Annotated in this window: 52 protein-coding genes, 1 pseudogene and 2 riboswitches (2 of these 55 only partly in view); of the genes and pseudogenes, 36 read left to right on the top strand and 17 right to left on the bottom strand. The window is 73.7% G+C overall.

Translation table 11 applies throughout. From position 1 onward, the window contains the following. Positions 1-294, bottom strand: partial view of a precorrin-3B synthase gene (cobG, locus tag B9W62_RS09335; RefSeq protein WP_179235970.1) — the beginning only. 1,002 nt of this gene lie to the left of the window's left edge; only the first 294 of its 1,296 coding nucleotides appear in the window; its start codon is at positions 292-294; its stop codon lies off the left edge, out of view. 103 nt (positions 295-397) lie between these two features. Continuing rightward, a riboswitch (cobalamin riboswitch) is annotated at positions 398-475 on the top strand. Positions 476-495: 20 nt separating this feature from the next. Between cobG and B9W62_RS09330 the strand changes: the two are divergent. From B9W62_RS09330 to B9W62_RS09320, 3 genes and pseudogenes are all read left to right on the top strand, one after another. Beyond that, positions 496-1,043: pseudogene (locus tag B9W62_RS09330) on the top strand (cobaltochelatase subunit CobN); the annotation flags it as partial. Positions 1,044-1,114: 71 nt separating this feature from the next. Continuing rightward, on the top strand, positions 1,115-1,759 hold the full coding sequence (locus B9W62_RS09325; protein ID WP_087806734.1) for an RNA polymerase sigma factor: 645 nt from the start codon (positions 1,115-1,117) through the stop codon (positions 1,757-1,759). A gap of 77 nt (positions 1,760-1,836) precedes the next feature. Then, positions 1,837-2,637, top strand: coding sequence for a hypothetical protein (locus B9W62_RS09320; RefSeq protein ID WP_179235408.1), 801 nt, complete (start codon positions 1,837-1,839; stop codon positions 2,635-2,637). 27 nt (positions 2,638-2,664) lie between these two features. Here B9W62_RS09320 and B9W62_RS09315 read toward each other — a convergent pair whose 3' ends face one another. After that, the gene (locus tag B9W62_RS09315) at positions 2,665-3,261 is read right to left on the bottom strand and encodes an MBL fold metallo-hydrolase (RefSeq protein ID WP_179235407.1); all 597 of its coding nucleotides are present in this window, start codon (positions 3,259-3,261) and stop codon (positions 2,665-2,667) included. Positions 3,262-3,365: 104 nt separating this feature from the next. On the opposite strand from B9W62_RS09315, the gene B9W62_RS09310 reads away from it, so the two are divergent. The 9 genes from B9W62_RS09310 to B9W62_RS09270 all read left to right on the top strand — a co-directional run bounded on the left by B9W62_RS09310 (position 3,366) and on the right by B9W62_RS09270 (position 13,237). Further along, entirely contained in the window at positions 3,366-4,025 is a 660-nt protein-coding gene (locus B9W62_RS09310; RefSeq protein ID WP_087806731.1) for an RraA family protein, read from the top strand. After that, positions 4,022-5,170 carry a pyridoxal phosphate-dependent aminotransferase gene (locus B9W62_RS09305; RefSeq protein WP_087806730.1) on the top strand — a complete coding sequence of 383 codons (1,149 nt, stop codon included), beginning with the start codon at positions 4,022-4,024 and terminating at the stop codon, positions 5,168-5,170. Before B9W62_RS09310 ends, B9W62_RS09305 begins: the two co-directional genes overlap by 4 nt. Before the next feature lie 94 nt (positions 5,171-5,264). Next, a complete protein-coding gene (locus tag B9W62_RS09300; protein ID WP_087806729.1) occupies positions 5,265-5,882 on the top strand; it encodes a TetR/AcrR family transcriptional regulator in 618 nt (205 codons plus the stop codon). 233 nt (positions 5,883-6,115) lie between these two features. Beyond that, complete coding sequence (locus B9W62_RS09295; protein WP_087811834.1) at positions 6,116-6,901, top strand: alpha/beta fold hydrolase; 786 nt, start codon at positions 6,116-6,118, stop codon at positions 6,899-6,901. Then, complete coding sequence (locus B9W62_RS09290) at positions 6,894-8,090, top strand: DUF3500 domain-containing protein (protein WP_087806728.1); 1,197 nt, start codon at positions 6,894-6,896, stop codon at positions 8,088-8,090. Before B9W62_RS09295 ends, B9W62_RS09290 begins: the two co-directional genes overlap by 8 nt. A 5-nt stretch (positions 8,091-8,095) precedes the next feature. Further along, positions 8,096-9,928 carry a gamma-glutamyltransferase family protein gene (locus tag B9W62_RS09285; protein WP_179235405.1) on the top strand — a complete coding sequence of 611 codons (1,833 nt, stop codon included), beginning with the start codon at positions 8,096-8,098 and terminating at the stop codon, positions 9,926-9,928. Beyond that, a complete protein-coding gene (locus tag B9W62_RS09280; RefSeq protein ID WP_087806726.1) occupies positions 9,925-10,635 on the top strand; it encodes a YoaK family protein in 711 nt (236 codons plus the stop codon). Before B9W62_RS09285 ends, B9W62_RS09280 begins: the two co-directional genes overlap by 4 nt. A gap of 14 nt (positions 10,636-10,649) precedes the next feature. After that, on the top strand, positions 10,650-12,047 hold the full coding sequence (locus B9W62_RS09275; RefSeq protein WP_087806725.1) for an MFS transporter: 1,398 nt from the start codon (positions 10,650-10,652) through the stop codon (positions 12,045-12,047). Then, positions 12,044-13,237, top strand: a complete 1,194-nt coding sequence (locus tag B9W62_RS09270) for an FAD-dependent monooxygenase (protein ID WP_087806724.1) — start codon at positions 12,044-12,046, stop codon at positions 13,235-13,237. The genes B9W62_RS09275 and B9W62_RS09270 overlap by 4 nt, the downstream gene beginning before the upstream one ends. 82 nt (positions 13,238-13,319) lie before the next feature. Here the strand turns inward: B9W62_RS09270 and B9W62_RS09265 are convergent, their stop codons facing one another. Then, positions 13,320-14,795, bottom strand: coding sequence for an MFS transporter (locus B9W62_RS09265; RefSeq protein ID WP_256976252.1), 1,476 nt, complete (start codon positions 14,793-14,795; stop codon positions 13,320-13,322). Positions 14,796-14,940: 145 nt separating this feature from the next. Between B9W62_RS09265 and B9W62_RS09260 the strand changes: the two genes are divergently transcribed. From B9W62_RS09260 to B9W62_RS09245, 4 genes are all read left to right on the top strand, one after another. Further along, entirely contained in the window at positions 14,941-15,600 is a 660-nt protein-coding gene (locus B9W62_RS09260; protein WP_087806723.1) for a TetR/AcrR family transcriptional regulator, read from the top strand. Positions 15,601-15,653: 53 nt separating this feature from the next. After that, entirely contained in the window at positions 15,654-17,009 is a 1,356-nt protein-coding gene (locus B9W62_RS09255) for an APC family permease (protein WP_087806722.1), read from the top strand. A gap of 134 nt (positions 17,010-17,143) precedes the next feature. After that, entirely contained in the window at positions 17,144-17,791 is a 648-nt protein-coding gene (locus B9W62_RS09250) for a TetR/AcrR family transcriptional regulator (protein ID WP_087811832.1), read from the top strand. A 160-nt stretch (positions 17,792-17,951) separates the two neighbouring features. After that, positions 17,952-19,556 carry an MFS transporter gene (locus B9W62_RS09245; RefSeq protein ID WP_087806721.1) on the top strand — a complete coding sequence of 535 codons (1,605 nt, stop codon included), beginning with the start codon at positions 17,952-17,954 and terminating at the stop codon, positions 19,554-19,556. Between the two features lie 124 nt (positions 19,557-19,680). Here the strand turns inward: B9W62_RS09245 and B9W62_RS09240 are convergent, their stop codons facing one another. From B9W62_RS09240 to B9W62_RS09215, 6 genes are all read right to left on the bottom strand, one after another. After that, positions 19,681-20,535 carry an ATP-binding cassette domain-containing protein gene (locus B9W62_RS09240; RefSeq protein ID WP_087806720.1) on the bottom strand — a complete coding sequence of 285 codons (855 nt, stop codon included), beginning with the start codon at positions 20,533-20,535 and terminating at the stop codon, positions 19,681-19,683. Continuing rightward, on the bottom strand, positions 20,532-21,281 hold the full coding sequence (gene cbiQ, locus B9W62_RS09235; protein ID WP_087806719.1) for a cobalt ECF transporter T component CbiQ: 750 nt from the start codon (positions 21,279-21,281) through the stop codon (positions 20,532-20,534). The genes B9W62_RS09240 and cbiQ overlap by 4 nt, the downstream gene beginning before the upstream one ends. After that, positions 21,282-21,638: an energy-coupling factor ABC transporter substrate-binding protein gene (locus B9W62_RS09230; RefSeq protein WP_087806718.1), complete on the bottom strand. Its 357-nt coding sequence runs from the start codon at positions 21,636-21,638 to the stop codon at positions 21,282-21,284. After that, positions 21,635-22,333: an energy-coupling factor ABC transporter permease gene (locus tag B9W62_RS09225; protein WP_087806717.1), complete on the bottom strand. Its 699-nt coding sequence runs from the start codon at positions 22,331-22,333 to the stop codon at positions 21,635-21,637. Before B9W62_RS09225 ends, B9W62_RS09230 begins: the two co-directional genes overlap by 4 nt. Before the next feature lie 29 nt (positions 22,334-22,362). Further along, positions 22,363-22,548: riboswitch (cobalamin riboswitch) on the bottom strand. Between the two features lie 65 nt (positions 22,549-22,613). Then, entirely contained in the window at positions 22,614-23,075 is a 462-nt protein-coding gene (locus B9W62_RS09220) for a potassium channel family protein (protein ID WP_179235404.1), read from the bottom strand. A 110-nt stretch (positions 23,076-23,185) separates the two neighbouring features. Then, a complete protein-coding gene (locus B9W62_RS09215) occupies positions 23,186-24,544 on the bottom strand; it encodes a chloride channel protein (protein ID WP_087811831.1) in 1,359 nt (452 codons plus the stop codon). A gap of 288 nt (positions 24,545-24,832) precedes the next feature. Here B9W62_RS09215 and B9W62_RS09210 point away from each other — a divergent pair, with 288 nt between their 5' ends. Beyond that, positions 24,833-25,300 (top strand): DUF7144 family membrane protein, encoded by a 468-nt coding sequence (locus B9W62_RS09210; protein ID WP_087806715.1) that lies wholly within the window; start codon positions 24,833-24,835, stop codon positions 25,298-25,300. Between the two features lie 69 nt (positions 25,301-25,369). On the opposite strand, the gene B9W62_RS09205 is transcribed toward B9W62_RS09210, so the two are convergent. After that, complete coding sequence (locus B9W62_RS09205) at positions 25,370-28,513, bottom strand: FAD-binding and (Fe-S)-binding domain-containing protein (protein ID WP_087806714.1); 3,144 nt, start codon at positions 28,511-28,513, stop codon at positions 25,370-25,372. Between the two features lie 187 nt (positions 28,514-28,700). Here B9W62_RS09205 and B9W62_RS09200 point away from each other — a divergent pair, with 187 nt between their 5' ends. From B9W62_RS09200 to B9W62_RS09170, 7 genes are all read left to right on the top strand, one after another. Further along, the gene (locus B9W62_RS09200; protein ID WP_030179462.1) at positions 28,701-29,093 is read left to right on the top strand and encodes a cell division protein SepF; all 393 of its coding nucleotides are present in this window, start codon (positions 28,701-28,703) and stop codon (positions 29,091-29,093) included. Positions 29,094-29,185: 92 nt separating this feature from the next. Continuing rightward, positions 29,186-30,412 carry an AAA family ATPase gene (locus tag B9W62_RS09195; RefSeq protein ID WP_087806712.1) on the top strand — a complete coding sequence of 409 codons (1,227 nt, stop codon included), beginning with the start codon at positions 29,186-29,188 and terminating at the stop codon, positions 30,410-30,412. Further along, complete coding sequence (locus B9W62_RS09190; protein ID WP_087806711.1) at positions 30,409-30,759, top strand: nucleotide pyrophosphohydrolase; 351 nt, start codon at positions 30,409-30,411, stop codon at positions 30,757-30,759. The genes B9W62_RS09195 and B9W62_RS09190 overlap by 4 nt, the downstream gene beginning before the upstream one ends. A 184-nt stretch (positions 30,760-30,943) precedes the next feature. Beyond that, on the top strand, positions 30,944-31,414 hold the full coding sequence (locus tag B9W62_RS09185) for a DUF6099 family protein (protein ID WP_087806710.1): 471 nt from the start codon (positions 30,944-30,946) through the stop codon (positions 31,412-31,414). Positions 31,415-31,497: 83 nt separating this feature from the next. After that, entirely contained in the window at positions 31,498-32,421 is a 924-nt protein-coding gene (locus tag B9W62_RS09180; protein ID WP_087806709.1) for an LLM class F420-dependent oxidoreductase, read from the top strand. Between the two features lie 169 nt (positions 32,422-32,590). Next, positions 32,591-34,078: a 3' terminal RNA ribose 2'-O-methyltransferase Hen1 gene (locus tag B9W62_RS09175; RefSeq protein ID WP_087806708.1), complete on the top strand. Its 1,488-nt coding sequence runs from the start codon at positions 32,591-32,593 to the stop codon at positions 34,076-34,078. Further along, entirely contained in the window at positions 34,075-36,678 is a 2,604-nt protein-coding gene (locus tag B9W62_RS09170) for a polynucleotide kinase-phosphatase (RefSeq protein WP_256976251.1), read from the top strand. Before B9W62_RS09175 ends, B9W62_RS09170 begins: the two co-directional genes overlap by 4 nt. A gap of 36 nt (positions 36,679-36,714) precedes the next feature. Here B9W62_RS09170 and B9W62_RS09165 read toward each other — a convergent pair whose 3' ends face one another. Beyond that, positions 36,715-38,010 (bottom strand): cation:proton antiporter, encoded by a 1,296-nt coding sequence (locus B9W62_RS09165; protein WP_087811829.1) that lies wholly within the window; start codon positions 38,008-38,010, stop codon positions 36,715-36,717. A 180-nt stretch (positions 38,011-38,190) separates the two neighbouring features. Here B9W62_RS09165 and B9W62_RS09160 point away from each other — a divergent pair, with 180 nt between their 5' ends. The 3 genes from B9W62_RS09160 to B9W62_RS09150 all read left to right on the top strand — a co-directional run bounded on the left by B9W62_RS09160 (position 38,191) and on the right by B9W62_RS09150 (position 42,032). Then, positions 38,191-39,414 (top strand): arginine deiminase, encoded by a 1,224-nt coding sequence (locus tag B9W62_RS09160; RefSeq protein ID WP_087806707.1) that lies wholly within the window; start codon positions 38,191-38,193, stop codon positions 39,412-39,414. Positions 39,415-39,481: 67 nt separating this feature from the next. After that, a complete protein-coding gene (gene argF / locus B9W62_RS09155; RefSeq protein WP_087806706.1) occupies positions 39,482-40,489 on the top strand; it encodes an ornithine carbamoyltransferase in 1,008 nt (335 codons plus the stop codon). Between the two features lie 103 nt (positions 40,490-40,592). Continuing rightward, on the top strand, positions 40,593-42,032 hold the full coding sequence (locus tag B9W62_RS09150) for an amino acid permease (protein ID WP_087806705.1): 1,440 nt from the start codon (positions 40,593-40,595) through the stop codon (positions 42,030-42,032). On the opposite strand, the gene B9W62_RS09145 is transcribed toward B9W62_RS09150, so the two are convergent. Beyond that, positions 41,992-42,432: an ATP-binding protein gene (locus tag B9W62_RS09145; protein WP_256976248.1), complete on the bottom strand. Its 441-nt coding sequence runs from the start codon at positions 42,430-42,432 to the stop codon at positions 41,992-41,994. The genes B9W62_RS09150 and B9W62_RS09145 overlap by 41 nt on opposite strands. Before the next feature lie 198 nt (positions 42,433-42,630). Here B9W62_RS09145 and B9W62_RS09140 point away from each other — a divergent pair, with 198 nt between their 5' ends. Continuing rightward, on the top strand, positions 42,631-43,458 hold the full coding sequence (locus B9W62_RS09140; protein WP_087806703.1) for an enoyl-CoA hydratase family protein: 828 nt from the start codon (positions 42,631-42,633) through the stop codon (positions 43,456-43,458). A gap of 25 nt (positions 43,459-43,483) precedes the next feature. Beyond that, complete coding sequence (locus B9W62_RS09135; RefSeq protein ID WP_373433677.1) at positions 43,484-45,844, top strand: bifunctional salicylyl-CoA 5-hydroxylase/oxidoreductase; 2,361 nt, start codon at positions 43,484-43,486, stop codon at positions 45,842-45,844. Here B9W62_RS09135 and B9W62_RS09130 read toward each other — a convergent pair. The 3 genes from B9W62_RS09130 to B9W62_RS09120 all read right to left on the bottom strand — a co-directional run bounded on the left by B9W62_RS09130 (position 45,832) and on the right by B9W62_RS09120 (position 49,400). Beyond that, positions 45,832-46,770 (bottom strand): sulfotransferase family protein, encoded by a 939-nt coding sequence (locus B9W62_RS09130; RefSeq protein WP_087806701.1) that lies wholly within the window; start codon positions 46,768-46,770, stop codon positions 45,832-45,834. The genes B9W62_RS09135 and B9W62_RS09130 overlap by 13 nt on opposite strands. 83 nt (positions 46,771-46,853) lie before the next feature. Next, complete coding sequence (locus B9W62_RS09125) at positions 46,854-47,708, bottom strand: PaaX family transcriptional regulator (RefSeq protein ID WP_087806700.1); 855 nt, start codon at positions 47,706-47,708, stop codon at positions 46,854-46,856. Positions 47,709-47,723: 15 nt separating this feature from the next. Further along, positions 47,724-49,400: an AMP-binding protein gene (locus tag B9W62_RS09120; RefSeq protein WP_107424198.1), complete on the bottom strand. Its 1,677-nt coding sequence runs from the start codon at positions 49,398-49,400 to the stop codon at positions 47,724-47,726. A gap of 139 nt (positions 49,401-49,539) precedes the next feature. On the opposite strand from B9W62_RS09120, the gene B9W62_RS09115 reads away from it, so the two are divergent. From B9W62_RS09115 to B9W62_RS09105, 3 genes are read left to right on the top strand one after another with little or no spacing between them, the layout of a single operon-like run. Further along, complete coding sequence (locus B9W62_RS09115; protein ID WP_087806699.1) at positions 49,540-50,847, top strand: acyl-CoA dehydrogenase family protein; 1,308 nt, start codon at positions 49,540-49,542, stop codon at positions 50,845-50,847. Continuing rightward, positions 50,844-51,242 carry a RidA family protein gene (locus B9W62_RS09110; RefSeq protein WP_087806698.1) on the top strand — a complete coding sequence of 133 codons (399 nt, stop codon included), beginning with the start codon at positions 50,844-50,846 and terminating at the stop codon, positions 51,240-51,242. Before B9W62_RS09115 ends, B9W62_RS09110 begins: the two co-directional genes overlap by 4 nt. A 27-nt stretch (positions 51,243-51,269) precedes the next feature. Next, on the top strand, positions 51,270-52,112 hold the full coding sequence (locus tag B9W62_RS09105) for an alpha/beta fold hydrolase (RefSeq protein ID WP_087806697.1): 843 nt from the start codon (positions 51,270-51,272) through the stop codon (positions 52,110-52,112). A gap of 79 nt (positions 52,113-52,191) precedes the next feature. On the opposite strand, the gene B9W62_RS09100 is transcribed toward B9W62_RS09105, so the two are convergent. Then, positions 52,192-52,431 (bottom strand): DUF5999 family protein, encoded by a 240-nt coding sequence (locus B9W62_RS09100; RefSeq protein WP_087806696.1) that lies wholly within the window; start codon positions 52,429-52,431, stop codon positions 52,192-52,194. Between the two features lie 239 nt (positions 52,432-52,670). On the opposite strand from B9W62_RS09100, the gene B9W62_RS09095 reads away from it, so the two are divergent. Beyond that, positions 52,671-53,114 (top strand): DUF6299 family protein, encoded by a 444-nt coding sequence (locus tag B9W62_RS09095; RefSeq protein WP_087806695.1) that lies wholly within the window; start codon positions 52,671-52,673, stop codon positions 53,112-53,114. Between the two features lie 102 nt (positions 53,115-53,216). On the opposite strand, the gene B9W62_RS09090 is transcribed toward B9W62_RS09095, so the two are convergent. Further along, on the bottom strand, positions 53,217-54,062 hold the full coding sequence (locus tag B9W62_RS09090) for a DUF2637 domain-containing protein (protein ID WP_087806694.1): 846 nt from the start codon (positions 54,060-54,062) through the stop codon (positions 53,217-53,219). 556 nt (positions 54,063-54,618) lie between these two features. On the opposite strand from B9W62_RS09090, the gene B9W62_RS09080 reads away from it, so the two are divergent. From B9W62_RS09080 to B9W62_RS09070, 3 genes are all read left to right on the top strand, one after another. Beyond that, entirely contained in the window at positions 54,619-55,014 is a 396-nt protein-coding gene (locus tag B9W62_RS09080) for a hypothetical protein (protein WP_087806692.1), read from the top strand. A 50-nt stretch (positions 55,015-55,064) separates the two neighbouring features. After that, the gene (locus tag B9W62_RS09075) at positions 55,065-55,577 is read left to right on the top strand and encodes a hypothetical protein (RefSeq protein WP_087806691.1); all 513 of its coding nucleotides are present in this window, start codon (positions 55,065-55,067) and stop codon (positions 55,575-55,577) included. 64 nt (positions 55,578-55,641) lie between these two features. Next, positions 55,642-55,713, top strand: partial view of a DsbA family protein gene (locus B9W62_RS09070; protein ID WP_087806690.1) — the 5' end (the start) only. Its footprint extends 741 nt past the window's final position; 72 of the gene's 813 nt are visible here — the first part of the coding sequence; its start codon is at positions 55,642-55,644; its stop codon lies off the right edge, out of view.

Below are 55,713 nucleotides of genomic sequence, written 5' to 3'. Positions count from 1 at the left end.
CGCGTCCAGCAGCCCGGCCAACTCCCCGCCGCACGCGTCACGGAGCCCGCGCAGCTGCACGTTGCCGCGCGAGGTCAGGTGCAGCTCCCCGTCGCCCAGCCGCAGGGCCGCGGCCGCGAGCGCGTGCGCCTGCCGGACGGTGAGGACGCCACCGGGCACGCGGACCCGGGCCAGCGCGCCGTCGTCGGCGGCGTGCAGCCGCAGCGTTCCCGGGCAGGCGTCACCACGGTCCCGCAGGGCCGGTGTGGCCTGGGGCGATGAGAGCGGGGCAGCTGTGGACACGGCGGCGAGCATACCGACCATCACACGGGATGTATGCCCTGCCCTCCAGTCGTGACCCTTACTGTGCTGCTCCAGGTGGATCACCCGGTCCACCGCCGCCACGACGGCGACAGGGGAGGAAGCCCGGTGCGAACCCGGCGCGGTCCCGCCACTGTGAGTCCGGCCACTACGGGGCCGGGCGAGCCAGGAACTCCCGCCGTCCTCCACCGCCCGGGGCGCGGACCCCGAGGAAGGCCGGACGGCGCGAGATGGAGACGGCGTACCGTCGCATCGCGGTCGCCGCCAGGAACACCGACACCCGCGAGCACGACATCGCCGACTCCGACGACTACTTCCAGTACCACGACGGCATGGTCGCCACCGTCCGCGCCCTGCGCGGCACCGCCCCCGAGGCGTACATCGGCGACTCCACGCGCCCCGAGACGGTCCGCACCCGCACCCTGGTCGAGGAGACCTCCCGCGTCTTCCGCGCCCGCGTGGTCAACCCCCGCTGGATCGAGGCGATGCGCCGCCACGGCTACAAGGGTGCCTTCGAACTCGCCGCCACCGTCGACCACCTCTTCGGCTACGACGCCACCACGGGTGTCATGGCCGACCGGATGTACGACAGACTGACCGAGACGTACGTCCTGGACCCGGCCAACCGCGCGTCCCTCCGGGAGGCGGAGTCCCGGGGCATGTGGGAGAAGCCGGACCCGTCGGTCCTGGAAGCCCTCCGCCAGGTTCACCTGGAGACGGAGGGCGACCTGGAGAGCGAGGACCGAGGGTCCGTCCGCGACACCGGGCGCCGGCCGGCGGGAACCTCCCGCCGGGTGCCGGACACGGACGGAGTATGGAACTGAACGACGCTGGTCCCGCCGCACCGGTCGGCGGGTCGTCCGACCGGGAGCTGTGGGCGAGGGCCGTCGACGGCGATCGTGAGGCGTTCGGCCGGATCTTCGACCGTCACGGCAAGGCCGTCTACAACCACCTGTTCCGGCGGACGGCCGACTGGTCCGAGGCCGAGGACCTCACGTCGGCGGTGTTCCTGCATGCCTGGCGGCGGCGGGCGGAGACGGTGCTCGACCGCGACTCGGCGCTGCCGTGGCTGCTGGGCATCGCCAACGGCCAGTTGTCGAACACCAGGCGGCGGCTGAGACGGGCCGAGGCGCTGCTGCACCGGCTCGTGTCGCACCAGGAGTCGGTGGGCGACCACGCGGAGCGGGTCGCCGGCCTGGTCGACGACGAGCGCCGCATGTCGGAGATCCACCGGGCGCTGGCCCGACTCCCGCGGCACGAACGCGAGGTCGTCGAGCTCTGTGTCTGGTCGGGCCTGGACCAGCAGGCGGCCGCCGCGGTGCTGAAGGTGGCCGTCGGCACCGTGAAGTCCCGGCTGCACCGGGCGCGGCGGAGGCTGGGGGCCGATCTCGGCCAGGCCGCGGCCGCGCCACCGTTCGGTTCCCACCATCCCGTCAACCCGAAGGAGGTCGCACGATGAATGACGGCCAGGGCATCCCCGCGGCTCCTTGTGATCGTGATCTGCCGGACCACCGGCGGACCCGAGAGGAACTACTGATGAAGATCGGTCCACAGGACAACGGGACCTCGCTGCGCCGCAGATGGGGAGTGCCGCTCGGGGTCGCCGGCGGGGTGACGGCGGTGAGCCTCGCGGCCGTGGTCGTCCTCGGCGGTACGGGGGACAGCGGACCGGAGGCCGCCACCCCGGCGCACGGCGGCGGAAGTCCGGCCGCCTCCACCCCGACAGCGGGTCAGAGCGCATCGTCCGCGCCCGGCGGCAGTTCGAGCGAGACGGGCTTCACCATCACCGACGCGACGACGACCCCGATCGACGCGGGGACCGTCACCAAGATCCTCTCCTCCTGCCTGGGACCGGACGCCTCGCGCTACGAGCCCGTCGTCGCGGTCCGCACGCCCCTCGCCTCGGCGGACTGGGACGGCGTGGTGGTGGCCGTCGACTCCGCCGGCCAGTACGTGCAGTGCCAGTCGAAGGGCGCCAAGGGCACCAGTCAGGACTCCCCGCCCACCTTCATCAACGACCGCCTGTGGGGCAGCGGTCGCGTCGTCGCGTACTTCGACTCCATGATGGTGCCCGCCGGCGAGGGGAGATACCTCATGCTGGGCGCCGGGCACTACGCGTCCGACGTCTCCAGGATCACCGTCAGCTACGGCGACGACCCGAAGCAGTACCCGGCCCGCATGGCGGGCGGCGCCTTCGTCTACGGGGCCGCGCTCTCCCCGGACACGCCTCCCGGCCCGCGCTACCTGGGCCCGAGCCCTTACGTCCACGCCTACGACGCCTCGGGCAAGGAGATCTACAACCAGGCCGAGGACCCGAAGTTCACCGACGGGGAGTAGGGCCGGCCCCTCCTCCGCGCGTGCGCGTCACGCGGACGATCCCGGTGCGAGCCAGCGGTAGCGACCGCCGCACTCGTTGCCGAGCCAGCCGTTCAGGCTGCTCAGGCCCCGCTCGTTGACCTGCCCGTCATGGATGCCGAAGGCCCGTTCCGGGGCGACGGCGCGGACGAAGTCGATGGCCTCCGCCGTCTTCAGCCACGACCCCTGGACGGGGACCAGCAGCGTCTCCACGGGCCGGTCGGGACGGTGGAGGGAGTCCCCGGGGTGGTAGAGCCGGTCGTCCACGAGGTAGCCCAGGTTCGCGCAGTCCGGGAGGCCGCCGTGGACGGGTGCGTGCCGCCCGCCCTGGGCGGTCACCCGGAAGCCCGCAGCGGTGAACTCCGCGCCGGCGACGACACCGTTGAAGTCCAGACCCGGCAGGCGCGCCGACGCGGGGGCGTGGACGGGCACGCCCAACCCTCTCAGCCGCAACAGATCGACGTGGTCGGCGTGTTCGTGGGTGACCAGGACCGCGTCCGCGCCCGCGAGCGCCGCGGGCTCGCTCCAGACCCCGGGATCGACGACCAGCGTGCCGCCCTCGTGCTCCAGGCGGACGCAGGAATGGACGTACTTGGTAATCCGCATCCGCGTGAGCCTAGACCCCGGCCGGGGCATTGTGGCCGGGCGCTTCGGCGGCTATGGTCCTTCTTATCTGAGATGGATGCCTCATTTAAGAAAGGAATCTCGTCATGTTCATTGCTGCGGCGACGGACGGTGTGTCCGTCGCTCCGAGCTGGGACCGCGCCGCCGAGACCGAGACGCGCCGCCTGGGCGGGGTGCCGGCCGCCCACGTCGGCGACGCCCTGGCGCGGATGACCGTCATGGACGGCGGCATCCGGCTGCTCACCGAGCGCGCCGCCCTCCTGGGCCACGCCCTCACCGTGGACGTGCGGTCGGGCGACAACCTCGCCGTCCACCGGGCACTCGACGAAGCCCGGCCGGGCGACGTCCTGGTCGTCAACGGGCACGGGGACACCACCCGCGCCCTGATCGGCGACCTCATCGGCGAGATCATGGTCAACACCGGGGTCACCGGCGCCGTGGTCGACGGCGCGGTCCGCGACGTACAGGCGCTCTCCGCCATGGGGCTGGCCGTCTACGCGCGCGCGATCACCCCCGCCGGGCCGTTCAAGGACGGGCCCGGCGCCGTCGGAGCGCCGGTGGCGGTCGGCGGGACGGTCGTGGCGCCGGGCGACGTGCTCGTCGGGGACGCGGACGGCGTCGTCGTGGTCCCGCGGCGGCGGGTGACGGAGGTGCTGGGCAGGGTCGACAAGATCGCCGAGAAGGAGGACGCGCTGCGCGGTCGCATCCTCGCCGCGCGCCGGGACCGGTCGGCGGTGGCCCGATGACCGCCGCACCGCACGCCGTCCGCATCGAGGAACTGCGCCGCCGTTCGCGCCGCCCGGCCCTCGCCCCGGCCCCGCCGGGAGCCGTCTCGCTGGCCATGGGGGAGCCGGACTTCCCCACCCCTCCGGCGGTGGTGCAGGCCGCGGTGTCCGCCCTGCGCGAGGGGCACACCCACTACGCCGACCAGAAGGGCCTCGGTGAACTGCGCGCCGCGCTCGCCGCGAGGCTGCCGGCCCGTCCGGGCCGGACGTGGGGTGCGGACGACGTCCTGGTCACCCACGGTGCCACCGCCGCGCTGGCGGCGGTCGTGCTCGCGACGATCGGCCCCGGCGACCGCGTGGTCGTCCCCGAACCCGCCTACTCGCTCTACGCCGACCTGGTCGTCCTCGCCGGCGGCACCGTGGACTTCGTGCCGCTCGCCCCGGACCTGCACTGGGACCTGGACGCGTTGGCCGCCGCGCTTCCCGGCGCCGCCATGACGATCTTCTCGAACCCCTCGAACCCGACCGGCATCGTGCACCGCGAGGAGGAGCTGGCGGCCCTCGGCAGGCTCCTCGACGGCACCGACACCCTGGTCGTCAGCGACGAGGCGTACCACCGGCTGGTCCACCCGGGCCACGAACCGGTCTCGGCGCTGGAGGTCGCGTCGCTGCGCGACCGGACGGTCTACGTGCAGACGTTCTCCAAAACGTACGCGATGACCGGCTGGCGGGTCGGGTACCTGACCGGCCCGCGCGAGGTGGTGGACGCGGCGGCGCAGGTGCACCGGACCTGGAACGGCTCGGTGAACACGGCCGTCCAGCACGCGGCCCTGGCCGCCCTCGCCCTGCCGGACGCCGTCGTCGACGCCATGGCCGACCGGTACCGCCGGCGTCGCGACCTGGTGGTCGAGCGGTTGTCCGGCGTGCCCGGTCTGCACCTGGTGCCTCCCGAAGGGGCGTTCTACGGGTTCCTGCGCTACGACACCGGCCTGCCCTCGGAGGTGGTCGCACGCGAACTCGCCGAACGTGAGGTGATCGTCCGCGCCGGTGCCGAGTACGGGCCCTCGGGCGAGGGCCATCTGCGGATCTCGTTCGCGGCCTGTGAGGACGACCTGTGGGTCGGCCTGGAGCGGATCGTCCGCTACTTCGGCGATGCGCGCCCCTGAGCGCCCCGCACGGCACCCCGCGCGCCGCCTCGGCGGGAGCCGGCACCCCGAAGCGATACCCTTTGCCTGCACTTCTGTGAGGCGGAGGAGGCCCGTGACCGACCAGCAGGCCGCCCCGCGCGGGCGGCGCAAACCGCGCAGCGACACCCGGCGCAACCACCGCCGCCTCCTCCAGGCCGTCGGCGAACTGGCCCGGGAGGCCCCCGACCAGCTCACCATGCAGGCGGTCGCGTCCCGTGCGGAGATCGGTCCGGCCACCGCGTACCGCTACTACTCGTCGGTGGACGACGTGCTGGCCGCCTATGTGCTCAGCGTCGTCGAGGAGCTCCGCGACTTCAGCCTCGCCTCGACCGCCCAGGGGCGGCCCCTGTTCGACTCCCTCGTGGACAAGTGGGTGGACCTGCTCGCCGAGCACGGCCCGGCGCTCGTGCAACTGCGGTCCCGGCGGGGCTACCTGGAACGGCTGCACGACGGGAACGAGATCATCGTCGCCCTGCGGGACGCCTGGAGCGAGCCCGTGCGCGGCCTGCTCGACGACATCGGCCTGGCCGGCGTGCGGCACGAACACGCCCTGTTCCTCGGCAACATGCTCTTCGACCCCCGGGAGATCCAGGACCTGCTGCGGGAGACGGGTCTGACCCGCCGCGAGGTCGTCGCCCGGCTGACCGAGGCGTACTGCGGCGCGCTGCGCGGGTGGGTGCGGGCGGGCTGACCGCCCCGCCCCGCCGGCACCGCCCCCGCATCCCCGCACCCCCTACCGCGGTATCACCCCGCATTGGCTCCCGGGTATGACGCCCGGCGCGTAGCCGTCCGCCCATCGTGTTCCTCGTCGCCCGGCACCGCCGCATACGCGTCGGGGCCGCGCACCGGGCGGCCCATGAAATGATAGATCGATCTCAAATCGTATAACTGTCTCTTTCTCTGTCTCGGTATCGGAGGTCAGTGGTGACCAAGCACCAGCAAGAGACCGTGCGTGCGGGCGACCTCGACGTCGGGGTCCTCGACGGCGGCGACGGTGTGCCCCTCGTGCTCGTCCACGGCGGCGAGAGCGACCGCACCCAGTTCGCCACGCTCCGCGCCCGACTCGGCGCGGGGATCAGGGCGATCTCGTACGACCAGCGCGACTCCGGGATCACCGTGAACCCGTCGGCTCCCTACACTCCCGCCGTCCTCGCCGACGACCTCGTCGCCCTGCTCGACGCGCTGGGGCTCGCGCGTGCGCATCTGCTGGGCACCTCCTTCGGCGGCGCCGTCGCCCAGCACGCCGCGCTCCGGCATCCCGACCGCGTCGCGTCGCTCGTCCTGGTCGCCACCACGCCGAGCTACGCGATGGGCAGCGCGGCCGTCGACGAACTGCTGGGCATGTCCCACGAGGAACGGCAGGAGGCGGCCCCGGGCTACTTCTTCACGCCCGAGGGGCAGGCCGCGCAGCGCACCCGGCCGGTCCGGACGCTGACCCGCCGCACACCCGAGCAGAGCCTCCGCCGCCACGACGCCGCCCGCCGGCACGAGATACGGGACGGCCTCGGGGAGATCACCGCGCCGACCCTCATCGTGCACGGCACGGAGGACCGGCTGGCACCCTACGACGGCGCCCTCCTGATGGAGCGACGCATCCCGAACGCCGAACTGCGGGCGATCGAGGGCGGACGCCACGGGATCGCGGTGGAGTTCGCGGACACCGTCGCCCGCTGGGTGCGCGAGTTCCTCGGGGTCCACGGCCGTGGCTGACACCGCCCGCGACGTCGCGGACCGGATGGCCGAGGCGGCCCTGGCGTGGCTGGACTCCCTGGACGCGGCCCAGCGCGAGGTCGCGGTCGGACCGCCACCCCGCGCGGGCGGGGCGGCCGGGACCGCGACCGACGCCCACGCCCACGCCCACGCCGACGCCGACGCCGACGCCCACGCCGACCGCACGCGCTGGTTCTACACGCCCACCGACCACGGCGGCCTGACCTTCCACCAGCAGCGCCCGGCCCAGCACCGGTCGGCGATGCGGCTGGTCGCGAGCGGGTTGTCGGACGCCGGGTACGTCACCGTCGCCACCGTGCTCGGCCTGGAGAACGTGCTGGACCACGTCGAGGGCTTCTCGGTGAACTGGGGGCGGGAGCGGACCCGCGACCCCGGCATGTACTACCTGCGGGTCTTCGGTGAGCCGGGAGGGCCCGGGCCGTGGGGGTGGCGGTTCGGCGGCCATCACGTCTCGCTCAACAACCTCGTCGTCGACGGACGCGTCGCCGCCACCACCCCCTGCTTCCTCGGCGCCGACCCCGCCGCCTCGCCCCTGCTGGGCGGCTCGACGCTGCGCCCGCTGGGGACCGCCGAGGACACGGCCCGCGAACTGGTCCGCTCCCTGCCCCCCGAGGCCGCCGCCCGCGCCGTCCTGCTGCCCCGCCCGCCGAACGACGTCGTGGCGGGCAACAGCACCCGCGTCGGCGACCGCGTGATCCGGCGCGGTGAACTCTGGCGCCCCGGCACCCACATCCCGGACCGTGCGGAACAGCCGTCCACCGGTCTCGAAGGCGCCGACCGGCGGACGCTGGCCCTCACCCCGACGCCCAAGGGCGTGCCGGGCGCCGAACTGGACGCCGGACAGCGCGCGTTGCTGCGGGCCCTGCTCGCCGGCTACCTCGACCGCGTCCCGGACGGGGTCTCCCCGCTGGCCCGCTACGACGACCCCGCGGCGCTGGACGCCGTCCACCTCGCCTGGGCCGGCTCCACCGCGCCGGGCGAACCGCACTACTACCGCCTCCAGGGCCCGCGGCTGCTCATCGAGTGGACCAACGTTCACCGCGGCGCCAACCACGCGCACGCCGTGTGGCGCGACCCGGAGACCGACTTCGGCGGCGACGCCCTGGCCGCCCATCACGCCGCCCATCACGCCGCCCATCACGCCGCCCACCACGCGAACGGAATGTGACAGACATGTCCGGTCGACCACCGTCACCGACCGAGGTTCCCCCTCACACCACACGCCCCACCCTCCGCGGATCCTTCGGCATGTGCGCGTCGACGCACTGGCTGGCGACCGCGACCGCCCAGTCCGTACTGGAGCGCGGCGGCAACGCCTTCGACGCCGCCGTGGCCGGCGCCTTCGTCCTGCACGTCGCCGAACCCCACCTCAACGGTCCGGGCGGTGACCTCGTCGCCGTGCTCGCGACCGCCGCCGACCCGTCGCCGTACGTGCTGGCGGGACAGGGACACGCCCCGCGCGGCGCCACCCCCGAGCACTTCCGCGCCGAAGGGCTCGACCACGTCCCGGGCGCGGGAGCGCTCGCCGCCGCCGTCCCGGGCGCCGTCGACTCGTGGCTCTGGCTGCTCGCCGAGTCCGGCACCTGGGAACTCGCCGACGTCCTCGCCTACGCCCTGCACTACGCGGAGCACGGCGTACCGGTCGTACCGCAGCTGGCCCGCGTCCTGGCCACGGTCGAGGACCTCTTCCGCAGCCACTGGCCGACGTCGTACGCGCTGTGGATGCCGGAGGGACGGGTCCCCGCGCCGGGCGCGACGCTCGTCAACACCGCCTACGCCCGCACCCTGCGCCGGCTGTGCACGGCCGGTGCGCGCAGCGGGACGAGAACCGCCCGGATCGACGCCGCGCGGCACGTCTGGCGGACCGGGTTCGTGGCGCGGGCCGTCGCGGAGTTCGCGGCGAAGCCGCACCGGCACTCCTCGGGCGGGGACCACGCCGGGGTCATCACGGCCGCCGACTTCACCGACTTCCACCCGTCCCTGGAGCCCGCCGTCACCGCGCGGTTCCGGGGGACCACGGTGGCGAAGGCGGGCCTGTGGTCCCAGGGACCCGTACTGCTCCAGGCCCTCACGATGCTCGACCACTTCGACGACGCGCGGCTCGACCCGTCGACGGCCGAGGGCGTCCACACCCTCACCGAGGCCCTGAAACTGGCGATGGCCGACCGGGAGGCGTACTACGGGCACCTGGACCCGGCACAGGCGCAGACCGTGCTGCGCCGCCTGCTGTCCCCCCGGTACGGCAAGGAGCGGGCGAGCCTGATCCGGCCGGTCGCCTCGACCGCGTTCCGGCCCGGCCGCCTCGCGGACACCGGCATCACGCCGTACATCCCGCCGCTCGTCACCCGCGGCCCCGCCGATCACGCCGAACAGGCCGCCGGCGTGGGCGAACCCACCGTGCGGCAGACCGGGCAGACCCGGGGCGACACCTGCCACATCGACGTCGTCGACCGCTGGGGGAACATCGTCTCCGCCACCCCCTCGGGAGGGTGGCTCCAGTCCTCGCCCGCCGTGCCGGAGCTGGGCTTCGCGCTCGGCACCCGGCTCCAGATGACCTGGCTGGACCCGGCCGCCCCGTCGCGCCTGGCCCCGGGCCGGCGGCCCCGTACGACGCTGACGCCGACCCTGCTGCTGCGCGACGGCCGCCCCGTGGCCGCACTGGGCACACCCGGCGGCGACCAGCAGGACCAGTGGCAGCTGATCTACCTGGTGCGCACCCTGGCGCTGGGCATGGACCCGCAGGAGGCGATCGACGCACCCGCGTTCCACACCACCGCCGTGCCGGGTTCGTTCTGGCCGCGGACCTGGACGCCCGGGGGACTGGTCATCGAGGAACGCGCGGGCGCGGCGGTCGTCGGCGAACTGCGCGCACGCGGCCACGACGTGACCGTCTCCGGGCCGTGGAGCCAGGGCCGCCTGTCCGTCGTCACGCGCGATCCGGACAGCGGCGTCCTCCGGGCCGCCGCGAACCCGCGCGGCGCCCAGGGTTACGCGGCCGGACGATGAACGCGCGACGGTACGCGACGCCGCCCGCCCTGATGCTGGCCCTCACCTTCGCGACCGGGGTCGTCGACGCCGTCGGCTACCTGCGTCTCGACCAGGTGTTCGCGGGCAACATGACCGGCAACGTGGTCATCCTCGGCATGGCGGCCACCGGCGGCGGTACGGGACTTCCGGTGCTCGGTCCGGTCCTGGCGCTGGTGTCCTTCCTCGCCGGCGCGGCGGCCGCCGGGCGGGTCCTGCGCACCGCACCCCCGGGCTGGAGCCGCCGGTGCACCGGACTGCTGGGCGGCGTCGCGCTGGTCCTGACCGCGACGGTCCTCGCGCTGGCCGTCGTCGGCGCCGACACCTCCGGCGCCCGCGCGGGCACGGCGTCGGCGCTGGCCCTGGCCATGGGGGCGCAGGCGGCGACCGCCCGCCACCTCGCGGTCAAGGACGTCACCACCGTGGTCGTGACCTCCACGCTGACCGGCCTGGCCGCCGACTCCCGACTGGGCGCGGCCCGCGGCCGGGGCGCCCGGCGCCGGGCCGCCGCCGTCGCGCTCATCGTCGCGGGCGCGGCCGCGGGCGCCGCGCTGTGCCAGGCGCACGCGGGCCTCGCGGTGGCGGTGGCGGCCTGCGTCGTGCTGGCCGTGACGGCGCTCGGCCGGACGACGCCGGCCCTCACCCACTCCCGTTCGACCGCTCCTTCGACGGCCCTCGTCCGGCCATGACGGAAAGGACGCCCATGACCACAACCCTGGCTCCCCCGGTCCCCATCGGGAAGGCCGCTGTCGGTGCCCTCGGCATACTGGCACTGTCCACCGGTGCCCTGGAGTCGGTGGTGTCACCGACGATCCCGCTCCTGGAACGCGAACTGGACATGAGCCAGTCCGAGGGAGCACTGCTCAGCATCGTCCTCCTCATCACCGGCGCGCTCATCACCCCGCTGGCAGGCAAGTTCGGCGACCGCTACGGCGGAAAGAAGGTCCTGATCCGCCTGATGGCGGTGGTCTCGGTCGGCGGCACGGTCTCCGCCCTCGCCCCGAACCTGCCCGTGCTGCTGGTCGGCCAGGTGTTGCAGGGCGCGATGATCGGCGCGCTGCCCCTGTCGTTCATCGTGGTGCGCAAACACCTCCCTGCCGGGGAGTCCAAGGTGGCCATCGGCGTGGTCAGCGGACTCTTCGTCGGCGGTTCCATGGTCGGCATGCTGTCGGCCGGCCCGGTGGCGGAACAGCTCTCCCGGCACTGGATGTTCGCGCTGCCGACGATCGCGGTCGTCGGGTCCACCGTGCTCGTGAACAGGCTGATGCCGGCCGATCCACCGGGCCGGACGGACGGCGCCGGGATCGACTGGCCCGGTCTGCTGCTCCTGAGCGGGATGCTGGTCACCCTCATGCTCGTCCTCGCGCTGGCACCCGAAGCCGGTTCGGCGCCACTCGTGCTCGTCGCCCTGGTCGTCCTGCTGGCCGTCCTCGTCACCGGATGGGTGCGGGTCGAACGGCGGGCGGCCGCGCCGATGATCGATCTGAAGATGCTGGCACGGCCCGCGATATGGAAGGCGTGCGTGCTGACGTTCGTCATCTGCCTCGGCACCACGATGGCGGTCTACCTGGTTCCGCAGCTGCTCGACGAGCGCGGCGAGGGCTACGGGTTCCGGGCCAGCGCCACCGAGATCGGCTTCTACCTGCTGCCCGGCGCCATCGCCGCGACGCTGGCCGGTCCGCTCGGCGGGATCGGCGACCGGCGCTTCGGCTCGCGCGCCGTGGTCAACACCGGCGTCGTCATGATGGCCGTCGGCCTGCTCGCCCTGGCCGCCGTGCACACCGAGGTCTGGCACGTCGTCGTCGGCAAGGTGCTGATCGCCCTCGCGAACGGTCTGTGCGTCACGGCGATGATGACCAGCACCGCCACCGCCGTCGACCCGGACGACACCGGCATCGCCACCAGCCTGATCCTGGTGAGCCGCGTGCTCGGCTCCGCGGTCGGCGGACAGCTGGGCGGCGCTCTGCTCACCGCCGGAACCCCCGCCGGGTCGGAGGTCGCGGCCGAATCGTCCTACGTCACCGGATTCGTCGTCGCCGGCATCGTCGTGCTGTCGGCCCTGTTCGTCACCCGCACCATGAGCAAAGGAGTCACCGCATGACCCGCACCGCACCGAGGCGCAGCGTCCTGATCTCCGGGGCCAGCATCGCCGGTCCCGCCCTGGCCTTCTGGCTCAACCGCCACGGATACGCGGTCACCGTGGTGGAGAAGGCCGGCACCCTCCGCAGCGGCGGCTACCCCATCGACGTACGCGGCACCGCACTCGACGTCGTGGAGCGGATGGGAATCCTGCCGCAACTGCGCGACGCGCACATCGATCTGCGCCGGATCACCTTCCTCGACGGGGACGGCGACGAGGTGACCTCGCTCCATCCGCATGCCGTCACCGGCGGGGTGACCGGACGGGACCTGGAGATACGGCGCGGTGACCTGACCGACGCGCTGTACATGGCGGTCCGGGACGACGTCGAGTTCCTCTTCAACGACTCCATCGACACCCTCGACCAGAACGAACACGGAGTCGACGTCACCTTCCGCGGCGGCGGCAGTCGCCGGTTCGACCTGGTCTTCGGCGCGGACGGCATGCACTCGCGCACCCGCGAGAGGCTGTTCGGCCCCGAGGAGCGGTTCCACCGCCATCTCGGCTACTGCTTCGCCGTGTTCACCATGCCCAACACCCTCGGCCTCTCCCACGAGACGGTGATGTGGAACACCCCCGGCCGGGCGGCGGCCGTCTACGCGGTGGGCGACGACGAGGAGGTCCACGCCTTCCTGAACTTCGCCCAGCCCGACCCGCCCTACGACGCCTTCGGTAACCCGGACGCCCAACGAGCGCTGCTCGCCGATGTCTTCGCCGACGCCGGCTGGGAGGTCCCGGGCATCCTGGGCGCCCTCCACGACGCGGACGACGTGTTCTTCGACGCGGTCGGCCAGATCCGGATGCCGCGCTGGACCAGCGGCCGGGCCGCGCTGCTGGGCGACGCCGCGTACGCGCCCTCGTTCCTCACCGGCCAGGGCACCAGCCTCGCCCTCGTCGGCGCCTACATGCTCGCCGGGTCCCTCGCCGACCGGGACCACGCCGAGGGCTTCGCCGCGTACGAGCACGCCACCCGTGACTTCGTGACCCTGAACCAGGACCTGGTCGGCGAGGGCGGCGCCACCCTCTTCCCGACCACCGCCCAGGCCCTGGAGCAGCGCAACGCCCGACTGCGCGGGCTCAGCGCCATGCCCGCCCCGAAGCCCCGGCCGGCCCACTCGGCGCTGACCCTGCCGTCCTTCGGCGGCCGCTGACTCCGCTCGGTTCCACAAGCGCCGTTGCCCGAGCGGAAGGGCCCCGGTCGCCCCACGAGGGGGACCGGGGCCGCCCCGGGAGTCACTCGGACGGCCTGCCGGCGCGGCCGCGCAGGAAGAGCGCGGCGACGAGGACGCCGAGGAGGACCAGGGCCGTGTTGACGGCGATGGCCGCGGTCACGCCCCGGTGGACGGCGGAGGCGGTGGCCGCCCCCGCGCCGGCGGCGGTGACGACGGCGGACATGACGGGCGTGCCCAGGGTGATGCCGACCTGCTGGGACATCGAGGCCAGGCCGGTGGCCAGTCCCTGTTCGATGTCCGGCAGTCCGCTGGTGGCCGTGACCATGAAGCCCACGATGACCAGCATGTTGCCGACGCCGCCGAAGAAGGTGGCGGGCAGCAGCAGGGCGAGGGAGGCGCCGGTCGTCGTACCGAGGAAGAGCAGCGCCGCGGTGAAGACCGCCTGGACGAGGCCGCCGGCCACGAGCACGGTCACCGTGGACGTCCTCGCGAGCAGCCCGGGGGCGAGCAGACCGCCGACGACGGTGCCCGCGCCGAGGACGCCGAAGGAGACACCGGCCGCGAGCGGGGAGAAACCGAGGGTCTTCTGGAGGTACAGGGTGAGCAGGTAGACCAGTGAGGTCTCGGTGACGAAGGCCAGCAGGCCCAGCAGATTGCCCCAGGCCACGTTGCGGCGCCGGAGCGTCCCGAGCGGGACCAGCGGCGCGGTCACGGTGCGCTCGATCAGGACGAAGGCGGCCAGGAGGAGCACGCCCGCGCCCAGGCCGGCCAGCGCGTGGGGATGGCTCCAGCCGTACTCGCCGGCCTGGGTCATGCCGTAGACGAGCCCCAGCAGGCCCAGGGTGACGGTGAGCGCGCCGGGCAGGTCGAGGCCGGCGCGCACGGCGGGCCTGGACTCCTTGATGACGGCCGGGGCGACGAGCACGACGGCGAGCGCGACGGGCACGTTGACGAAGAAGGCCCAGCGCCAGGAGAGCAGGTCGGTCAGGACGCCGCCGAGTATCGCGCCCGTGGTGAAACCGGCCGACATCAGCGCCCCGTCGATGCCGAGCGCCTTCTGCCGCAGGGGCCCTTCGGGGAAGGAGGTGGTCAGCAGGGACAGACCCGCCGGGGTGGCGGCGGCGGTGGCCAGGCCCTGGGCGACCCGCGCGGCGAGCAGCACCTCGGGGCTGGTGGCGAGGCCGCCGATCAGCGAGGCGACGCCGAGCAGGCCGAGACTGCCGATGAAGATCCTCTTGCGGCCGATCAGGTCGCCGATGCGGCCGAAGAAGAGGGTGAAGCCCGCTGCCGACAGGGCGAACGCGGTGGCCACCCATTGCAGGTCGGCGAGCGAGAAGCCGAGCCCGTCGCCGATCGCGGGCAGCGCGACGTTCAGGATCGAGAAGTCGACGGCCAGCATGAACTGGGCCACCAGCAGGACCGCGAGGACCAGCTTCGAGCGGCCGGTGAGCCGCCGCGGGCCGGACCCGGCCGGGAGTGGGCCGGCGGCCGTGCTCGGCCCCGTGGCCGGTCCCGACGCGCGTTCGGTGATGGACATGGCGTTCCCCTCCGGGAAGCTAATGGGTCTGTGGTTCCGTTACTGCGGGGAAGTTAGCACGGTCGAGCCGGTAAGGGAACCGCAGTTCCGATAAGGTGGGTGTCCGGCGCCGCGAGCACGCTGTGCGGGAAGAGAAGGAGTCGTCATGTCGGACCCGGCCGCCCCAGGGACCCTCCGCCCCGGAGGCCGCACCGCCCGCATCCGCGAGGCCGTTCTCCGGGTGGCGGGCGACACGCTCGCCACCGACGGCTTCGACACCCTCGACCTCGGCGAGATCGCCCGCCGCGCGGGCGTCGGCAAGACGACGGTCTACCGCCGCTGGGGGAGCCCCGGAGGCCTCGCCGCCGACCTGCTGGCGGACATGGCGGACCAGTCACTGCCGCGTGCCGACACCGGCACCCTGGAGGAGGACCTCCGGGCGAACGCGCGTCTCGTCGTCCGGACGCTCAACGACCCCCGCCAAGGACGCCTGTTCCAGGCACTGATCGCGGCCTCCCTCTGCAACGAGCAGGCGGCCGAGGCCCTGCACCGCTTCTACGCCGTACGCGTCGACGAGTGGGCCGGCTGCGTGCGGGACGCCGCCGCGCGGGGCGAAGTCCCGGACGGCACCGACCCGCACGCCGTGGTGGCGGCCGTCTCCGCCCCGCTCTACTACGCCCTGCTCAACACCGGCCGGCCCCTCACCGACGACGACGCCGACCGTGCGGCCCGCGCGGTGACCACCGCCGCGTGCGCCGGCGTGTGGGTGACGGGCGACGGAGGCCGGCCGGGGCGGGGCACCGGGAAGGAGGAGGTCACCGGCTGACTGCCGGGGCCCTTGGGGGCGTGATTTCCGCCCGGCGGGAAACCTGGGGCGGCATGGCGAGACTCGGAACACCACAGTCGGCGGACACCCCGGAGACCCCGGACACCCCGGCCCTCAAGCGCGCGCTGACCACCCCGCTGCTCTACTTCTTCATCCTGGGCGACGTGCTCGGCGCGGGAGTCTACGTCCTGGTCGGCCAGGTGGCCGCCGACGCCGGGGGCGCGGTGTGGGTACCGCTGGCCGTGGCGCTGCTGCTCGCCATGCTGACCGCCGCCTCCTACGCCGAGCTGGCCACGAAGTACCCGCGGGCGGGCGGCGCCTCCCACTACGCCACCCGCGCCTTCGGACCGTTCGCCGGGTTCGTCGCCGGTTTCTGCATGCTCGCCGCCGGCATCGTCTCGGTGGCCGCGCTGGCCCGCGGCTTCGGCGGCGACTACCTGTCCGCCTTCGTGACACTGCCGGTCGGGCTCGTCGCCGTGCTGTTCCTCGCCCTGCTCGCCCTGGTCAACGCCCGCGGCATCAAGGAGTCCACCCGGGCCAACGTCGTCGCCACCGTCGTGGAGGTCGGCGGTCTCCTCGTCATCGTCGTCCTCGGCGCCTGGCTGCTGCTGCGCGGCGACGGCGACGTGGGCCGGCTCGGGCAGCTCGGCACGCCGGAGAAGGGCGCGGCGGCGGCCGTACTGAGCGGCTCCGTCCTGGCGTACTACTCCTTCGTCGGCTTCGAGACCTCGGTGAACGTCGCCGAGGAGACCCGCGACCCCCGACGCTCCTACCCGCGCGCCCTGTTCGGCGCCCTCGCCACCGCCGGCGCCGTGTACGTGCTGGTGGGCCTCGCCGCGTCCGCCGCGGTGCCGACGGACCGGCTGGCCGCATCGAGCGGACCGCTGCTGGAGGTCGTCGAGGCGGCCGGCGGCGTCCCGACCCGCCTGTTCAGCGCCATCGCGCTGGTCGCCGTGGCGAACGGCGCGCTGCTAACCGGCATCATGTCCTCCCGCCTGGCCTACGGGATGGCCCGCGACGGGCTGCTGCCCGCCGTGCTGACCCGGGTGCTGCCGGGCCGTCGTACGCCGTGGGCGGCGATCGCCGTGACCACCCTGCTGTCGATGCTCCTCGCGCTCACCGGCAGTGTCGCCACCCTCGCGTCCACCCTGGTCCTGCTGCTGCTCGTGGTCTTCCTCATGGTCAACGCGGCCGTCCTGGTGCTGCGCCGGGACCCGGGCGAAGCGGACCACTTCCGGGCCCCGACCGTGCTGCCCGTGCTGGGCGCCCTGTCCTGCGTCGCCCTCGCCACGCAGATCGAGGCCGAGGTGTGGCTGCGCGGCCTGCTGGTCGTGGCCGTGGGGACGGTGCTCGCCGCGCTCGCCGCCGTACGGCGGACCAGGGGCGGGGACGCGACCGCGGGGGAGTAGCGCCCGCCGCGCGATGGACGGGTTCCGCGCCTTCCCGTCCGCGCCCTGCCCGTGGCGCCCCGTGACAGAATGGACGCCCCATGCCCGCGCGCCCCGTCGCACCCCTCCCCGCACCGTCCCGCCCCGAGGTTCCCGTGACCAAGCCCGTCGCCCGTGCGCCGCAGCGCCGCAACGCGCGGTCGAACCGGGCACGCATCCTGGCCACCGCCCGCCGGGAGCTGGGGCGGAACCCGGACACCACCCTGGAGGAGCTGGCCCGCGCCGCCGGGGTCGTACGGCGTACCCTCTTCGGCCACTTCCCGGGGCGTGCGGCGCTCCTCGAAGCCCTCGCCGAGGAGGCGTCCGAGGTGCTGCGGGGCGCCATGGCCGAGGCGGCGGAGCCGGGTGAACCGGCCGACCGGGCGCTCGCGCACTTCACGCTGCTGATGTGGCCCGTGGGCGACCGCTACCGCATGCTGCTGGCCCTGGCCCGGCACGACCTGGGGGTGGAGCGCGTCGCCGAGATCCTGGCCCCGGCCCGCGCCGAGGTCACCGCCATCCTGGAGCGCGGCCGGCGGGACGGGGTCTTCCCGGACCACCTGCCCCCCGCCGTGCTGAGCGCCGGACTCGAGGCGATGGTCGTCGCACTCCTGGAGCAGGTCAACACCGGCGCCCTGGAGGACGACGGCACGCGGGCCGCGGTCGCCATCCTCATCGCCGCCGGGGTGCCGGAGCGGCACGCGCGGACCGTGGTCGAGAGCGTGGGCCCGGCGGTGCTCGCCCGGTCCCTCCCGGCCGAGTAGCCCAGCCCCCTCCCGGCCGAGTAGCTCAACCCCCCGTTCAGCAGGCGCCCCCCGGTCGGTGGGCGCCTTATTTGCACGCTCGTGTGCAACAAACTACTCTGCTCTTGTCTGCTCATCTATGGGCAATTAACTCGCCCTCGCTTGTCATCCGGGAGCCCTCATGCCCCTGCTCGCCACCACCCCCGTCGAGAAGATGCCCGGGCCCTACCCCCGGCGCTGGTGGGCTCTCCTGGTGCTCTGCCTGAGCCTGCTGATCGTCGTCATGGCCAACACGTCCCTGATCGTGGCCGCCCCGGACATGACCACCGACCTGGGCCTGAGCAGCAGCGACCTCCAGTGGGTCATCGACGGCTACACCGTCCCGTACGCCGCGCTGATGCTGGTGCTCGGCGCGATCGGCGACAAGTACAGCCGCCGTGGCGCCCTGGTCACCGGTCTGGTGATCTTCGCGGGCGGTTCGGTGATGGGCAGCCTGGTCCACGAGACGGGGCTGGTCATCGCGGCCCGGGCGGTCATGGGCGTCGGTGCCGCCGTCGTCATGCCGGCCACGCTGTCCCTGCTGGTCGCGGTCTTCCCGAAGGGGGAGCGGGCCCGCGCCATCACCGCCTGGACCGCCACCTCCGGACTCGCCATCGCGGTCGGGCCGCTGGTCGCCGGGTGGCTCCTGGAGGACCACTCCTGGGGCTCCACCTTCCTGGTCAACGTCCCCGTCGCGGTCCTCGCCGTCGTCGGCGCGCTGGTCCTCGTACCGCCGTCCCGGGCGGCCGGCACGGGCCGCATCGACTACGTCGGCGGACTGCTCTCCATCGTCTCCGTCGGCAGCCTGGTCTACGCGAGCATCGAGGGCCCGCACTTCGGCTGGGGCGCCGGTCCCGTCACCGCGGCCGTCGTCGCCGCCGTCGGCCTGACCGGCTTCGTGGCCTGGGAGCTGCGCCACCCCCACCCCATGCTGGACGTGCGGCGCTTCCTGCTGCGGCCCTTCAGCGGTTCCATGCTGGCGGTGCTGTTCTTCTTCTTCGGCACCTACGGCGCCATCTACTACGCCACGCAGTTCCTCCAGTTCGTGCTCGGCTTCGGCGCGCTGGAGACCGGCGTACGGCTGCTGCCGCTGGCCGGGGCCGTGTTCGTCGGCGCCGCGGTGACCGGGCGGCTGACCCCGAGGCTTGGCGTGCGGGCCATGGTCGGCTCCGGCATGGCGATCGGCACCGTCGGCGTCTTCCTGCTGGTCCTGATCGACCAGGGCTCCACCTACGCCGACTTCCTCGCCCCGATGCTGCTGCTCGGCCTCGCCATCGGCCTCAGCGTCTCCCCGGCCACCGACACCATCATGGGGTCCTTCCCGGAGAGCGAACTGGGCGTCGGCGGCGGCGCCAACGACACCGCGCTGGAACTCGGCGGCTCGCTGGGCATCGCCGTCCTGGGCTCCCTGCTCGGCACCGCCTACCGGGACGAACTGGCCGGCCTGGTGGGCGACCGGCTGCCGGCCGCCGCGCTGGACACCGCCCAGGACTCGGTGGGCGGCGGACTGGCCGTCGCCGAGCGGCTCGCCACCGACCCGGCCGCCGGACCCGAGCAGGCGCAGGCCCTCGCCGACGCCGTGAACAAGGCCTTCGCCCACGGCGTCGCCACGACCAGCCTCGTCGGCGGCATCATCATGGCGGCCGGCACCCTGATCGTCCTCGCCGTCCTGCCCGGCCGCCGCGCCCGCGCCGCCCAGCAGGCGGAGGAAGCCCGGGAACCGGAGTACAGCGGCTCGGCGAGCTGACCCCGGGCAGTGCCCGTCACTCGGCCAGTGCCCGTCACTCGGCCAGTGCCCGTCACTCGGCCAGTGCCCGTCACTCGGCCAGTGCCCGTCACTCGGCCAGCGCCCGTCACTCCGCCAGTGCCCGTCACTCGGCCAGCGCCGCCAGCTCCTCCGCCGTGCGCGGGCCCGTCGCCGAGTCCGCCAACAGCCCCCGCGCCCGCAGCAGTCCGGCCGCCGCGACGCCCCAGGGGAGCCGCAGCCCGGCCCGCCGCAGCAGGTCGGTGCGGGCCAGCGTCGCGGCGGCCGGGCCGGTGCGCACACCGTCCGGGGTGAGCAGGGCGGCGTCGTCGGACCAGCGCAGGGCCAGGTCGACGTCGTGGGTGGCCATCACCACGGTGGTGCCGCCCGCGCGCAGCCCGTCCAGGGTGGCGAGCAGCCGCTCCTGCCCGTCCGGGTCGAGCCCCGCGGTCGGCTCGTCGAGGATCAGCACCCGGGGCCGCATCGCGACCGCCCCCGCGATCGCGGTCCGCTTGCGCTGCCCGTACGACAGCAGGTGCGTGGGCCGGTCGGCCAGCCCCGCGATGTCCAGCGCGGCCAGCGCCTCCCCGACCCGGGACCTGACCTCCGCGTCGGGCAGCCCGAGGTTCAGCGGACCGAAGGACACGTCCTGGCCGACCGAGGCCGCGAAGAGCTGGTCGTCCGGGTCCTGCACCACCAGCTGCACCGTGGTCCGCAGCCGGGTCAGCCCCTTGCGGTCGTAGGCCACCGGCTCCCCGCCGAGCGTCAACGCCCCCGCACGCGGCCTCAGTCCGCCGCTGAGCAGCCGCATCAGCGTGGTCTTGCCACTGCCGTTGCGGCCGAGCAGCGCCAGCGCCCGCCCCTCGCGCACCGCGAAGTCCAGGCCCGTCAGCACGTCCGGCCCCTCCTCGTACGCGAACGCCGCGCCCCGCAGGGCGACCAGGGCCGGGGCCGGTTCCGAGGGCTGGGCCGGTCCGCTCACGACAGGGGTCCTTCCAGTACGAGGGTGAGGGTGGCCAGCGCCGCGAGCAGCGCGACGCTCGCCGCCGTGAACGGCACCGACACGCGCGCCTCGGGCACCAGCACGCGCAGGGTGCCGTCGTAGCCGCGCCCGGCGAGCCCCGACTGGAGCCGCGCCGCCCGGTCGAAGGCCCGCACGAACGCGGTGGCGCCGAGCCCGCCGAGCGAACGCCAGGCCGCCGCCCGCGTGGTGTGCCCGAGCCGCGCGGCCTGCGCCTGCCGGATCCGGCGCACCGAGTCCAGCAGCAGGAAACTCATCCGGTACGTCACCAGCGCCACGTCCACGACCGGCGCGGGCACTCCGGCCCGCACCAGGCGCGGCAACAGGTCCGACATCGGCGTGGTGAACGCGAACAGCAGCACCCCGAGCGAGGCCGCCGAGGTGCGCAGCAGCAGCCCACCCGCGCGCACCGCGCCGCCGTCGGCCGCCGACAGGAACCCGTCCGGCCCCCCGACCTGCACCAGCAGCGGCAGCGCCCCCGTCACGCAGAACCCCAGCGGCACCCGGTACGCCCGCCACAGCCGGCGTCCGGGCACGCCCGCCGGGCCGAGCAGCACCGTCAGCGCCGCCACCAGCACCAGCGCCGCGCCCGGCCAGGGCGGCAGCGAGATCGCGAGCACGGTCAGACCGAGACCGAGCACGGCCTTGTCCACGGGATGGCGGCGGCGCCAGCGACTGCTGTGCGCCGCCGCGTCGATCGGCAGCACTCAGTCCCCTTCTGGGGTGTTCCGCGGTGCCGTCGTGGCCCCGGAAGCCGCCGACGCCCGCTCCTCGCCCTGCCGCCGGCCCCGGCGCAGCCCGAAGTAGTACGCCAGCACGCCCGCGCCGAGCGCGGCCTGGAGCGCGAACAGCGCCGACTCGACCTCCCCGGACGGCGGTTCGTACAGCGGGGAGAACCACGGCTCGTAGTCCGGTTCGATCTCGGTGATCGCCGTCTCGGCCTCCGCGTCGGCCCCGGCGAACGGCTCCTCCTTGTGGTCGCCGAGCCCCAGCACCAGCGGCAGCACCGCCAGCGCGGCCACCGCGAGCAGCAGCAGGGCGTTGATCCTCGTGTTCCGGCTCATCGCGCCACCGCCTCCTGCTTCCGCTCGCCGGACCGGGTCAACAGCACTCCGAGCCGGGTCAGTTCGCCCTTGCTGGACTGCACCAGGAGCCGCATCACGATCACCGTGAGCAGGCCCTCGCTCACCGCGAGCGGGATCTGGGTCACGGCGAAGATGGACCCGAACTTGCCGAGCGCGCCCGGGAACCCGCTGCTCGGGTCGGGGAAGGCCAGCGCCAGCTGCACGCTGGTCACGCAGTACGTGGACAGGTCGGCGACGAACGCGCCGAAGAACACGGTGACCATCAACGGCACGTCCCAGCGGCGCAGCAGCCGGTAGACGCCGTACCCGGCCCACGGGCCGACGATCGCCATCGAGAAGACGTTGGCGCCGAGCGTGGTCAGCCCGCCGTGGGCGAGCAGCAGCGCCTGGAACAGCAGGGTGATGGTGCCCAGGACCGCCATGATCGGCGGCCGGAACAGGATCGCGCCCAGACCGGTGCCGGTCGGATGCGAGCAACTCCCGGTGACGGACGGCAGCTTCAGTGCCGACAGGACGAACGTGAAGGCTCCGGAGGCGCCGAGGAGCAACGTGCTCTCCGGGTGCTCCCTGACCTCACGGGTGAGTGACCTGACTCCGTGGACGACGAACGGCGCGGACGCGACACCCCAGGCGATCGCGTGCGCCGGTGGCAGAAAGCCCTCGGCTATGTGCATGGCTCAGCAGACCCTCTCCAGCACCTCGTGGATGGACGACGCGCCTTGGCCGGTCTCCTGGCTTACGGGTACCACCGCCCGTGCTCCGCCTTCCCGGATCGCAAGCGATCCAGTGGCTGCCCGTGGGGGCCGGAGCCGGACTTCCCGATTCACAGTGGCGAGGGCCGCACCGGCATCACACCGGTTTCCCGTTCACCAAGGCGTGGCGACAGTAGTGCTCCCACCGGGCCGGGCACAAGCAGGCCTCGAGCCCCGTCCGGGCGGGCGGGCGGCACCTCCGTCAGCGCGAGCGGCCCCGCTGGGGCCCCCGGACCACCCGGTCGCGCATCCGGGTGGTCAGCGCGGTGGCGGCGGCCGTGAGGAAGACGAAGCTGTACGTGATCTGAAGCACGGTCACGACCCGCGCGGCCTGGCCCCTCGGGGTGATGTCCCCGTACCCGACGGTGGCGAGCGTCACCACGGTGAAGTACAGCGCGTCGATCCGGGTGTGCAGTCCGCTGAACTCGCCCGGCGACTTGGCCAGGGCGTAGTACGCCGCCGAGAAGACGTGCACGGACAGCACGATCAGCAGCGAGATGACCACGCCGGGGCGGCTGTCCGGACGGTCGAGGAGGACGTGCCGGATCTGCCGCAGCAGCAGCACCGCCACCACGGTCAGCAGCAGGGCGAACAGCACCCAGCTCAGCACCGGCCGCTGCGGCCCCAGGTGGTCGAGCGGGAGCAGGAAATACGCCACGACCACGGCGGCCGCGATCCCCGCCCGTACGACCCAGGGCCGGACGGCGGCCCAGCCGGTACCGGGACGCGGGCGAGTACGAGGGCGAGGACGCGGGTGTGCGGTCCGGCGGTCCTTCACCGTGCCGCTCCCGCCGACGGCGCCCCGCCCGGCGACCCGCCCGCCTCCGGCGGGGTCCGGCGCACCAGTTGCGCCACGATGAACGCGACCACCGACGCCATGACGATCAGCGGCATCTGGTCGTGGGCGTCCCGGCCCATCAGCAGCACCGCGAGGACCGAGCTGGCCAGCGGCAGCCCCGTCACCGCGGCCGCCGCGGCGGCGATGCCGAGGGCCAGCGCCGGGGTCGCGCCGAAGCCGGGCAGCCCCGAGCAGGCCAGGGCCGTCGCCGCGCCCAGCAGGACGGCCGGGAAGATCGGGCCGCCGCGCAGCGCGCCCAGCGCGATGCCCCAGGCCAGCCCCTTGCACGCGACCAACGCGACCAGGGCCCCCACGGACCAAGTGTGCGGGTGCGCGGCGAGCTGGGCCAGGGCGGCCTGGCCGGACAGCGCCGCCTCGGCCGGGGAGCGTCCGGTGATCAGCGCGTACGCGGCGACACAGACGCCGACCGCGGTGGCGCAGGCGACGGTGCGCGCGGCCGTGTGGCGCCGGGTCCAGGTGACGGTGCGGCGGCCCAGCGCGCGGGCCAGCGTGACCAGTACGGCGATCAGGGCGGCGGTGGGCAGCCCCCACAGGAAGTCGCCCGCGTCCGGATTGGCCTGGGGCGGCAGGTGGGGCAGGCTCAGCGCGCCGATCTCCAGCCCCGTCCACTGCCCGAAGCCGGTGAAGACCAGGGCGCCGGTCGCGCTGGCCAGCAGGCAGGGCAGCAGCAGGGCGACCAGCTGGGTGCCGGCCAGCCCCGCGCCCTCGATGAGCAGGACCGCCGCCGCGATCGGGCCGCCGAGGATGGTGGAGATCGCGGCGGTGGAGCCGGCCGTGGCCAGGATCGCGCTCGCCCGCTGGTCACCGCCGGCGCCGGCCCGCCGCACCGCCAGCAGGGCCAGCCCGCTGCCGACGGCCATGAGCGGGGCCTCGGGCCCCAGCACCACGCCGAGCGGCAGCGTGGCCAGCGCGGCCAGCACCGCGCCGGGCAGCGCGCGCGGGCCGACCGGCGCCCCGCCCAGACCGTTGACGGGGAGATGGCCGCCGCCGCCCGGCATCCGCGTCACGATCGGCGCCAGGATCAGTCCGGCGAGGACCAGCGCGGGCAGCGGCCACCACCAGGGCGGGGTGTCGTATCCGGCCGCCTCGGGCAGCGAGGTCCACACCCAGTGCTGCAACTCGTGCTGGAGCCCGACGAAGAAGAAGCAGGCCAGCGCGATGGGCACACCGAGCAGCACGCACAGCAGCAACAGCCGCCGGTAGCCGGGGCTGAGCAGGGTCTGCCGCAGCGACTGCTCGGCCCGGCCCGGGGCCGCGTGCGCCGGCGCGGTCACCGAAACCGCCCGCGCGGGCACCGCCGGGGCAGCGGCCGACTCGTCACACGCCCTCCTTCGTCCGCCCCCTCGGTCCCACGGCCCGTCGGTCTCCGGCAGCCGCGGATGCCGTTCAGTTAACGCGAGGCCCCGGGCGTCCGCATGTGCGCGCCCGGGGCGCGATTCACCCGTACGGCGGACCCGCGTGGCCGGGTGGCGCGGGCGCCCGCAGGCTCGAAACGACCTGTCCGCGCCGTCGGCGCCGGCGGGCAGCTGCCCCGTACGGGGGACACAGAAAGGACTCCGCTCATGAGCCAGCACGCCGAACCCTCTCCCGGCCGGCCGTCCCACGGCGGCGACGCCTCCTGGGCCCAGCGCTCGGGCGACCGCACCAGCGGCTGGGTGACCGGCGGTGTCGTCTTCGCGGGCGTACTGCTGCTGCTGAACGGCGCGCTCGCCGTCCTCCAGGGCATCGCGGCCATCGCCGAGGACGACGTGTACGCCCGTATCGGCACCTACGTCTACGAGATGAGCCTGACCGGCTGGGGGATCGTCCACGTCATCCTCGGCGCCCTCGTGTTCGTCACCGGGTACGGCCTGCTCAAGGACATGGCTTGGGCACGGGTGGCGGGCATCGTCCTCGCCTCGCTGAGCCTGATCGCCCAGTTCCTGTTCCTGCCGTACGCGCCCGTCTGGTCCGTGATCATGATGGCGATCGACGTGTTCGTGATCTGGGCCCTGGCGAGCCGCCAGGACAGCGCGTCGTCCCGGGCCTGAGACGCCGCGCCCGGCAACGACGGACGGTCACCACGCATCGTCGGTGGTGACCGTCCGTCGGTGCCGGGCTCAGTGCCGGCGCAGGCTCCTGGCCAGCGCCGTCGCCGCCGCCGCGGCGCCCACCGCGGCCGCCGCCGTGCCGGCCAGGGCCAGGGCCCGTGCGCGGGGGCCGGGAGCGGCCGGGCGGGCGCCCGGCGCGGTGCCGTACGCGCTGCCCGCACTCCCGGCACCGCCCGCGGGACCGGACGGCAGGGCCGAGGCCAGCAGCTCCGCCAGGTGCACGCCCTCGTGGCCGCCGCTGTCGAACTCGTGGATCTGGGTGCGGCAGCTGAAGCCGTCGGCGAGGACGACGGTCGACTCGTCCTCGTCCCGCAGCCGCGGCAGCAGCACCCGCTCCGCACACGCCTCGCTGACGTCCAGGTGGCCGCGCTCGAAGCCGAAGTTGCCGGCCAGCCCGCAGCAGCCGGAGTCCAGTCGCTCCGCGTCCACCCCGGCCCGGCGCAGCAACTCCCGGTCGGCCTCCCAGCCGAGCACCGCGTGCTGGTGGCAGTGCACCTGGGCGAGCGCACGCGCGGACCGGTCGGGCACCCGCGGGGGCTGGTAGCCGGGGGAGTGCTCGGTGAGCAGCTCCGCCAGCGTCACCGTCCGCTCGGCCAGCCGCAGCACGTCCTGGTCGCCGGGGAACAGCTCCGCCGCGTCGGCCCGGAACACGGCCGTGCAGCTCGGCTCCAGCGCCACCACCAGGCCGCCCGACCGGACGTGTGGGGCCAGGGCGCGCACGGTACGGGTGAGGACCCGCTCCGCCGTGCCGAGCTGCCCGGTGGAGATCCAGGTCAGCCCGCAGCACAGCGGCTCGTGCGGCAACTCCACCCGCCAGCCGGCCTGTTCCAGGACTCGTACCGCCGCCCGTCCGATGTGCGGGTGGAAGTGGTTGGTGAAGGTGTCCGGCCACAGCAGCACCGACCCGCGGTGCCCGTCGCCCCCGGGTTCGTGGTCCGCGAACCACTGCTCGAAGGTCCGCTCCGCGAACAGCGGCACCTCCCGGTCCGCCACCCCCGCCACCAGGACCGCCGCCTTCGACAGCAGCGGCGCGTGCGTGAGCGCGTTGACGACCGGGGCCAGCCGGGTGCGGCCCACCACCTGCGCGAGCGCCGGCAGCCAGCCCATCGACCAGTCCGAGCGCGGCCGGCGCCACGGCCGGCCCTCGTAGTGGTGGGACAGGAACTCCGCCTTGTACGTGGCCATGTCCACGTCCGCGGGACAGTCCTTCTTGCAGCCCTTGCAGGCCAGGCAGAGATCGAGGGCGTCCTTGACCTCCTGCGAACGCCAGCCGTCCCGGATCGCGCCGTCCCCGTGCCCGTCGAGCATCTCGAACAGCAGCCGGGCCCGGCCCCGCGTCGAGTGCTCCTCCTCGCGGGTCACCTGGTACGACGGGCACATCACCGTGCCGTCGCTGGTGTGCTGCCGGCACTTGCCGACGCCTACGCAGCGGTTGGCCGCCCGGGAGAACGAACCCCCGTCGTGCGGGAAGCGGAAGTGCAGGTCGCGGGGTTCGAACGGGGCCCAGTCACCGCCGAGCCGCAGATGCTCGTCCAGCCCGTACGGCGCGACGACCTTCCCCGGGTTCATCCGGTCCAGCGGGTCGAACACGGCCTTCAGCCGGCCGAACGCCTCCACGAGCCGGTCCCCGAACATCCGCCCCAGCAACTCGCCCCGGCTCTGTCCGTCCCCGTGCTCGCCGGACAGCGAGCCGCCGAACTCGACGACCAGGTCGGCGGCCCGCTCCATGAACCCCCGGTACGCCGCCACCCCGTCCGCGGTGTACAGGTCGAACGGGATGCGGGTGTGCACACAGCCCTGCCCGAAGTGGCCGTACAGGCTGGGACCGGTGTCGCTCAGGTATCCGAACTCCTCGAACAGCGCGCGCAGCCGGCGCAGGTAGTCGCCCAGCTTCTCCGGGGAGACGGCCGAGTCCTCCCAGCCCTCGAAGGTGTCGGGCTTGCCCGGGATGTGCGCGGTGGCGCCCAGCCCGGCCTCGCGCACCTGCCACAGGTCCTCCTCGTGCCCCGGGTCGTCCAGGAACGCGCAGTCGGCGTCGTGCTCCGAGCGGTGCACGGCCTCCAGCATCCGGTGCGCCCGCGCGTCGGCCTCCTCGACGGTGTCGCCGCCGAACTGCACCATCAGGTAGGCGTTGCCCTCCGGCATCTCGGCCAGCGCCTCCGGGTTCAGGTGCTTGATCCGCTCGTCGCGGACCAGCCGGGCGTCCACGCCCTCCAGCGCGATCGGGTCGTGCGGCAGGATGTCGGGCACCGCGTCGGCGGCCTTGTCGATGGTGTCGAAGCCGAGGACCAGCAGGGAGCGTTCCTTCACCACCGGCACCAGCTCCAGCTCCGCCCGCAACACCGTGACCAGCGTCGACTCGCTGCCCACCAGCAGACCGGCCACGTCGAAGCCGTGCTCCGGCAGCAGGGAGTCCAGGTTGTAGCCGGAGACCCGGCGCGGGACGTCCGGGAACCGGCGGCGGATCTCGTCCCCGTAGGTGTCGCGCAGCGCCCGCAGCCGCCGGTAGACGGTCGCCCGCAGATCGCCCTGCCGCTCGATCTCGGCGTACTCCTCGTCGTCGGTCTCCCCGCACCAGAAGCGGGTGCCGTCGTAGAGCAGCACCTCCAGGCGGGCGATGTTGTCGACGACCTTGCCGTGCGCCTGCGCGGTGGCGCCGCAGGAGTTGTTGCCGATCATGCCGCCGAGGGTGCAGTTGGGGTGGGTGGCGGGCTCGGGCCCGTAGCGCAGCCCGTGCGGTGCGAGTTGCCGGTTCAGGTCGTCGAGCACGATCCCGGGCTGCACGACGCAGGTGCGGGCGCCGGGGTCCACCGACTCGATCCGGGTGCAGTACTTCGACCAGTCGAGGACCACGCCCGCGTTGGTGCACTGCCCGGCCAGACTCGTCCCGCCGCCCCGCGACAGCACGGGCGCGCCGAACTCCCGCGCCACGGCCACCGCCTCGGCACCGGCCTCCGGGGTGTGCGGGACGACCACGCCGAGGGGGGTCTGCCGGAAGTTCGACGCGTCCGTGGAGTACGCGGCCCGGCTCCCGGCGTCGAAGCGGATCTCGCCGTCCACCCGCTCGCGCAGGGCCGCCCGGAGCGCGGCGGTGTCGACCGGCGGCGGTGCCCCTTCGCGCGTGACGGGTTCGGGCAGATCCAGCGCACCCATGGGCACTCCGTAGGTCGACGGGCGGCCCGGGAGGGCCGGATGTGGCCGTCGCTGAGTACCCGGCCCGCCTCAGGGCAATCACCGGACACGGAGCGTCGCCGACCGTGTCGCTGTTGGGCCGAACGGGTGACTTGGCGTAAGAATTGGCTGGTGCAGGCAATGAAGGCGAGTGGAATCGGGGGAGCCGGTGAACAGCCACGACGTCACCGATGAACAGTGGGAAGGGCTCGCCCAGGTCGTGCCGTTGCGCGGGCGTGACGCCTGGCCGTCGGCGGTCGGCCACCGGGCGATGCCGGAGGCGGAGACGGAGCGGCGCCGCCGTTTCGTCGTCCTCAGGGTCAACGTCTTCGCGGACGCCCGGGAGGTCGCCGAGACGCTGATGGCGGGGATCCCGGTGCTCCTGGACCTGACCAGCGCCGAGGGCGATGTCGCCAAACGGGTGCTGGACTTCAGTACCGGCGTCGTCTTCGGTCTGGCCAGCGGGATGCACCGGGTGGACCGCAACGTCTTCCTGCTGACCCCGGCGGGCACCGAGGTGAACGGACTGATGGAGAGCGCGGTGGGGGTCCCTGGAGTGTGACGGTCCCCGGCCCCGGCCGCCCGGTCCCCCGATCGTAGGAAAGCCGTCCGGGCAAAACGGTTCGCCGTCCGGCGCGGTCCTACGGTCCGCATATGGCAGCGTCACCTGCGTCCTCCGCGTCGTCCGGCTCGTCCGCGGCACCCGTGCCGTCCGGCTCGTCCGCGCCCGTCGGGCCGTTGCCCGACCGCCCCCGCGTCACCCAGCTGCGGCTGTCCGCCTTCGCCGGGCACCGGCGTGCCGTGCTGCGGCTCGGGCCGCTCACCGTGCTGGCCGGGCCCAGCGGCAGCGGCAAGACCAGCGCGCTCAGGGCCTACGACGCCCTGGCCCGGCTCGGCGGCGGCGCGCAACTCGGCGCGGTGTTCCCGGACCCGGCCGCCTGCGTGCCCGAACGGGCCCGGCCCGACGCGCAGCGGCGCCGGGGCTTCCGCATCGGCTGCACCGCCGACGGCGCGGCGGGACCGGTGCACCTGGACGTCGCCGTGCAGGCCGAGCCCGAACTGCGCATCGTCGGGGAGCGGCTGACGGTGGACGGCGTCGTGCTCCTCGAGACGGCCCTGCGCGACCCCGGCCGCCGTGCCGTGCAGGCGGCCTGGCACACGGCCGGGTCGGCACCCGTGACCCGCGCCCCGCTGCCGGACGACCGGCTCGGCACCCCGCTGCTGCCGCTGCGGGTGGCCGGCAAGACGGACGGGCAGCGCAGGGTGCTCGCGGCGGCCGAGCAGATGGTGGTCGCGCTGCGCTCCGCCTTCGCCTGCGATCCGCGCCCCGGCCGGATGCGGGAGCCCGTGCCCACCGGCTCCGGCCGCCTCCTCGGCGGCTGCGACAACCTCGCCGACGTGCTGTGGCGCACCCGCGCCGAGTGCGGGCGCAGGCACGCGCAGTTCGTCGCGGCGGTCCGGGCCGGATGCGCGGGCCCGGTCGAGGACGTCCTGGCCGAACCGGTCCTCGGCGGTGTGGTCCGCGCCCTCCTCGACCGGGGCGACGGCGTCCGCACCGGCCTCGCCCGCCTCGGCTACGGCGAGCTGCGCTACCTCGCCCTGGCACTCGTGCTGTTCACCGGGCCCGGCGTGCTGGCGGTCGACCCGGCCGGCGAGGTGCCCGCCGCCCTGCAAACGCTCACCGTCCTGGCCGACGGCTTCGACCGCGGCCTCGACGTGTGCCAGCGCGCCGAACTGATCCGGCTGGCGGTGCGGATGTGCGACCGGGGGCACATCCGCCTCGTCGCGGCGGTGGCCGACGCGTCGTGGGTGGCGGGGGCGGTCGGGCAGGCGGGGGCGGACGGGGCGGGCGGCGTCACGGTGGTACACCTGAAGCCGTGACCGATCATCCCCGTGACCTCGCGGCACTCCGGCGCAGGCTGGCCGAGTTCGCCGCCGCGCGCGACTGGCAGCCGTACCACACCCCCAAGAACCTGGCCGCCGCGCTGAGCGTGGAGGCCGCCGAACTCCTCGAGATCTTCCAGTGGTTGACGCCCGAGCAGTCGGCCCGCGTCATGACCGACCCGGACACCGCCCACCGGGTGCGGGACGAGGTCGCCGACGTGCTGGCGTACCTCCTCCAGTTCTGCGAGGTGCTCGGCGTCGACCCGCTGGCCGCGCTGGAGGCGAAGATCGAGCGCAACGAGACGCGGTTCCCCGTGGGCGAGGCGGGCGGACCGGAAGGCTGAGACCGCAGGAGCCAACCACTCCGTTATCACTCTCCGCAGTCATAATCCGGCCAGAAATCACCGTGGTGTCCGAAGATTTCCTCCTTCCTCTGGCTTTTCGCCCCACACACCTTCACTCTGGGTAGTGGACAACGGAGTTCGGGCGGACGCGCCGCGAGCGCGTCGGAACAGACGGGGGCAGCGCATGGACGCTGTGCGGCTCATCGTGACGAGTGGGCGTGCCCTGGCCGCCGGTGGCGAGGTGCCGGACGTCCTGACGGAGGTGTGGCAGGTACAGGCACTGGCCCAGGCGATCGGCAGCCGGCTGGCCGTGTACGGCCCACCCGAACTGCGCGGCGAGGCCATCGGGCTGACCGAGCTGGCGGGCCGCGGCTGCGGAGTGCTGCGGACGCCGGAGCTGGCCCCGGGCGAGCTGCGCGCCGCCCAGCTCACCGAACTGGGCGACGCCCGGCAGGCCCTGATGCGCCTGGGCACCCTGCTGGGCGAGACCGGCATCGCGCTCGTGGGCGTGGCCTGCGCCGCCGACGACGAGGCGACGTACTGGCAGTGCATGGAGGCCATCGACGCGGCGGACGAGTCCCGGGACCGGGTCCTGGAGATGCTGCGCAAACTGGCGGACCGCGACGCGCACTTACCGGAGCGGGAGGCGGGCTAGGCCGCCGCGTGCCGGCCCGGTGGGCGCGCGCCGCGACGGGAGCCTGAGCCGGTCACCCGCGCCGAGCAGGCAGGATGGGAGACATGGATCTCCGTATCTTCACCGAGCCCCAGCAGGGGGCCACCTACGACACCTTGCTCACCGTGGCCAAGGCCACCGAGGACCTCGGCTTCGACGCCTTCTTCCGCAGCGACCACTACCTCCGCATGGGCGCCTCGGACGGCCTTCCCGGCCCCACCGACGCCTGGATCACCCTGGCCGGCCTCGCCCGGGAGACGAAGCGCATCCGGCTGGGCACCCTCATGACCGCGGGCACCTTCCGGCTGCCCGGCGTCCTCGCCATCCAGGTCGCCCAGGTCGACCAGATGTCCGGCGGCCGCGTCGAGCTGGGCCTGGGCGCCGGCTGGTTCGAGGAGGAGCACAAGGCGTACGGCATCCCCTTCCCGAAGGAGAAGATCGGCCGCCTGGAGGAGCAGCTGGCCATCGTCACCGGCCTGTGGGCCACCGAGACCGGCAAGACCTTCGACTTCCACGGCCAGTTCTACGACCTCACCGACTCGCCCGCGCTGCCCAAGCCCGCGCAGGCCAAGGTGCCCGTGCTCATCGGCGGCCACGGCGCCACCCGCACCCCGCGGCTGGCCGGCCAGTACGCCGACGAGTTCAACATGCCGTTCGCCTCGATCGAGGACACCGAGCGCCAGTTCGGCCGGGTGCGGGCCGCCGCCGAGGCGGCCGGCCGCTCGGCCGACGCGCTCACCTACTCCAACGCCCTCGTCGCCTGCGTCGGCAAGGACGACGCCGAGGTCGCCCGGCGCGCCGCCGTCATCGGCCGCGAGGTCGACGAGCTGAAGGCCAACGGCCTCGCGGGCTCCCCGGCCGAGGTCGTCGAGAAGATCGGCCGCTACGCCGAGGCCGGCGCCCAGCGGATCTACCTCCAGATCCTCGACCTCGACGACCTGGACCACCTGGAGCTGATCTCCTCCCAGGTCCAGTCGCAACTGGCCTGAGACCGCCCGCCCGTCGCACCGCCGGATAACCGAAGGCGCCGGTCACCCGCCCTGTGCGATGGTGTGACCGTCGTCCTGCCGGAGCCCCCGGGGAACACCCCTGGGGGCTCTCGTGCGCACGGCGCCCACGCAGTCGTCCGTTGCACCGCCGACCCGGCCGGAGAGGCCCATGTTCCTGACCATCACCACCACCGGCACCCCCGAGCACCCCGCGACCGACCTCGGTTTCCTGCTGCACAAGCATCCGGACAAGGCGCAGGCGTTCTCCACCTCCTTCGGCACGGCCCACGTGCTCTACCCCGAGGCGGAGGACCAGCGCTGCACGGCGGCGCTGCTGCTGGAGGTCGACGCGGTGGCGCTGGTCAGGCGCGGCAAGGGCAAGGGCCGCGGCGGCGCCCCCGACGCGGCGCTCGCGCAGTACGTCAACGACCGTCCGTACGCCGCCTCGTCCCTCCTCGCCGTCGCGCTGAGCACCGTCTTCTCCAGCGCGATGCGCGGCGTGTGCAAGGCCCGCCCGGAGCGCGCCGCCCAGCCGCTGCCGCTGCGCGTCGAGGTGCCCGCGCTGCCCGCCCGCGGCGGCCCCGACCTGGTCCGGCGCCTGTTCGAGCCGCTCGGCTGGACGGCCGCCGTCGAGCCGGTCCCGCTGGACACCGAGTTCCCCGAGTGGGGCGACTCGCGCTACGTCCGGCTCGTCCTGGAGTCCGAGACCCTCACCCTCTCGGACGCCCTGCGCCACCTGTACGTCCTCCTCCCGGTGCTCGACGACGCCAAGCACTACTGGGTCTCCCCGGACGAGGTCGACAAGCTGATGCGGGCCGGTGAGGGCTGGCTGTCCGGCCACCCGGAGCAGAAGCTGATCACCAGCCGCTACCTGTCCCGCCGCTGGTCCCTGACCCGCGAGGCGATGCAGCGGCTGGAGCTGATCCGGCTGGCCGAGACCGACGACAGCGAGGTCGAGGAGATCGACAACGCGGTCGAGGCGGAGGCCGAGCAGGAGCCGAAGCCGACCCCGCTGGCCGTGCACCGCCGCGAGGCGATCCTCACCGCGCTGCGCGACCACGCCGCCGCCCGCGTCCTCGACCTCGGCTGCGGCGAGGGGCACCTGGTGCGCGAGCTGCTCAAGGAGCCCCGCTTCACCGAGATCGTCGGCGTGGACGTGTCGGTGCGCGCCCTCACCATCGCCTCCCGGCGGCTCGGGCTGGACCGCATGGGCGAGCGCCAGGCCGCCCGCGTCCGGCTCGTCCAGGGCTCCCTCGCCTACACCGACAAGCGCCTCAAGGGGTACGACGCCGCCGTGCTCAGCGAGGTGATCGAGCACCTCGACCTGCCGAGGCTGCCCGCCCTGGAGTACGCCGTCTTCGGCTCGGCCCGCCCCCGCACCGTCGTCGTCACCACCCCCAACGTCGAGTACAACGTGCGCTGGGAGACCCTCCCCGCCGGTCACGTCCGCCACCGCGACCACCGCTTCGAGTGGACCCGCGAGGAGTTCCGCACCTGGGCCCGGGCGGTCGCCGAACGGCACGGCTACGCCGTGGAGTTCCGCCCCGTCGGACCCGAGGACCCCGAGGTGGGCCCGCCCACCCAGCTGGCCCTGTTCACCCTCGGGGGCCCCACCGAGACCACCACCGCGACCGAGAAGGAGGCGAAGGCCGCATGAGCACCGCCGAGACCACCGGCAGCACCGGCGACACCACCGGCAGCAGCACCGGCAGCACCGCCGGCCCCACCGTGCGGGCCCGCGCCCTGCCCGTCACCGACCTCTCCCTCGTCGTGCTGATCGGCGCCTCGGGCTCCGGCAAGTCCACCTTCGCCCGGCGCCACTTCAAGCCGACCGAGGTCATCTCCTCCGACTTCTGCCGGGGCCTGGTCGCCGACGACGAGAACGACCAGAGCGCCAGCCGCGACGCCTTCGACGTCCTGCACTACATCGCCGGCAAGCGGCTCGCCGCGGGCCGCCGCACCGTCGTCGACGCGACCAACGTGCAGCAGGACGCCCGGCGTCAGCTGATCGAGCTGGCCAGGAAGCACGACGTGCTGCCCATCGCCATCGTCCTCGACGTGCCCGAGCAGGTCTGCGCCGAGCGCAACGCCACCCGCACCGACCGCGCCGACATGCCCCGCCGGGTCATCCAGCGCCACACCCGCGAACTCCGCCGCTCCCTGCGCCACCTGGAGCGCGAGGGCTTCCGCAAGGTGCACGTGCTGCGCGGAACAGCGGAGGCCGAGCACGCCACCGTCGTCACCGAGAAGCGCTTCAACGACCTCACCCACCTCACCGGCCCCTTCGACATCGTCGGCGACGTCCACGGCTGCGCCGCCGAGCTGGAGACCCTGCTCGGCACGCTGGGCTACACCGACGGCGTCCACCCCGAGGGCCGCACCGCCGTCTTCGTCGGCGACCTCGTCGACCGCGGCCCGGACAGCCCCGGCGTGCTGCGCCGCGTGATGTCCATGGTCAAGTCGGGCAACGCGCTGTGCGTGCCGGGCAACCACGAGAACAAGTACGGCCGCTTCCTCAAGGGCCGCAACGTCCAGCACACCCACGGACTCGCCGAGACCGTCGAGCAGATGGACGGCGAGAGCGAGGAGTTCCGCGCCGAGGTACGGGAGTTCATCGACGGCCTGGTCAGCCACTACGTCCTCGACGGCGGCCGGCTCGTGGTCTGCCACGCCGGTCTACCCGAGAAGTACCACGGCCGCACCTCCGGCCGGGTCCGCAGCCACGCCCTCTACGGCGACACCACCGGCGAGACCGACGAGTTCGGCCTGCCGGTGCGCTACCCGTGGGCCGAGGACTACCGGGGCCGCGCGGCCGTCGTCTACGGCCACACCCCTGTACCGGAGGCCACCTGGCTCAACAACACCATCTGCCTGGACACCGGCGCCGTCTTCGGCGGCAAGCTCACCGCGCTGCGCTGGCCGGAGCGCGAGCTGGTCGACGTACCCGCCGAGCGGGTCTGGTACGAGCCGGCCAGGCCGCTGCGCACCGAGGCGCCCGGCGGACACGACGGCCGCCCGCTGGACCTGGCCGACGTCCAGGGCCGCCGGACGGTGGAGACCCGGCACGCCGGGCGGATCACCGTGCGCGAGGAGAACGGCGCGGCGGCCCTGGAGGTCATGAGCCGCTTCGCCACCGACCCCCGCCTGCTGCCGTACCTCCCGCCGACCATGGCGCCGACCGCCACCTCCGGGGTGGACGGCTACCTGGAGCACCCGAAGGAGGCCTTCGCGCAGTACGCGGCCGACGGCGTCGCGCGGGTGGTGTGCGAGGAGAAGCACATGGGCTCGCGGGCGGTGGCCCTGGTCTGCCGCGACGCGGAGGCGGCCCGCGCCCGGTTCGGTGTGGACGGCCCCACCGGGTCCCTCTACACCCGTACCGGCCGCCCCTTCCTCGACGACGCCTCGGTCACCGAGGAGATCCTGGACCGGCTGCGCACCGCGGCCGGCGAGGCCGGCCTGTGGGAGGAACTGGCCACCGACTGGCTGCTCCTCGACGCCGAGCTGATGCCCTGGTCGCTCAAGGCATCGGGCCTGCTGCGCTCCCAGTACGCCGCCGTGGGCGCCGCCTCCGGCGCGGTGTTCCCGGGCGCGCTGGCCGCACTCGAGGGCGCCGCGGCGCGCGGCGTCGAGGTGCGGGACCTCCTCGACCGCCAGCGCGACCGGTCCGCCGACGCGGCCGCCTTCACCGACGCCTACCGCCGCTACTGCTGGCCCACCGACGGCCTGGACGGCGTCCGCCTGGCCCCGTTCCAGATCCTCGCCGTCCAGGGCCGCAGCCTGGCCGCGCTGCCGCACGACGAGCAGCTCGCCCTCCTCGACCGGCTCGTCGAGCACGACGGCAGCGGCCTGCTCCAGACCACCCGGCGGCTGTACGTCGACACCGGCGACCCCGAGTCGGTGGCGGCGGGCGTCGACTGGTGGCTGGAGATGACCGGCCGCGGCGGCGAGGGCATGGTCGTCAAGCCGATCGGCGCCCTCGTGCGCGACGACAAGGGCCGCCTGGTGCAGCCCGGCATCAAGTGCCGCGGCCGCGAGTACCTGCGCATCATCTACGGCCCCGAGTACACCCGCCCCGACCACCTCGCCCGGCTCAGGCACCGCTTCCTGAACCACAAGCGGTCCCTGGCGATCCGCGAGTACGCCCTCGGCCTGGAGGCCCTGGACCGCCTCGCGGACGGCGAGCCGCTGTGGCGCGTGCACGAGGCGGTGTTCGGGGTGCTGGCCCTGGAGTCGGAGCCGGTGGACCCGCGGCTGTGATCCGGTCCCCGGCGGTGGGGCGTGCGCCGTCCGCGGTCACCCGGCGTACGGCTTCACCGCCGTGGACCGGGCCGACTCCGGACGGCGCTCGCGCGTGGCGAAGCGCGCGTTGAGCAGCAGGAGGGGCTGGGTCAGCAGCGTCGTGGCGAGGGCCATGAAGACGAGGACCGTGTAGAGCGGGGCGCTCAGCAGGCCCGCGTCCAGGCCCGCGTTGAGGGCGATCAGCTCGGTCAGCCCCCGGGTGTTGAGCAGGATGCCGACCGTCCACGCGTCGTGCCGGTCGAGGCCGCCCAGACCGGCCGCCGCCGCGCCGCTGCCGATCTTCGTCACGACCGCGAGCAGCATCACCACCGCCAGGGCGGCCCAGCCCGTGCCCGTCATGCTGTTCAGCGCCACGGACTGGCCCGACAGCACGAAGAAGAACGGCAGCAGCAGCGAGGCCACGGACAGCAGCGGCCGCAGCAGGTCGGGGTCGAGGGTGCCGCCCTCCTCCCGCGGGACGACCACGCCGGCGAGCAGCGCACCGAAGATCACATGCAGCCCCAGCGCGTGCGTGACCCACGCCGAGCCGAGGGCGAAGCCGATGAGCAGCGCCATCCGGAGCGAGGGCTCCAGCCGGGTCCGCCACAGCAGCAGGCGCAGCAGCGGGCGGGCCGCGCACGCCATCAGGGCGAGGTAGCCGACCGTGAGCAGCACCCGCCACGGCCAGCCGAGCCCTCCTGCGGCGCCGTCCCCGCTCTCCGCATCCAGCAGCGCGCCCGCCAGCACCGTCCAGCAGATCGCGTCCAGGACCCCGGCGGCGGAGACGGCCACCACTCCGGGGACCGTGCGGGACAGCCCGTTCTCGCGCACGATGGCCGTCAGCACCGGTACCGCCGTCGTCGCCAGGGCGACCCCCGCGAAGACCACCATGCCGGGGGAGAGGTCCCTGGGCATGCCCAGGTCGTGCAAGGCGTCCGCGAACAGCAGGGCGCAGCCGCTGCCCACGGCCATCGGCACGGCGAACGACGCCAGCGCCACGTTCACCGAGCTGCGCGCCCGGACCCCGAGCACCTTCAGGTCCAGCTCGTAGCCCACCGCGAACAGGAACACCACCAGCGAGAACTGCGCGAGCCCGGTCAGCGCCGGACCGATCGCCGCCGGGAACAGGGCCGCGTACGCGTCCGGGGCCGTGCTGCCGAGCAGTGAGGGACCGAGGGCGATCCCCGTCGCCAACTGGCCCACGATGTACGGCTGCCCCAGTCGCCGGGCCAGCCACCCACCGGTGTGCGCGGCCACCAGGATGAGCGCCGAGGCGCCCACGAAGTGGGTGATCAGGGCATCGGGACTCAACGTGTCGGAACTCAACGGGCCTCCCCCTGACGTGCGGCCGGGCACTCCGGCCTTCGCCACGCCTTACGCGGCGGCGCCGGGGCGCCTCGCCGTCGCACAGGGGCACCCGGAGGGCGCACTGTGGGCACGGGCAGGCGAAAGCGGGGGGTGAACACCCGCTCGACTGGTCAAGATGGAGGCATGGGATTCCAAGTCGACTCCGAAGCCGGGCGGCTCACCCGCGTCATCCTGCACCGGCCGGATCTCGAGCTCAAAAGGCTCACCCCCAGCAACAAGGACGCCCTTCTCTTCGACGACGTGCTGTGGGCGCGCCGGGCGCGCGCCGAGCACGACGGGTTCGCCGACGTGCTCCGCGACCGCGGGGTGGCGGTGCACCTCTTCGGCGACCTGCTCACCGAGACCCTGGACGTCCCGGCCGCCCGGCGGCTCGTCCTGGACCGGGTCTTCGACGAGAAGGAGTACGGAGTGCTGGCCACGGACCACCTCCGGGCCGCCTTCGAGACCCTGCCCGCCCACGAGCTGGCCGAGTGGCTGGTCGGCGGCATGACCAAGCGGGAGTTCCTTCAGGCGCACCCGGAGCCGACCTCCGTGCGCTTCCACGTCATGGAGCTGGACGACTTCCTGCTCGGCCCGCTGCCCAACCACCTCTTCACCCGGGACACCTCGGCCTGGATCTACGACGGCGTCTCCATCAACGCCATGCGCTGGCCCGCCCGGCAGCGCGAGACGGTCCACTTCGAGGCGATCTACCGGCACCACCCGCTGTTCCGCGAGGAGACGTTCCACCTCTGGTCCCAGGGGCAGGCCGACTACCCCTCCACCATCGAGGGCGGCGACGTCCTGGTCATCGGCAACGGCGCCGTGCTCATCGGCATGAGCGAGCGCACCACGCCCCAGGCCGTCGAGATGCTCGCCCACAAGCTGTTCGCCGCCGGGTCCGCCCGGACCATCGTGGCCCTCGACATGCCCAAGCGGCGTGCCTTCATGCACCTGGACACGGTGATGACGATGGTCGACGGCGACACCTTCACCCAGTACGCCGGGCTCGGCATGCTCCGCTCCTACACCATCGAGCCGGGCGCCGGCGAGAAGGACCTGAAGGTCACCGACCACCCGCCGGAGCACATGCACCGCGCTATGGCCGCCGCCCTCGGCCTCGGCGAGATCCGGGTCCTCACCGCCACCCAGGACGTGCACGCGGCCGAGCGCGAGCAGTGGGACGACGGCTGCAACGTCCTGGCCGTCGAGCCGGGCGTCGTCGTCGCCTACGAGCGCAACGCCACCACCAACACCCACCTGCGCAAACAGGGCATCGAGGTGATCGAGATCCCCGGCAGCGAGCTGGGCCGGGGCAGGGGCGGGCCGCGCTGCATGAGCTGCCCGGTCGAACGCACGGCCGTATAAGAATTCCGGATCTCGTATATAGTTTCAGAAGTTCCCCGTTCCCGTCCCGTATCTCTGGAGCGCCCTCATGGCGACAGTCCCGACCGCCCTCACCGGCCGCCACTTCCTCAAGGAGCTCGATTTCACCGAGGAGGAGTTCCGCGGCCTGGTCGAGCTGGCCGCCGAGCTGAAGGCCGCCAAGCGGGCCGGGACCGAGACGCGGTACCTCGCCGGCAAGAACATCGCGCTGATCTTCGAGAAGACCTCGACGCGCACCCGCTGCGCGTTCGAGGTCGCCGCCGCCGACCAGGGCGCCGCCACCACCTACCTCGACCCGGCCGGCTCCCAGATCGGGCACAAGGAGTCCGTGAAGGACACCGCGCGGGTGCTGGGCCGGATGTTCGACGGCATCGAGTACCGCGGCGACAGCCAGACCAAGGTCGAGGAGCTGGCGGCCTTCGCCGGCGTCCCCGTCTACAACGGTCTGACCGACGACTGGCACCCCACCCAGATGCTCGCCGACGTGCTCACCATGACCGAGCACAGCGACCGCCCCCTGCGGGAGATCGGCTTCGCCTACCTCGGCGACGCCCGCTTCAACATGGGCAACTCCTACCTGGTCACCGGCGCCCTGCTCGGCATGGACGTGCGCATCGTCGCCCCGAAGGCGTACTGGCCCGCCCAGGAGGTCGTCGACCGGGCGCACCGCCTCGCCGAGGCCAGCGGGGCGCGCGTCACCCTCACCGAGGACGTGGCCGAGGGGGTGCGCGGCGCCGGGTTCGTCGTCACCGACGTCTGGGTCTCCATGGGCGAACCCAAGGAAGTCTGGGCCGAGCGGATCAAGGCGCTGGCCCCCTACGCCGTGACCATGGACGTGCTGCGCGCCACCGGCAACCCGGACGTCAAGTTCCTGCACTGCCTGCCCGCCTTCCACGACCTGGGCACCAAGGTCGGCCAGGAGATCTTCGAGGCCCACGGGCTCGACTCCCTGGAGGTCACCGACGAGGTCTTCGAGTCGGAGCACTCGGTCGTCTTCGACGAGGCGGAGAACCGCCTGCACACCATCAAGGCCGTCCTCGTCGCCACGCTGGCCTGAGCAGGCCCGTTATCCTGACCGGCGGCTCCGGACCCACCCCTCCCGGCGCCGCCCGCGCGACCACCCCCGCGCCCCGCACCACCAGAAACGAGCACCACCCGCAATGCCCGCTTCCCGCGTCAAGTCCCCCCACCTCCTGGTCGCCGAATCCGGCGCCGACCGCGAAGGCCACGGCCTGAAGCGCACGATGGGGCTGTTCCAGCTCGTCTGCTTCGGCGTCGGCGCGATCGTCGGCACCGGCATCTTCGTCGGCCTGTCCGACTCGGTCGCCGAGGCCGGTCCGGCCGTCGTCGTCTCCTTCGTCCTCGCCGCGATCACCTGCGTGTTCACCGCGTTCGCCTTCGCCGAGCTGGGCGGCGCGATCCCGGTCTCCGGCTCCTCGTACTCCTTCGCCTACGCCGGGCTCGGCGAGCGGACCGCCTTCCTCGTCGGCTGGTGCCTGCTCCTGGAGTACGGCGTGTCCGTCTCGGCGGTCGCGGTCGGCTGGAGCCAGTACGTCAACGAACTGCTCGACAGCGTCCTCGGCGTCCAGCTCCCGCACGCCCTCTCCGCCGGCCCCGGCGACGGCGGCGCCGTCAACCTGCCCGCGGTGATCGTCATCGCCCTGGCCTGCGTGCTGCTGGTGCGCGGGGTGCGAGAGAGCGCCCGAGCCACGGCCGCCATGGCCGTCCTCAAGCTGGCCGTCCTGCTCGCCTTCTGCGCCATCGGCTTCACCGCCTTCCGGGACGGCAACCTCACCCCCTTCTCCCCGGCCGGCCTCGGCGGCATCGGCGCCGGCACCACGGCCGCCTTCTTCTCCTACATCGGCTTCGACGCCATCACCACGGCCGGCGAGGAGGCCAAGAACCCGCGCCGCGACATCCCGGTCGCGATCCTGGTCTGCATCGGCCTGGTCACCCTGCTGTACTGCGCGGTCGCCGTCGCCGCGATCGGCGCCGTCGGCGGCGACCAGGTCGGCGGCCGGCCCGCCGCGCTCTCCTACGTCGTCGACGAGGTCACCGGCTCCGCGATCGGCGGCGGCGTGGTCGCCTTCGGCGCGGTCGTCGCCATCGCCTCGGTGGTGCTCGCCGTGATGTACGGCCAGACCCGCATCCTGATGTCGATGTCCCGGGACGGACTGATCCCCCGGGTCTTCGAGAAGGTCTCCCCGCGCACCGCGACCCCGGTCGCCGGCACCCTGATCGTCGGCGCGGTCTTCGCCCTTCCGGCCGCCTTCGCCCCGCTCGACGCGGTGGTCAACCTGTGCACCATCGGCACCCTCGCCACGATGGCCGCCGTCAACGTCTCGGTGATGACCCTGCGGCGCCGCGAACCGGACCTCGCCCGCACCTTCCGCGTCCCGCTCTATCCGGCGACCCCGCTGCTCGGCATCGGCTTCTGCCTGTACCTGATGTACGAGACGGGCGGGGCCACCTGGCTCCAGTTCGCGGTGTTCCTCGCGGTGGGCCTGCTGGTCTACACCGCCTACGGGCGCCGGCACTCGCGCCTGGCCCAGGCCGCCGTCAATGCGGGCGACGCTGAGCGGGTACCGCAGGAAGCCTGAACCAGACGGCCTTGCCCGACCTGGTGGGCCGGTGGCCGCAGGACGAGCTGAGGGCGCGGATCAGGAGCAGCCCGCGCCCGTCCTCGCGCCACGGATCGGGCGGCTCCACGTCCGGCCGGGTGAGATCGGCCGGCGGCGACGGGTCCGGATCGTGCACCTCCACCTGGCAGCCGGTCGGCATCAGCTCCACCACCAGCTCGATGGCGGTCGGGCCGGCCGGGGTGTGCTCCACCGCGTTGGCGACCAGCTCCGCCGTGAGCAGCTCCGCGGTGTCCCCGTCGGCCGTGTGCTCCAGCTCGGCCAGGGCACTGCGCACCAGGGCACGCGCCACCGGCACGGCCGCGGCGGAGTGCGGCAGCGCGATGCGCCAGGAGGCGGGTGCGGGGGAGTGTTCGTGCACGGCGGGTCCGTTTCGTGGAGCAGGGGTGTCCTGTCCTGCTTTCAACCTTATGAATGGTACGGCGCCACCCGGCAGAGCCGTTCGACGGGCACCTGCGGGACCTTCGGCCCTCGACACCTCGACACCTCGACATCGACGACCGGCGTCCTATTGCGCACCCGTGACGACAGTCACAGAAGGGTGATAACTTCGAGTGTCATGAGTCCCTTCACCGGCTCCGCCGCCCCCACCCCCGACTGGCGGCACCTGCGTGTCGAGATCACCGACGGCGTCGCCACCGTCACCCTCGCCCGTCCCGACAAGCTCAACGCGCTCACCTTCGAGGCCTACGCCGACCTGCGCGACCTGCTCGCCGAGCTGTCCCGCCGGCGGTCGGTGCGGGCGCTGGTGCTGGCCGGCGAGGGGCGCGGCTTCTGCTCCGGCGGCGACGTGGACGAGATCATCGGCGCGACCCTGTCCATGGACACCGCCGAGCTGCTCGACTTCAACCGGATGACGGGCCAGGTGGTGCGGGCGGTACGGGAGTGCCCGTTCCCGGTGATCGCCGCGCTGCACGGGGTCGCCGCCGGAGCGGGCGCGGTCCTCGCCCTGGCCGCCGACTTCCGCGTCGCCGACCCGTCCGCCCGCTTCGCCTTCCTCTTCACCCGCGTCGGCCTCTCCGGCGGCGACATGGGCGCCGCCTACCTGCTGCCCCGCGTCGTGGGCCTCGGCCACGCCACCCGCCTGCTGATGCTCGGCGACACGGTCCGCGCGCCCGAGGCCGAGCGCATCGGCCTGATCAGCGAACTGACCGAGGAGGGCCGTGCCGACGAGGCCGCCCGCACCCTGGCCCGCCGCCTGGCCGACGGCCCGGCCCTGGCCCACGCCCAGACCAAGGCCCTCCTCACGGCCGAACTGGACATGCCGCTGGCGGCAGCGATCGAACTGGACGCGTCGACCCAGGCCCTGCTGATGACGGGCGAGGACTACGCGGAATTCCACGCCGCCTTCACGGAGAAGCGCCCCCCGAAGTGGCAAGGGAGGTAGGGAGATGTTCTCAACGCGGGGGAGCATGCCGACCTCAGGGGCGCGGGGAACTGCGCGAGCAACCACAACGAACCCGCAGTCGCGCGACAACCCGAACCGCCCCCACCGCGTAGCGATTGTCGGCGGCGGCCCCGGCGGCCTCTACACCGCCGCCCTGCTCAAACGCCTCGCCCCCGACCGCGATATCACCGTCTACGAACGCAACGCCCCCGACGACACCTTCGGCTTCGGCGTAGTCCTCTCCGACGAGACCCTCGGCGGCATCGAACACGCCGACCCCACCGTCTACGAGGCCCTCAAGGCCCACTTCGTCCGCTGGGACGACATCGACATCGTCCACCGGAACACCCGCCACACCTCCGGAGGACACCGCTTCGCCGCCCTGGGCCGCCGCCGCCTCCTGGAGATCCTGCACGACCGCTGCCGCGACCTCGGCGTGGACCTGCGCCTGCGTACCGAGGCACCGCCCCCGGACGAGCTCGCGCGCACCCACGACCTGGTCGTCGCCGCCGACGGAGTGCACAGCGCCACCCGCGAGGCGTACCGGGACGTCTTCCGGCCGCACCTCACCCCCCACCGCTGCCGCTATATCTGGCTCGCCGCCGACTTCGCCTTCGACGCCTTCCGCTTCGAGATCGCCGAGACCGAGCACGGCGTGATGCAACTGCACGGCTACCCCTACGCGCCGGACGCCTCCACCGTCATCGTCGAGATGCGCGAGGAGGTCTGGCGGGCGGCCGGCTTCGACGAACTGGACGAGACGGAATCCACCACCCGCTGCGCCAAGATCTTCGCCGACGCGCTCGGCGGCCGCCCGCTGCGGTCCAACAAGTCCGCGTGGACCACCTTCCGCACGGTCGTCAACGCACGCTGGTCGCACGGCAACATTGTCCTGATCGGCGACGCCGCGCACACCGCCCACTTCTCCATCGGCTCCGGCACCAAGCTCGCCGTGGAGGACGCCCTCGCGCTCGCCGCCTGCCTGGAGGAGCGGCCCACCCTCCAGGAGGCGCTCAGCGCCTACGAGGAGGAGCGGCGCCCCGTCGTCGCTTCCACCCAGCGGGCGGCCAAGGCCAGCCTGGAGTGGTTCGAGGACCTGGACCGGTACCTCGGCCAGCCGCCGCGCCAGTTCGCCTTCAACCTGCTCACCCGCAGCCGCCGGGTCACCCACGAGAACCTGCGGCTGCGCGACGCCGGCTTCACGGACTCCGTCGAGCGCGAGTTCGGCTGCCCGCCGGACACGCCCCCCATGTTCACCCCGTTCCGGCTGCGCGGCCTGACCCTGCGCAACCGCGTCGTCGTCTCCCCGATGGACATGTACTCGGCCACCGACGGCGTCCCCGGCGACTTCCACCTGGTCCACCTCGGCGCCCGGGCCCTGGGCGGCGCCGCCCTGGTGATGACCGAGATGGTGTGCGTCAGCGCCGAGGGCCGCATCACCCCCGGTTGCGCGGGCCTCTACACCGGCCGGCAGGCCGGGGCGTGGCGGCGGATCACCGACTTCGTGCACGACGGCGCGCCCGGCACCGCGATCGGCGTACAGCTCGGCCACAGCGGCCGCAAGGGCTCGACCCGGCTGATGTGGGAGGGCATGGACGAACCGCTGCCCGAGGGAAACTGGCCGCTCGTGGCGCCCTCCCCGCTGCCCTACCGGCCCGGCGGGCAGATCCCGCGCGAGCTGTCCCGGGCGCAACTGACCGAGGTGCGGGATCAGTTCAGGTCCGCCGCCGAGCGGGCCGCCGGGGCCGGTTTCGACCTGCTCGAACTGCACTGCGCCCACGGCTACCTGCTCTCCGGCTTCCTCTCCCCGCTCACCAACCACCGCACCGACGCCTACGGCGGCTCACCGGAGAACCGGCTGCGCTTCCCGCTGGAGGTCTTCGACGCCGTACGCGAGGTGTGGCCCGACGAGCGGCCCATGACCGTACGGATCTCCGCCACCGACTGGGCCGAGGGCGGCACGAGCGCCGAGGAGGCGGTGGAGATCGCCCGGGCCTTCGCCGCGCACGGCGCCGACGCCATCGACGTGTCCACGGGCCAGGTCGTCGCCGGTGAACGGCCCGAGTTCGGACGGTCCTACCAGACCCCGTACGCGGACCGCATCCGGAACGAGGCGGGCGTCCCGGTGATCGCCGTCGGCGCGATCTCCTCCTGGGACGACGTCAACTCGCTGGTCCTGGCCGGACGCACCGACCTGTGCGCGCTGGCCCGCCCCCACCTCTACGACCCGCACTGGACGCTGCACGCCGCCGCCGAACAGGGCTACACCGGGCCGGGCGCCGCCTGGCCGGCGCCGTACCGGGCGGGCAGCCGGCCACCGCGCACCGGGCGGACCGACGCCCCCAAGCCGAGGCTCACGCTGCACGGCCCGCCTCAGGACGGGTAGCCCCAGGCCGCGCACATCGGGCGCAGCCGCTCGGGGACCTCGTCCTTGCCGGGCAGCTCGCGCCCCGGCTGCACGGTGCCGGTGCGGATGTTCTCGCGCCAGTCGCCCAGGCCCCTGACCAGCTCGGCGTTGCCCTTCTTGCCGTAGTTCAGCATCCGGGGCGCGTAGTCGACGTCCAGGTACGCGCACAGCCGGCGCATCTCGCGCCCGGGGTCGTCGGTGATGTCCTCGTAGCGCACGGTGAAACCGTCGGGGTCCGCCGTACGGGCCTCCTCGACGGCCGTCATGTAGCGCAGCACGTCCGTGACGGCCGTGTCGTGCGGCCGCTTGACGGGGTCGGTCTCGTGCCAGGAGCGGGCGATCGACGCGGGATGGCGCAGCAGGAAGACGAAGCGCGCGTCGGGCCAGCAGTCCTTGAGACGCTGGTACATGTACACGTTGGCCGGTGTCTTCTCGACCACGAAGTCCTTGCCCGACCCGGTGAGTTCGCGGTGCAGGACGCGGTCCCACAGCAGGTGCTCCAGGTCGCCGCGCCCGAGGCCGAGGGCGCCCATCGCCCGCTCCGAGAACCAGTTGGTGCAGCTGACCTCCAGCCGGCCGATGTGCAGCTCGTGCGGGGCGTGCAGCCGCGGGTGGGCGCCCAGCATCATGCGCAGCAGGGTGGAGCCGGACCGGATGGACGAGATGATGAACACGGGTCGTCGCAGCAGCCGTTCGGCCGGCAGTTCCTCGGCCGACGGACATCGGTAGGCGGCCGCCTGCGGGGCGGCGGGTCGCGCGGCGGCGGACTTCTTCCCCGGCTTCCCCGGCGTCCCCTGCTTTCCCGGCTTCCCCTTCGGACTCCCCTTCGCCGCCTGCGGCGCTCTGCGTACCTGGAGGCCGGTGGTCACGGTGAGGGCCCGGTTCAAGTTGCGTGCGAGACTCATGCGTCCGCACGGTAGGTGAGAAACCTGAGAAGAGGGTCTGAGGAGGCTGAGGGTTCCCTGATGCGGTCAGAATGTGGTGTGACTCACTCGGCCTCACTCCTCGGGGCCGGAGCCGGTCCCATCGCCGCGTAGTGCGCGCCCGCGTCGCGCAGCCGTTCGTGCAGCGCCAGGAAGACGGCCGCCGAGCGCGTGCCGGGCCAGTCCTCGGGCAGCAGCGCGGAGGGCAGCCCGGGGTCCGTGTAGGGGAGGTGGCGCCAGGAGTCCAGGGCGAGGAGATAGTCGCGGTAGGCCTCCTCGGGTGGCGTGTCCGTGCGGCGCTCCCAGTCGTGCAGCACACGCGCGTGGCGGTCGAGGAACGCCTCGTGCTCCTTGGCGATCGCCGCCAGGTCCCACCAGCGGGCCACCGCCTCGGCGGTCGCCGTGAAACCCAGGTGCTCGCCGCGGAAGAAGTCCACGTAGGAGTCCAGGCGAAGGCGGCCCAGCGCGTGCCGGGTCTCCGCGTACAGGCGGGCCGGGGCGATCCACACGCCGGGGGCCGCGGTGCCGAAGCCCAGACCGGCCAGCCGTGAACGCAGGACGTGCCGCTTCTGCCGCTCCGACTCGGGCACCGAGAACACGGCGAGCACCCAGCCCTCGTCCCCGTGGGGTGCGGTGGCGTAGACCCGCCGGTCTCCGTCGTCCAGCAACTGGCGGGCCTCGGCGGACAGTTCGTAACCGGCCGCGCCCTCGGCCGTCCGGGCCGGCAGCAGCAGCCCGCGCCGCTTCAGCCGGGACACCGACGAGCGTACGGAGGGGGCGTCCACCCCGACCGCCGACAGCAGCCGGATCAGCTCGGCGACGGGCACCGGACCCGGCGCGAAGCGACCGTACGCGCCGTAGAGCGTGACGATGAGGGACCTCGGGGCGTGCTGTACGTGCTGGTCGGACACGTTGATCATCTTATGTCGTCGGCGTCAGGACCGGCCGCCCAGGGGATCCGGACGGGCCCCGGGAGCGGGGGCGGGGTCCGGAGCGGACGGGTCGAGGAGGCGGTAGCGCTGGAGCTTGCCGGTCGCCGTGCGCGGCAGCGCGTCCAGGAAGACGATCTCCCGCGGGCACTTGTACGGCGCCAGCTCCGAGCGCAGGAACTCGCGCAGGGCGTCCGCGTCCCGCGCGGACCCCTCCCGCAGTACGGCGTGCGCCACCACGATCTGCCCCCGGCGCCGGTCGGGACGGCCCACCACCGCCGCCTCCACCACGTCCGGATGGCGCAGCAGCGCGTCCTCCACCTCGGGACCGGCGATGTTGTACCCCGCCGAGATGATCATGTCGTCGGCGCGGGCCACGTACCGGAAGTACCCGTCGGGCTCGCGGACGTAGGTGTCCCCGGTGACGTTCCAGCCGTCGCGCACGTACTCCCGCTGGCGCGGATCGGCCAGGTAGCGGCAGCCCACCGGTCCGCGCACCGCCAGCAGTCCGGGCTCCCCGTCGGGGACCGGCGCGCCGTTCGCGTCCTGCACGCGCGCGTGCCACCCCGGCACCGGAACACCCGTCGTGCCGGGCCTGATGGCGTCGTCCGCCGCGGACACGAAGATGTGCAGCAACTCGGTGGCGCCGATGCCGTTGATGATCCGCACTCCGGTGCGCTCGTGCCAGGACCGCCAGGTGGCCGCGGGCAGGTTCTCGCCCGCCGAGACACAGCGCCTGAGGCTCGACACGTCGTACGCGTCCAGTTCGTCGAGCATCGCGCGGTACGCGGTGGGCGCGGTGAACAGCACCGACACCCGGTGCTCGGCGACGGCCGGCAACAGCTGCCTGGGACCCGCCTGTTCCAGCAGCAGGGCGCTCGCCCCGGCCCGCATCGGGAAGACCACCAGACCACCGAGCCCGAAGGTGAAGCCGAGCGGCGGGCTGCCCGCGAAGAGGTCGTCCGGGCGCGGCTCGAGGACCTGCGCGGAGAAGGTGTCGGCGATCGCCAGCACATCGCGGTGGAAGTGCATGCAGCCCTTGGGCCGCCCGGTGGTGCCCGAGGTGAACGCGATCAGCGCCACGTCGTCGGCGGCGGTGTCGACCGCCTCGTACGGCGTACCGGGCGCCCCGCCGGACGCCGTGCGGACGTGCAGGTCGTCCGGCGCGTCCCCGCCGTACGTGGTGATCCCGAGGCCCGCGATCTCCGCCTTGGCGAGGTCGTCGACGGCCCGGACGTCGCACAGCGCGTGCCGCACCCGGGCGATCTCGCAGATCGCGCGGAGTTCGTGCGGGCGCTGCTGGGCCAGCACGGTGACCGCCACCGCGCCCGCCTTCAGCACCGCCAGCCAGCACGCGGCCAGCCACGGGGTGGTGGGGCCGCGCAGCAGCACCCGGTTGCCCGGGACGACACCGAGGTCCCCGGTGAGCACGTGCGCGATCCGGTCGACGCGGTCCCGCAGGTCGCCGTACGTCCAGGTGTCCCCGGACGCGGTGCGGAAGACCGGGCGGTCCCCGGGCGGGCCGGTGAGCAGCTCGGCGGCGCAGTTCAGCCGGGCCGGGTAGCGCAGCTCGGGCAGCTCGAAGAGGAGCTTCGGCCACTGCTCGGGGGGCGGCAGGTGGTCGCGCGCGAAGGTGTCGACGTGGGCGGAGCGGTGCGGGTCCGCGTGGCGCGCATCGGCCATGGCGGTTCGCCCCCTTTGTCGTGGTGGGCTCGCGCAACGAGCGTATCGTGTTGGTGACGACAGTCAACGGGGCGCGATAGCCTCGGTCGTGGCCCAGTGGCCCGTCCGACGGGCGGGGGAGCGGCGGAAGGGACCGGCGATGACGGCATTCTCGCTCGAACCGGCACAACTCACCTGGTGCGACGAGCTGCGCGCCCTCGCCGCCCAACGGCTGCGCCCCCTCGCGGAGAAGGGCGAACCGGGCCGCGTCAACCGCGCCCTGGTCGCCGAGCTGGGCACTCTCGGCCTGCTGTCCCGCCTGTTCACCTCGGGCGCGCTCGACCTGTGCCTGATGCGCGAGTCACTCGCCCACGCCTGCACGGAGGCCGAGACCGCGCTCGCCCTCCAGGGCCTCGGCGCCCACCCCGTGCACGCCCACGGCACCGCCTCCCAGCGCGCCCGCTGGCTCCCCCGCGTGAGCGACGGCACCGCGGTGGCCGCCTTCGCCCTCAGCGAGCCCGACGCCGGCTCGGACGCGGCGGCGCTCTCCCTCCGCGCGGAACCGGAGGCGGGAGGCGAACCGGACGCCGGGCGACGTGCCGGGGGCGGGGCGTCCGCCGGGTCGGCGGGGCGCACCGGCGGCGGGCGGGCCGCGGCGGGGCACGAATCCGGCCCCGCACCGGACGCCGCCCCTCTGGCCGCCGAGACCGACGGAGCCTCCGCCTGGCGGCTCACCGGCGAGAAGTGCTGGATCTCCAACGCCCCCGAGGCCGACTTCTACACCGTGTTCGCCCGCACCACCCCCGGCGCCGGAGCCCGCGGCGTCACCGCCTTCCTGGTCCCCGCCGACCGCCCCGGCCTCACCGGCACCCCGCTCGACATGCTCTCGCCGCACCCCATCGGCGCCCTCGCCTTCGACGCCGTGCCCGTCACCGCGGACGACGTGCTCGGCGCACCCGACCACGGCTTCCGGGTCGCCATGGACACCCTCAACCTGTTCCGCCCCAGCGTCGGCGCCTTCGCCGTCGGCATGGCACAGGCCGCCCTGGACGCGACCCTCGCGCACACCACCGCCCGCGACGCCTTCGGCGGCAAGCTGCGCGACCTCCAGGCCGTCTCCCACCAGGTCGCCGAGATGGCCCTGCGCACGGAGGCGGCCCGGCTGATGGTGTACGCGGCGGCGACGGCGTACGACGCGGGCGCCCCGGACGTGCCGAAGCGCGCCGCGATGGCGAAACTCCTCGCCACCGAGACCGCCCAGTACGTCGTCGACAAGGCCGTCCAACTGCACGGCGCCCGCGCCCTGCGCCGCGGCCACCTCCTCGAACACCTCTACCGCGAGGTGCGCGCCCCGCGCATCTACGAGGGCGCGAGCGAGGTGCAGCGCGGCATCGTCGCCAAGGAGCTGTACCGGACTCGCCGGACCCACCGCACGCAGGACGCCACGACCGAGGAGGCCGGAGCATGACCGCCGAACGGGTCAACCCGCCCGAACTGTCCCCGCCCACCGGCTTCTCCCACGCCGTCGTCGCCACCGGCACCCGCCTCGTGTTCCTGGCCGGTCAGACCGCCCTCGACACCGACGGCAAGGTCACCGGCGACACCCTCCCGGCCCAGTTCGAGCAGGCCCTCACCAATCTCCTCACCGCCCTGCGCGCCGCCGGCGGCACCCCCGCCGACCTCGCCCGCGTCACCGTCTACGCCACCGACGTCGCCGCCTACCGCACCCACGCCGCCGAACTCGGCCGCACCTGGCGCCGGCTGGCCGGCCGCGACTACCCGGCGATGGCCGTCGTGGAGGTCGTACGGCTCTGGGACGAACGCGCGCGGGTGGAACTCGACGGGTTCGCCGTACTGCCGTAGCGGACCCTCCGCACCTACCATTCCGGCATGCCGGACATCGAACTGAGCGCGGGAACCATCGAGTACGAGGACACCGGCGGGGACGGCCCGGTCGTCGTCCTCCTGCACGGCCTGGTCCACGACGCGACCGTCTGGCGGGAGGTCCTCGCCGACCTGCGCGCCGACCACCGGGTGATCGCGCCGACCCTGCCCTACGGCGCCCACCGCCGCCCGATGCGCCGGCCACCCACACCCGACCTGGTCAACGAACTGATCGCCGAGTTCCTCGACCGCCTCGACCTGAGGGACGTCACCCTCGTCGAGAACGACTGCGGACGCGCCCAGACGGTGGCCGCCCGGCACCCGGAGCGGCTCGCGCGGCTGGCGCTCGTCGCCTGCGAGGCCTTCGACAACTACCCGCCGGGACTGCCCGGCAAGATGATCGGCGCCGCCTGCCGGATCCCCGGCGGGGTGTCCCTGCTGGTCCGCACCCTGGGACTGAAACCGCTGCGCCGCCTGCCCGTCGGCGTCGGCGCGCTCACCAAACGCCCCGTGCCGGACGCGGTCGTCGACGGCTGGCTGCGCCCGCTGCGCACCGACCCGGCGATCCGGCGCGACTTCCGCCACTACGGCACCCACGTCCGCCGCGACGAACTGCTCGAAGCCGCCCAGGGACTGCGGAGGTTCGACCGGCCCGCGCTCGTCGTCTGGGCGACCGAGGACCTGATGATGCCCCGCGCGCACGGCCGGCGCCTGGCCGAACTCCTCCCGCGGGGGCGGCTGGTGGAGGTCGAGGACACCCGGACGCTGATCCCCGAGGACCAGCCGGAGCTGCTCGCCTCCCTGCTGCGGGAGTTCGTCGCCGAGAAGGACGGAGCCGAGGAGGACTGAGCCCGGAAGGACTCGAGCCGAGGAGCACCGGCGAAGGAAGGGCTCGAGCCGAGGAGGACCGGGCCGTACCCGGGACCCCTCAGGCGGCCATCGCCAGGCGTCCGGCGGGTGCCCGGCGCGGGCCGACCGCACGGCCGTCGGGGAGCAGCTCGCCGGTGTCGTCGAAGACGACCGTGCCGTCGCACAGCAGGTTCCACCCCTGCTCCGGGTGGGCGGCGACGACGTGCGCGGTGACGACGCGCGCCTCGGGGGACTCGGCCGCGGGGGACTGGGCCTCGGGGGACTGGGCCGCGGGGCAGGAAGGCCGGTGGGTACACATGGCGCACCTCCACGTCGGAAGACCGTCCCGTCGTCGGGACCGTCGCGTGTACCGACCGTGCGCCGGCCGGGAACTCATCGCCAAGTCCCCGGCGGCAAGCGTGACAACACCCGGACACGTCGGCGACGGTTCCACGACGGCCGACGCGGACTCGCCACCGAAGGGGTGACGGTCACTGCCGTCGGCCGCTTGGCCCGGTACCAGTGGAACCCCTCATTCCGTACCTTCGGGAGGTTCCCATGCCCGTACGACCCGCCGCCCTCGCCACGGCCGCCGGCGCCGCCCTGCTCCTGCTCGCCGCCCCCGTCGCCACGGCCGCACCGCACGACGCCCGCCTCGTCGCGGAGACGGTGACCGTCGACCCGACCGGCCGCATCGCCGCCGACGGCGGCATCACCCTCTCCGGGACCTACCGCTGCACCGGCGGCACCGGTCCGGTCTACGTCAGCTCCACCGTGAGCCAGAGCGACCCGTCCGTCCGCTACGGCGTCGGCGGCACCCGCGCGGTCTGCGACGGCCTGGAGCACCGCTGGGTCAACACCGGCACGCCCGACACGGTCGTCCTCAAGCCCGGCGCGGCCCACGTCGAGGCCACCTTGATGGAGCTGCGCCCGACGGGCATCGTGCCGCTCCCGAGCTTCCACGCCCGGCAGGCACAGGACGTGACACTGACGGCGGCCTGACCCCGGCCACGATCCGCGACGAATTCCGCATTCTCATTCCCTTTTCCCGGCATTCTCGGGCGGGAATGGAACCCGATTCCGACCGTCTCGTTCCGCTCCGGTTCAGATCCGTTTCCCGGGGCCCGCGCCGGGCCTCGGTGAACGGACCGGATTCTGCCGCTGCTGCGGCAGCGACACCGGATCGGCGGTCGCCTTGCCCGCCGGATCGTCACCTGGAGTGACCGCGGCGCGTTGCCGGTGGCGCGGCACCGCGCGCCGGGGCGGACGGGTGAGCGTGATCTGCCGGACGACCTGCTGGAAGCAGACCAGCGAGGCCAGACCGGGCAGCGCGGCCGCCGCGGCGTCGCTGACGGTTCTGGGCGCCTCCGCGATGCACAGCAGCATCGCGATGGCCGAGAACAGCAGGACGACGGCCCAGGAGTGCACCGCGCGGCGCTGGTGCAGCGCCGACCGCAGCACCGCGAGCGAGGCCACCAGCCAGGGCCCGTAGACCAGCAGCGGCCACCAGGACACGACGCTGCCGCGGGTGCGGGTCACGGCGGCCAGGCGCAACGGCTCGTAGGCCACCATGCCGCCGAACAGGCTCACGGAGGCCGCGATGACCGCGGCGAGCGCGGCGACGAACAGGCTCGCGGCGCGCAGCCGGCTCACCTTTCTCCCTCTGCGGACCCTGCGGTGACTCGTCGGGGACTCCCTCAACGGGGGCAGCTCCGCCGTGATCTCCTGCAAATTGCTCAGCGGGGTGCCCGGGGCGGGTGCGAGCGCCGAGGTGTCCGTCACGGAGGGGACGCCGGCCCGGGGCTCCATCGCGTCCTGGAGCAGGAACGCGAGTTCCTCGGCCGGGTCCCAGCCGGGATCCGGTGGAACCAGGGTCTCCTGGAAGGCCGCCTCGGGCGCACGGTGCCTGCCGGTGCCCGTGGGGCGGAACGGCCCTTCGCCGTACGGCATGCGGGGGTGAGTGTGTTCTTCGTACACGAGGTGCCGGTCACTCCGCCCGGGTGTACGTCAGGGAGCCCTGCGTGCGGCCCCACCGCTCGGCGAGACCGGTCTCCAACTCGGCCATGACGTCGAGGAAGCGTTGCAGCACGGGCTCGGTCACCCGGAGCGGGACGGGATGGCCGCCTCTGGTCAGAGTTCCGTCGCTCGGTGACGGACAGTGATCTCTGCCGGGCCTGTAGGTGTACGGGCCAAGCGCCGTCAATTCCCCGTGTTCCTCGGTCATATCCGAAGTAACGTCTGCCTACTCCGTCGGATGCGCGGCAGTCGAGTGAACGATTTCTGCGATACTTACCCAATCTCGAATTCACACCGGTTCGGTCGCGGCCCTGTACGAAAAGCGTCAGAGACGGCGCGAACGGGGGGAAAGACGCCGTTCGGCGGCGCGTCCGGGTGATCCTTCGAGAAGTGTCCGACGCGGCGCCGACCGGACGCCCGCCCCTCGGTGCCCGCACACGCGGACGCGTGACCTAGGCTGGCCGGGACCACGGACAGCGCAGGAGCGGCGATGAAGCGAGCGGCACCCGGGCGGGCGCGAGCCCTCCTGCGCGGTGTGCTGGGCCTGCTCGTGGCCGTGGTGGCGCTGCTGTGCGTCTTCGGACACGCGGAACGCGGAGGACCGGTCACACCGCCGTCCACCGCGGAACGGGCCTCCGTCGCCGGCGCTGCCGCCGTCACCGTCGCCGTCGCCGAACCGTCGGACGGTGCGGACGCACCCTGCCGCAAGAAGGCGATCGGCGACCACAGCGTGCCGCGGGCCGAGAATCCTCCGCCGTCGGCCCCGTTGCCCCGCGCCCTGTCGCCGCACACCGAACCGGCGCCTCTCGTGACCCAGCGCTCCGGCGCGGCGGCGGGCGGCCCGGATCCGCCCCCGTCCACCCTCCACTCCGTTCTGCGGATCTAGACCGGCCCGTCGGCCGCGTCCCTGAATCCTCGGAAACGGAGTTCTTCGGCATGTCCTCATCCCCGCGCTCCTGGCGGCGGGCGGGTACGGCCCTGCGTGGTTGGCGGTCCGGACAGTGGACCGTGGCGGGCGCGGGTGCGCTGGCCACGGCGGTCCTGGTCGGCGCGCCCACCGACGTGGTGCCCAATCCGCTCTTCGGCCGGTCGGTCCCCGTGCAGTGGTGGAACTACCCGGCCCTGGCCGTCACGGCCGCCCTGGCCGGCATCGTCCTGAGCACCTACGTGCGCCGGCCCGCCGTGCCCCGGCCCCCCTCCTCCGCTCCGGAGCCGCACGCCGCCGACGGCGGCCGTCTCGGGGCGATCGGCGGGGTGCTGTCCTTCTTCGCCGTCGGCTGCCCGGTCTGCAACAAACTCGTCCTCGTGCTCCTCGGCGCCTCCGGCGCCCTGAGCTACTGGGCTCCGCTTCAGCCGCTGCTGGCCGTCCTGTCGGCAGGGCTGCTGGCGGAGGCCGCGCTGCGACGCCTCTCCGCCGAGACCGAGTGCCCGGTCACGCCCTCCGCCTGACCTGCGGCCCGGCTCGCGCGCCCTCCCCCTTTCTCTTCTCCTCCTCGACCAGTTGAGGTACCCCATGAGTGGATCCACCCCGTCCCCGTCCCCGTCGTCATCCACGTCCCGGTCGTCGTCCACGTCCCCGTCTTCG

It is taken from the genome of Streptomyces sp. CS113 (assembly GCF_002188365.1).
Lineage (GTDB): Bacteria > Actinomycetota > Actinomycetes > Streptomycetales > Streptomycetaceae > Streptomyces > Streptomyces tendae.
The sequence above is the reverse complement of the archived record's forward strand: the minus strand, read 5'-3'. Positions and strand labels throughout refer to the sequence as shown.

Excerpts from the sequence above, each read along its gene's own strand:
- B9W62_RS09325 (WP_087806734.1), top strand. The coding sequence starts at position 1,115 with ATGGAACTGAACGACGCTGGTCCCGCCGCACCGGTCGGCGGGTCGTCC.
- B9W62_RS09320 (WP_179235408.1), top strand. The coding sequence starts at position 1,837 with ATGAAGATCGGTCCACAGGACAACGGGACCTCGCTGCGCCGCAGATGG.
- B9W62_RS09315 (WP_179235407.1), bottom strand. The coding sequence starts at position 3,261 with ATGCGGATTACCAAGTACGTCCATTCCTGCGTCCGCCTGGAGCACGAG.
- B9W62_RS09310 (WP_087806731.1), top strand. The coding sequence starts at position 3,366 with ATGTTCATTGCTGCGGCGACGGACGGTGTGTCCGTCGCTCCGAGCTGG.
- B9W62_RS09305 (WP_087806730.1), top strand. The coding sequence starts at position 4,022 with ATGACCGCCGCACCGCACGCCGTCCGCATCGAGGAACTGCGCCGCCGT.
- B9W62_RS09285 (WP_179235405.1), top strand. The coding sequence starts at position 8,096 with ATGTCCGGTCGACCACCGTCACCGACCGAGGTTCCCCCTCACACCACA.
- B9W62_RS09280 (WP_087806726.1), top strand. The coding sequence starts at position 9,925 with ATGAACGCGCGACGGTACGCGACGCCGCCCGCCCTGATGCTGGCCCTC.
- B9W62_RS09275 (WP_087806725.1), top strand. The coding sequence starts at position 10,650 with ATGACCACAACCCTGGCTCCCCCGGTCCCCATCGGGAAGGCCGCTGTC.
- B9W62_RS09270 (WP_087806724.1), top strand. The coding sequence starts at position 12,044 with ATGACCCGCACCGCACCGAGGCGCAGCGTCCTGATCTCCGGGGCCAGC.
- B9W62_RS09265 (WP_256976252.1), bottom strand. The coding sequence starts at position 14,795 with ATGTCCATCACCGAACGCGCGTCGGGACCGGCCACGGGGCCGAGCACG.
- B9W62_RS09260 (WP_087806723.1), top strand. The coding sequence starts at position 14,941 with ATGTCGGACCCGGCCGCCCCAGGGACCCTCCGCCCCGGAGGCCGCACC.
- B9W62_RS09255 (WP_087806722.1), top strand. The coding sequence starts at position 15,654 with ATGGCGAGACTCGGAACACCACAGTCGGCGGACACCCCGGAGACCCCG.
- B9W62_RS09245 (WP_087806721.1), top strand. The coding sequence starts at position 17,952 with ATGCCCCTGCTCGCCACCACCCCCGTCGAGAAGATGCCCGGGCCCTAC.
- B9W62_RS09230 (WP_087806718.1), bottom strand. The coding sequence starts at position 21,638 with ATGAGCCGGAACACGAGGATCAACGCCCTGCTGCTGCTCGCGGTGGCC.
- B9W62_RS09225 (WP_087806717.1), bottom strand. The coding sequence starts at position 22,333 with ATGCACATAGCCGAGGGCTTTCTGCCACCGGCGCACGCGATCGCCTGG.
- B9W62_RS09210 (WP_087806715.1), top strand. The coding sequence starts at position 24,833 with ATGAGCCAGCACGCCGAACCCTCTCCCGGCCGGCCGTCCCACGGCGGC.
- B9W62_RS09205 (WP_087806714.1), bottom strand. The coding sequence starts at position 28,513 with ATGGGTGCGCTGGATCTGCCCGAACCCGTCACGCGCGAAGGGGCACCG.
- B9W62_RS09195 (WP_087806712.1), top strand. The coding sequence starts at position 29,186 with ATGGCAGCGTCACCTGCGTCCTCCGCGTCGTCCGGCTCGTCCGCGGCA.
- B9W62_RS09185 (WP_087806710.1), top strand. The coding sequence starts at position 30,944 with ATGGACGCTGTGCGGCTCATCGTGACGAGTGGGCGTGCCCTGGCCGCC.
- B9W62_RS09180 (WP_087806709.1), top strand. The coding sequence starts at position 31,498 with ATGGATCTCCGTATCTTCACCGAGCCCCAGCAGGGGGCCACCTACGAC.
- B9W62_RS09175 (WP_087806708.1), top strand. The coding sequence starts at position 32,591 with ATGTTCCTGACCATCACCACCACCGGCACCCCCGAGCACCCCGCGACC.
- B9W62_RS09170 (WP_256976251.1), top strand. The coding sequence starts at position 34,075 with ATGAGCACCGCCGAGACCACCGGCAGCACCGGCGACACCACCGGCAGC.
- B9W62_RS09160 (WP_087806707.1), top strand. The coding sequence starts at position 38,191 with ATGGGATTCCAAGTCGACTCCGAAGCCGGGCGGCTCACCCGCGTCATC.
- argF (WP_087806706.1), top strand. The coding sequence starts at position 39,482 with ATGGCGACAGTCCCGACCGCCCTCACCGGCCGCCACTTCCTCAAGGAG.
- B9W62_RS09150 (WP_087806705.1), top strand. The coding sequence starts at position 40,593 with ATGCCCGCTTCCCGCGTCAAGTCCCCCCACCTCCTGGTCGCCGAATCC.
- B9W62_RS09140 (WP_087806703.1), top strand. The coding sequence starts at position 42,631 with ATGAGTCCCTTCACCGGCTCCGCCGCCCCCACCCCCGACTGGCGGCAC.
- B9W62_RS09135 (WP_373433677.1), top strand. The coding sequence starts at position 43,484 with ATGCCGACCTCAGGGGCGCGGGGAACTGCGCGAGCAACCACAACGAAC.
- B9W62_RS09130 (WP_087806701.1), bottom strand. The coding sequence starts at position 46,770 with ATGAGTCTCGCACGCAACTTGAACCGGGCCCTCACCGTGACCACCGGC.
- B9W62_RS09125 (WP_087806700.1), bottom strand. The coding sequence starts at position 47,708 with ATGATCAACGTGTCCGACCAGCACGTACAGCACGCCCCGAGGTCCCTC.
- B9W62_RS09120 (WP_107424198.1), bottom strand. The coding sequence starts at position 49,400 with ATGGCCGATGCGCGCCACGCGGACCCGCACCGCTCCGCCCACGTCGAC.
- B9W62_RS09115 (WP_087806699.1), top strand. The coding sequence starts at position 49,540 with ATGACGGCATTCTCGCTCGAACCGGCACAACTCACCTGGTGCGACGAG.
- B9W62_RS09110 (WP_087806698.1), top strand. The coding sequence starts at position 50,844 with ATGACCGCCGAACGGGTCAACCCGCCCGAACTGTCCCCGCCCACCGGC.
- B9W62_RS09105 (WP_087806697.1), top strand. The coding sequence starts at position 51,270 with ATGCCGGACATCGAACTGAGCGCGGGAACCATCGAGTACGAGGACACC.
- B9W62_RS09100 (WP_087806696.1), bottom strand. The coding sequence starts at position 52,431 with ATGTGTACCCACCGGCCTTCCTGCCCCGCGGCCCAGTCCCCCGAGGCC.
- B9W62_RS09095 (WP_087806695.1), top strand. The coding sequence starts at position 52,671 with ATGCCCGTACGACCCGCCGCCCTCGCCACGGCCGCCGGCGCCGCCCTG.
- B9W62_RS09090 (WP_087806694.1), bottom strand. The coding sequence starts at position 54,062 with ATGCCGTACGGCGAAGGGCCGTTCCGCCCCACGGGCACCGGCAGGCAC.
- B9W62_RS09080 (WP_087806692.1), top strand. The coding sequence starts at position 54,619 with ATGAAGCGAGCGGCACCCGGGCGGGCGCGAGCCCTCCTGCGCGGTGTG.
- B9W62_RS09075 (WP_087806691.1), top strand. The coding sequence starts at position 55,065 with ATGTCCTCATCCCCGCGCTCCTGGCGGCGGGCGGGTACGGCCCTGCGT.